The 45,121-nt window shown below is 50.9% G+C and carries 37 protein-coding genes; 30 read left to right on the top strand and 7 right to left on the bottom strand.

The genetic code is table 11. From position 1 onward, the window contains the following. From BUB68_RS03065 to BUB68_RS03020, 10 genes are all read left to right on the top strand, one after another. Nucleotides 1–627: hypothetical protein (locus tag BUB68_RS03065; RefSeq protein WP_218587675.1), on the top strand; the 627-nt coding region annotated here is incomplete at its 5' end. A gap of 97 nt (nucleotides 628–724) precedes the next feature. Further along, nucleotides 725–1,465 (top strand): hypothetical protein, encoded by a 741-nt coding sequence (locus BUB68_RS03060; protein WP_073088345.1) that lies wholly within the window; start codon nucleotides 725–727, stop codon nucleotides 1,463–1,465. Between the two features lie 56 nt (nucleotides 1,466–1,521). Then, nucleotides 1,522–2,145: a uridine kinase gene (gene udk / locus BUB68_RS03055; RefSeq protein WP_073088344.1), complete on the top strand. Its 624-nt coding sequence runs from the start codon at nucleotides 1,522–1,524 to the stop codon at nucleotides 2,143–2,145. A gap of 211 nt (nucleotides 2,146–2,356) precedes the next feature. Beyond that, nucleotides 2,357–3,757 (top strand): sodium-dependent transporter, encoded by a 1,401-nt coding sequence (locus BUB68_RS03050; RefSeq protein ID WP_073088343.1) that lies wholly within the window; start codon nucleotides 2,357–2,359, stop codon nucleotides 3,755–3,757. Nucleotides 3,758–3,835: 78 nt separating this feature from the next. Beyond that, the gene (locus BUB68_RS03045; RefSeq protein WP_073088342.1) at nucleotides 3,836–5,782 is read left to right on the top strand and encodes an EAL domain-containing protein; all 1,947 of its coding nucleotides are present in this window, start codon (nucleotides 3,836–3,838) and stop codon (nucleotides 5,780–5,782) included. Nucleotides 5,783–5,951: 169 nt separating this feature from the next. Continuing rightward, the gene (gene ybaK / locus BUB68_RS03040) at nucleotides 5,952–6,440 is read left to right on the top strand and encodes a Cys-tRNA(Pro) deacylase (protein ID WP_073088341.1); all 489 of its coding nucleotides are present in this window, start codon (nucleotides 5,952–5,954) and stop codon (nucleotides 6,438–6,440) included. A 29-nt stretch (nucleotides 6,441–6,469) separates the two neighbouring features. Then, entirely contained in the window at nucleotides 6,470–7,957 is a 1,488-nt protein-coding gene (gene thrC / locus BUB68_RS03035; protein WP_073088340.1) for a threonine synthase, read from the top strand. A gap of 232 nt (nucleotides 7,958–8,189) precedes the next feature. Then, entirely contained in the window at nucleotides 8,190–9,809 is a 1,620-nt protein-coding gene (pckA, locus tag BUB68_RS03030) for a phosphoenolpyruvate carboxykinase (ATP) (RefSeq protein WP_073088339.1), read from the top strand. Between the two features lie 233 nt (nucleotides 9,810–10,042). Beyond that, nucleotides 10,043–10,996 (top strand): GH3 family acyl-acid amido synthetase, encoded by a 954-nt coding sequence (locus BUB68_RS03025; RefSeq protein WP_143188066.1) that lies wholly within the window; start codon nucleotides 10,043–10,045, stop codon nucleotides 10,994–10,996. A gap of 136 nt (nucleotides 10,997–11,132) precedes the next feature. Beyond that, a complete protein-coding gene (locus BUB68_RS03020; RefSeq protein ID WP_073088337.1) occupies nucleotides 11,133–12,479 on the top strand; it encodes a PTS sugar transporter subunit IIC in 1,347 nt (448 codons plus the stop codon). On the opposite strand, the gene BUB68_RS03015 is transcribed toward BUB68_RS03020, so the two are convergent. Genes BUB68_RS03015 through BUB68_RS03005 form a run of 3 tightly spaced genes read right to left on the bottom strand, consistent with a single transcriptional unit; the run spans nucleotide 12,438 to nucleotide 14,433 of the window. Continuing rightward, the gene (locus BUB68_RS03015; RefSeq protein ID WP_073088336.1) at nucleotides 12,438–12,635 is read right to left on the bottom strand and encodes a hypothetical protein; all 198 of its coding nucleotides are present in this window, start codon (nucleotides 12,633–12,635) and stop codon (nucleotides 12,438–12,440) included. The two genes, BUB68_RS03020 and BUB68_RS03015, sit on opposite strands and share 42 nt — an antisense overlap. Nucleotides 12,636–12,638: 3 nt before the next feature. After that, complete coding sequence (hydE, locus tag BUB68_RS03010; protein ID WP_073088335.1) at nucleotides 12,639–13,712, bottom strand: [FeFe] hydrogenase H-cluster radical SAM maturase HydE; 1,074 nt, start codon at nucleotides 13,710–13,712, stop codon at nucleotides 12,639–12,641. Between the two features lies 1 nt (nucleotide 13,713). Then, on the bottom strand, nucleotides 13,714–14,433 hold the full coding sequence (locus tag BUB68_RS03005; RefSeq protein ID WP_178139453.1) for a thiamine diphosphokinase: 720 nt from the start codon (nucleotides 14,431–14,433) through the stop codon (nucleotides 13,714–13,716). Between the two features lie 90 nt (nucleotides 14,434–14,523). Here BUB68_RS03005 and BUB68_RS03000 point away from each other — a divergent pair, with 90 nt between their 5' ends. The 12 genes from BUB68_RS03000 (at nucleotide 14,524) to BUB68_RS02945 (ending at nucleotide 27,617) form a co-directional block, all read left to right on the top strand. Then, on the top strand, nucleotides 14,524–15,198 hold the full coding sequence (locus BUB68_RS03000; RefSeq protein ID WP_073088333.1) for a metal-dependent hydrolase: 675 nt from the start codon (nucleotides 14,524–14,526) through the stop codon (nucleotides 15,196–15,198). A 2-nt stretch (nucleotides 15,199–15,200) separates the two neighbouring features. Next, nucleotides 15,201–16,157 (top strand): tRNA (adenosine(37)-N6)-dimethylallyltransferase MiaA, encoded by a 957-nt coding sequence (gene miaA, locus BUB68_RS02995; protein ID WP_073088332.1) that lies wholly within the window; start codon nucleotides 15,201–15,203, stop codon nucleotides 16,155–16,157. Between the two features lie 102 nt (nucleotides 16,158–16,259). Then, complete coding sequence (locus BUB68_RS02990; protein WP_073088331.1) at nucleotides 16,260–16,733, top strand: NanQ anomerase/TabA/YiaL family protein; 474 nt, start codon at nucleotides 16,260–16,262, stop codon at nucleotides 16,731–16,733. Between the two features lie 171 nt (nucleotides 16,734–16,904). Next, nucleotides 16,905–20,684 carry a phosphoribosylformylglycinamidine synthase gene (locus BUB68_RS02985; protein WP_073088330.1) on the top strand — a complete coding sequence of 1,260 codons (3,780 nt, stop codon included), beginning with the start codon at nucleotides 16,905–16,907 and terminating at the stop codon, nucleotides 20,682–20,684. Between the two features lie 86 nt (nucleotides 20,685–20,770). After that, nucleotides 20,771–21,154, top strand: coding sequence for a dihydroxyacetone kinase phosphoryl donor subunit DhaM (gene dhaM, locus BUB68_RS02980; RefSeq protein WP_073088329.1), 384 nt, complete (start codon nucleotides 20,771–20,773; stop codon nucleotides 21,152–21,154). A 151-nt stretch (nucleotides 21,155–21,305) separates the two neighbouring features. Beyond that, nucleotides 21,306–22,217: a DUF2156 domain-containing protein gene (locus BUB68_RS02975; protein ID WP_073088328.1), complete on the top strand. Its 912-nt coding sequence runs from the start codon at nucleotides 21,306–21,308 to the stop codon at nucleotides 22,215–22,217. Nucleotides 22,218–22,248: 31 nt separating this feature from the next. Then, on the top strand, nucleotides 22,249–23,253 hold the full coding sequence (locus BUB68_RS02970) for a PhoH family protein (RefSeq protein WP_073088327.1): 1,005 nt from the start codon (nucleotides 22,249–22,251) through the stop codon (nucleotides 23,251–23,253). A 1-nt stretch (nucleotide 23,254) separates the two neighbouring features. Continuing rightward, on the top strand, nucleotides 23,255–23,719 hold the full coding sequence (ybeY, locus tag BUB68_RS02965) for an rRNA maturation RNase YbeY (RefSeq protein ID WP_073088326.1): 465 nt from the start codon (nucleotides 23,255–23,257) through the stop codon (nucleotides 23,717–23,719). A 29-nt stretch (nucleotides 23,720–23,748) separates the two neighbouring features. Beyond that, entirely contained in the window at nucleotides 23,749–24,648 is a 900-nt protein-coding gene (gene era, locus BUB68_RS02960; protein ID WP_073088325.1) for a GTPase Era, read from the top strand. Next, nucleotides 24,645–25,253 carry a DUF502 domain-containing protein gene (locus BUB68_RS02955; protein ID WP_073088324.1) on the top strand — a complete coding sequence of 203 codons (609 nt, stop codon included), beginning with the start codon at nucleotides 24,645–24,647 and terminating at the stop codon, nucleotides 25,251–25,253. The genes era and BUB68_RS02955 overlap by 4 nt, the downstream gene beginning before the upstream one ends. Then, on the top strand, nucleotides 25,253–25,984 hold the full coding sequence (gene recO, locus BUB68_RS02950) for a DNA repair protein RecO (RefSeq protein WP_073088323.1): 732 nt from the start codon (nucleotides 25,253–25,255) through the stop codon (nucleotides 25,982–25,984). The genes BUB68_RS02955 and recO overlap by 1 nt, the downstream gene beginning before the upstream one ends. 148 nt (nucleotides 25,985–26,132) lie before the next feature. Next, complete coding sequence (locus tag BUB68_RS02945; protein ID WP_073088322.1) at nucleotides 26,133–27,617, top strand: class I adenylate-forming enzyme family protein; 1,485 nt, start codon at nucleotides 26,133–26,135, stop codon at nucleotides 27,615–27,617. 21 nt (nucleotides 27,618–27,638) lie between these two features. Here BUB68_RS02945 and BUB68_RS02940 read toward each other — a convergent pair whose 3' ends face one another. Genes BUB68_RS02940 through BUB68_RS02925 form a run of 4 tightly spaced genes read right to left on the bottom strand, consistent with a single transcriptional unit; the run spans nucleotide 27,639 to nucleotide 33,240 of the window. Beyond that, nucleotides 27,639–29,192, bottom strand: a complete 1,554-nt coding sequence (locus BUB68_RS02940; protein WP_073088321.1) for an amino acid ABC transporter ATP-binding/permease protein — start codon at nucleotides 29,190–29,192, stop codon at nucleotides 27,639–27,641. Continuing rightward, on the bottom strand, nucleotides 29,192–30,835 hold the full coding sequence (gene cydD, locus BUB68_RS02935) for a thiol reductant ABC exporter subunit CydD (protein ID WP_073088320.1): 1,644 nt from the start codon (nucleotides 30,833–30,835) through the stop codon (nucleotides 29,192–29,194). The genes BUB68_RS02940 and cydD overlap by 1 nt, the downstream gene beginning before the upstream one ends. A gap of 27 nt (nucleotides 30,836–30,862) precedes the next feature. Next, nucleotides 30,863–31,873 (bottom strand): cytochrome d ubiquinol oxidase subunit II, encoded by a 1,011-nt coding sequence (cydB, locus tag BUB68_RS02930; protein ID WP_073088319.1) that lies wholly within the window; start codon nucleotides 31,871–31,873, stop codon nucleotides 30,863–30,865. After that, entirely contained in the window at nucleotides 31,873–33,240 is a 1,368-nt protein-coding gene (locus BUB68_RS02925; protein WP_073088318.1) for a cytochrome ubiquinol oxidase subunit I, read from the bottom strand. Before BUB68_RS02925 ends, cydB begins: the two co-directional genes overlap by 1 nt. A 163-nt stretch (nucleotides 33,241–33,403) precedes the next feature. On the opposite strand from BUB68_RS02925, the gene BUB68_RS02920 reads away from it, so the two are divergent. The 8 genes from BUB68_RS02920 (at nucleotide 33,404) to groL (ending at nucleotide 44,597) form a co-directional block, all read left to right on the top strand. After that, the gene (locus BUB68_RS02920) at nucleotides 33,404–33,634 is read left to right on the top strand and encodes a hypothetical protein (protein ID WP_073088317.1); all 231 of its coding nucleotides are present in this window, start codon (nucleotides 33,404–33,406) and stop codon (nucleotides 33,632–33,634) included. A 392-nt stretch (nucleotides 33,635–34,026) separates the two neighbouring features. Continuing rightward, complete coding sequence (nifJ, locus tag BUB68_RS02915) at nucleotides 34,027–37,551, top strand: pyruvate:ferredoxin (flavodoxin) oxidoreductase (protein WP_073088316.1); 3,525 nt, start codon at nucleotides 34,027–34,029, stop codon at nucleotides 37,549–37,551. 253 nt (nucleotides 37,552–37,804) lie between these two features. Then, nucleotides 37,805–38,692 (top strand): 4-hydroxy-tetrahydrodipicolinate synthase, encoded by an 888-nt coding sequence (dapA, locus tag BUB68_RS02910; protein WP_073088315.1) that lies wholly within the window; start codon nucleotides 37,805–37,807, stop codon nucleotides 38,690–38,692. Between the two features lie 66 nt (nucleotides 38,693–38,758). Further along, nucleotides 38,759–39,421: an L-serine ammonia-lyase, iron-sulfur-dependent subunit beta gene (sdaAB, locus tag BUB68_RS02905; RefSeq protein WP_073088314.1), complete on the top strand. Its 663-nt coding sequence runs from the start codon at nucleotides 38,759–38,761 to the stop codon at nucleotides 39,419–39,421. Between the two features lie 14 nt (nucleotides 39,422–39,435). Further along, nucleotides 39,436–40,323 (top strand): L-serine ammonia-lyase, iron-sulfur-dependent, subunit alpha, encoded by an 888-nt coding sequence (gene sdaAA, locus BUB68_RS02900; RefSeq protein WP_073088313.1) that lies wholly within the window; start codon nucleotides 39,436–39,438, stop codon nucleotides 40,321–40,323. 151 nt (nucleotides 40,324–40,474) lie between these two features. After that, entirely contained in the window at nucleotides 40,475–42,361 is a 1,887-nt protein-coding gene (locus BUB68_RS02895) for a type I glutamate--ammonia ligase (protein WP_073088312.1), read from the top strand. Between the two features lie 295 nt (nucleotides 42,362–42,656). Next, nucleotides 42,657–42,938 (top strand): co-chaperone GroES, encoded by a 282-nt coding sequence (gene groES / locus BUB68_RS02890; protein ID WP_073088311.1) that lies wholly within the window; start codon nucleotides 42,657–42,659, stop codon nucleotides 42,936–42,938. A 30-nt stretch (nucleotides 42,939–42,968) separates the two neighbouring features. Then, nucleotides 42,969–44,597, top strand: a complete 1,629-nt coding sequence (groL, locus tag BUB68_RS02885) for a chaperonin GroEL (protein WP_073088310.1) — start codon at nucleotides 42,969–42,971, stop codon at nucleotides 44,595–44,597. Nucleotides 44,598–45,121: the final 524 nt, after the last annotated feature.

Below are 45,121 nucleotides of genomic sequence, written 5' to 3'. Positions count from 1 at the left end.
GAACCTGCGGTAGTGCCGGACAAGCCAAAGGAGGAACCTGCGGTAGTGCCGGACAAGCCGAAGGAAGAACCTGTGGTAGTGCCGGATAAACCGAAAGAGCCTGCTGTAGTCCCGGAAACGCCGCAGAGAACTTCTGTCGAGCGTCCGCAGATTGATTATCTTAAAAATGAATCGCGAGGGGGACAGGGAAGTTATAGCTTGGAAAACAGGCCGGATGAAGGCTCTGTCCAGAAGGTCTTAGGTTTGACTGTGGCCAAGATTCCCTTTGGCAAGAAGGTGAATGGTCAGATCTATGATTATGGTACGTATCAGGTAACTGTGGAACCGCAGCAGGTCAGTCTGATGCCTGCGGATAAGGATATTCCGGTGCCCAAGGAGATTATGCCTAATCAGTATCGGGAGTATACGAAACCGTTATTTACCAAGAACGGTGCCGCTGCTTTCCGTTTGATTTATGATGGTCTGACATTTGCGATTCATCCAGTTGATGAATCTGCATTGAGATTGTTAGAAGCCGGTGACAAGGCGCGCAATGTGGATGTTGCCAGCCAGGCGTTACATACGGCTTTCAAAGAGATGGGGTTGGAGCTTGAGGATATAGATGCGGTTTATATCTGCTTCGACTGATGAAATCAAACAGTCCTGCAAGGAAATGCTTGCAGGGCTGTTTTTCTTGCAGGATTTTTGCCCTGCCAGGTAAAATATGACATATGAGGTGAGAACATTGAAAAAATCCCACATCATTGCTGGCGCAGCTGCAGTATATATTCTGATCATGGCTGTGGGGGGCGCAGCATATTATTATGTTCAGCAGGAACAGAAAATCCAGCAGGAAGCGAAATTGTCAGAAGAGACGTTGAGAGAAAAAGAAAAGACGCCGGAGGAATTGGAACGGGAAGCACAAAGGGCGAAAGAGGAGGAATTACGCCGTCAGGAAGAGGCTAGAGAAAAAGCAGCAGAGGAAGTTCGCGAGAAAAAGAAACGGGAAATCAAGGATAATGTGATAGCGGAAACTGTTGGCAGCGTGACCTATTATAAGCATAAGTGGCCGAAAAAGCCGGACCCGGGCGTGTACCTGCGACCTTTTTTGATAGAGGGAAAGGAAAAGTGCATCCTCGCTTATGATGTTTATTATTATTACCATATCAGCGATCCATTGCAGACAGCCTGGATCAAGGGAGACCATCTGGATATTGTAGCCGGTGGGCAGACAACGACCGTAGCCTTTGATCCGTCAAAACTGAATAAGCATATGGCTTCTGATGCAGAGTGGCTGTCGGAGAGTTATTCGCTGAATGCCAATAAGGCGGTTGTCGATGCATTCAAACGAATATTGAGTGTTGGCGGCGGCTATATTGTCTATTATAAGAGCGGCGGCAAGTCACGCCGTCATGACCTGAGTGCTGTTGAGACCAAAAGAATACGGGAAATCATGGAGCTTTATGAAATACTAGCGGAAGAATGAGTTTTGTGCTATAATCGTTACTAATGCTGAATTACCCAAAGGAGGTGTTGCGCCAAATGAAGACAACGATTATCGGTATTGCGGGCGGCTCGGGCTCGGGCAAATCCACCTTTACCAATCGCTTGAAGAATTTTTTTGGTGATAACATAACAGTCATATATCATGACAATTACTATCGTGCTAACGATGCTTTATCCATGGAGGAACGCCGCAAGATCAATTATGACCATCCCCAGGCTTTGGAAACGGATCTGCTGATAGAACATCTGGATGCTTTGCGGCAGGGTAAGAGTATCAAGTGCCCGGTATATGACTTTACCCAACATAACCGTTCGGATAAGACCATAACCATAGAGCCCAGTCGGGTGATCGTGGTGGAAGGCATCCTGATCTTTCAGGATGAGCGCCTGCGGGATATGTTTGACATCAAGATCTTTGTCGAAGCTGATGCGGATGAGCGTATCTTGCGTCGGGTAGTACGGGATATGGAAGAGCGCGGCCGGGATTTGCAGAATATCATCGAACATTATCTGGCTACGGTCAAGCCTATGCATTATCTTTATGTAGAGCCCACCCGCAATGTGGCGGATATCGTTTTGAACAGCGGTCTCAATGATGTGGCCTTTGAAGTGATGAAGAATAAGATTGAACACATTTTAGAAAATCCGGATGAAGATTGACATAAAACAAATGTCCATTTGGAATAGAATATAAAACCGGCAAAGTCAGCCGTAATCCCTGTCCAACAGGCATGGATTACGGCTGTTTTTCTTATCATGACTAAAAATAATGTTGATTATAAATGGACAAAAGTATATCTTTATAATAAAAAGCTTTACAAATAACTGTAAAGGTGTATAATAATATCATTAACAATTAGAGGTGATGTATATGAACGAGAAAAACAGCAAGGACAGCAGCTTTTCCGGCCAGCTTGGCTTCGTGCTAGCGGCAGCAGCCTCCGCCGTAGGCGTGGGCAATCTTTGGCGTTTTCCCTATTTTGCTGCGAAGGATGGCGGCGGAATATTCCTGCTGACGTATCTGATTCTGCTTGTGACCTTTGGCTACGCACTTTTGTCTTCTGATTTGGCCATTGGCCGCAAGACTCAGCTGAGTTCCATCAAGGCTTATGGAGCCATGAAACCCGGCTGGAAATTCCTGGGAATCCTGACCTTTCTAGTACCGGCAATCATCATGACTTATTATGCGGTTATCGGCGGCTGGATTACCAAGTATGCGGTGACGTTCCTGACAGGAGCGGGCGCGGCGGCCGCGCAGGATGAATATTTCGTGGGCTTCATCACGAACCCCGTGGAGTCCGGCATCTATGCGGCTATCTTCATGCTGGCAACAGCTTTCGTGGTTTACCGCGGGGTAGAACGGGGCATTGAGGCTTCTTCGCGCATCATCATGCCTGTCCTGCTCATTACGGTTATCCTGATTTCCCTGTATGTGCTGACGCTGGAAGTTCAGGATGCAGATGGTACGGTCAGAACCGGCTTGCAGGGCTTGGCGATTTACTTCCTGCCGAATTTTGAGGGGTTGACGCTCAGTAAGTACATCCAGATCGTGCTGGATGCCATGAGCCAGATGTTCTACTCGCTGTCTGTGGCCATGGGCATCATGATTACCTATGGTTCCTATGTCAAGAAAGATGTGAACCTCAATCAGTCTGTGTCCCAGATTGCCATTGTAGATACGGCGGTGGCTGTATTGGCCGGCATGATGATCATCCCTGCCATCTTTGCTTTCTCGGGCATGGAGGGCATGGCGGCCGGACCGAAACTCATGTTTGTTTCCCTGCCCAAGGTCTTCAATTCCTTAGGCTTTATCGGTATCATCATCGGTGCCGCCTTCTTCCTGATGGCCATCTTTGCGGCTTTGACCAGTTGCATTTCCGTGCTGGAAGCGATTGTGGCCAACTGCATGGAAATCTTCCATGCGGAGCGCAAGAAGGTCACGCTGATTGTCAGTGCTTTCTACACCATCATCACGGTGGTCATCGCTCTGGGTTACAGCCTTTTCTATGTGGAGGTTGGCCTGCCCAATGGCTCTACGGGGCAGCTTCTGGATATCATGGACTATATCAGTACGGCTTGCATGATGCCCATCATCGCGTTCCTGTCAGCCATTCTGATTGGCTGGCTCGTGAAGCCGGATTGGATTATCGGCGAGATGGAAGCCGATGGCAGTCCTATGCCGCGCAAGGGCCTTTACCGTGCAGTCATCCGCTATGTGGCTCCGGTAATCATGGTTATCCTGGCTTTGCAGGCTTTTGGGATTATTAACTAAATATTGCAGGAAATAGAATTCCCCTTGGCGAAATCATAGATAATGAATATTTATGATTAGAGAGCAAGGGGAATTTTTATGTGGAATTGGCTTAGTGATTATAATTATGACTTTGCTTTGGCAACCATACCCATACAGCTTATCCTGATGACCGTCTATTATCTGCGGCGGCAGCTGCCTACCCGGCAGAGCCGCAGTTTCTGGTGGGTCATGATGATGAATATCATCATGACCATTACGGATATCTGGGCATGCGAATTGAATGAAGTTTGGCAGGAATATCCAGTTTCTTTGTCTTATGGACTGAATATTGCTTATTTTCTCAGCTTTATTTTGAGGGGCTGGCTGCTTTTTGTCTATGCGTCTGAGGTGGTGAATGCGCCGCGTCGCTGGGGACGGCGTTATAGCTGGGGAGGAATCATCCCCGCGCTGCTTGTCTGCCTGATGATTTTATCGACGCCCTGGACGGGAGCTATCTTTACGATAGATCCGGTGACAGGCTATCATAATCTGGCCTATTACAATGCAATCTATTTCAGTACTTGGTTTTATATCCTGGCATCTGTGGCGGTTCTCACTTGCTGCCGGAAGGATGCATCTGTCAGACTGCAGGCTGGCTTATACAGCAGCAATCTGATTCTGGCCGTGGGAATCTTGGTACGTCATGCATTCATGAACACGCTGGTCACGAGTTTCTTCAGTCTCATGGCCATCCTGATCATCTATCTGACGGCACAGAATCCGGACTCATTCCGTGACAGGATGGTGGACGTGTTCAATAAAGCAGCTTTGGGGGGAATGGTGTCAGAACTGTTGATCAAAGAAAAGCAATTTTCTTGTTTGGGCATCAGCATCAAGAACTATCCTGCCTTCAAGACTTTTTATGGCCCCAATACGATGTATAAGAGTCTTTTGGATATCGGCAAGTGGCTGGACAAGCAGTTCAAGGACTTTCAGGTCTTTTATATGGGGAATGGCCAGATGGTGCTGTTGAACCATGTCTCCGATTACAGTGATGTGCAGGGCATGGCCAGAAAGATTGAAGAGCGTTTCCGTTATCCCTGGTCAGATAATGGTGGTGCTCAGGCAGCCTTGGGGATCAATATGATCTTTGTCTCCAAGAGTGTACCCAAGAAGAATGCACGCAATGTGGAGATTTGTTTGGAACAGGCCTTCAATGAAGCATATCGCCGTGATATGACCGATGTTTACGTAGTGGATGAGGCACTGCTGGAACAGATGAAACGGCAGGAAAAAGTCCGGCGTATCCTGGGCAAGGCACTGCGAGAAAATAATTTGCAGATTCATATGCAGCCATTGTATTCCGTCAAAGAGAAGCGCATCAATGCGTTGGAAATCCTGGCACGTTTGTATGATGAAGAACTGGGCTATATTCCGCCTCAGGAATTCATTCCCATAGCTGAGAACGATGGTGATATCATGGAACTGGGACGGCAGATATTTGCCAAGACCTGTCATTTCATCAGTGAACATGATCTGGATGCGTTGGGGATTGATTTTGTGACGGTCAATATTTCTCCGGCCCAGTGCTTGAATTACAATCTGGGTGATGAGCTGGAACGCATTGCCGTAAGACATCGGATCACGATGGATAAGATTCGCCTGGAGGTTACCGAGTCGGCTACCGGAGATATGGAATCCCTGCTGGAACAGATGCGGCGGCTGAAAAACTGTGGCGTACGCTTCTTGTTGGATGATTTTGGTGCAGGGACCTCCAATATCGTGCGTGTCATCAATCTGCCTTTCGCCATGGTGAAGATCGATATGCAGCTGGTATGGGCTTACTTCCGCAGCAACAGCAATATACTCCTGCATGTGATGCATATGTTCCAGGAGGAAAAAATGGCCATCATCATCGAAGGAGTGGAGGACAAACATATGGCCCAGCAATTGGCGAAGATGGGCTGTGAATACGAACAGGGATATTATTTCTCCCGGCCGCTGCCGGCAGATGAACTGGTGGTTTTTATGGAGAGTCATCGGGATTATTCCTGGCTGGATTGAATGTTCTTAAGGCGAGCTGCTGAGGTTGACCTGTCAGCGGCTCTTTTATTTTGCTAGTGTAAACATGTATTTACACTTCGGAAATAAATTTATTTTTTTGTGGTAAAATATGTAAAATAAATGTATAATAGGAAAGGTAGAGTTTTTTGGAAACAAGGTGTAAGTAAAAATGGCAAAAAAGAAAAAAGAAGCAAAGACCAATGCGGCAAGGATTCTGGACACGTTAGGCATCAGCTATGAACTGAAGACCTATGAGGTGGATGAAAATGACTTGTCAGCTGTGCATGTGGCTGAATCCGTGGGGATGCCCATTGAAATGGTCTATAAGACCCTGGTGTGCCGCGGGGATAAGAACGGCGTGCTGATGGCGGTGATTCCCGGTGGGGGAGAGCTTGACCTCAAGGCATTGGCTGCAGCTTCGGGCAACAAGCGCGTGGAAATGGTGCATCTGAAGGAGGTCTTTGGCCTGACGGGATATATCCGTGGCGGCTGCTCACCTCTGGGAGCAAAGAAGGATTATCCGGTTTATCTTGATGCCAGTGCCGAGGCGCAGGAGGTCATCGCCATCAGCGCCGGCAAGCGCGGCGAACAGATCATCCTGAAGCCCGCGGATCTGGTGCAGGCGGCCAAGGCCACTGTAGCAGCAGTCAGCAGATAAGTATTATATAGAGGAAAGAGGCGGTTTGATTGAATTACAGCAGTACCCGGGGAGAAAATGTGAAACTTACTTCGGCAGAAGCCATCATCAAAGGACTGGCTACAGACGGCGGCCTGTTCGTGCCGGACAGTTTGCCGCAGGTTGACCAGTCGTTTATTGAAGATTTGCTGCCTCTTTCCTATGAGGAGCGGGCGGCCAAGGTGCTGGGACTGTTCCTGACGGATTATACGGCTGAGGAAATAAAGACCTGTGTCAATAATGCCTATGGTCAGGGTAAGTTTGATTGTGAGGACCGGGCACCCGTGACAGATTTGGGCACGATGCAGGTGCTGGAACTCTGGCATGGCCCCACGAGTGCCTTCAAGGATATGGCTTTGCAGCTGCTTCCGCAGCTTATGAGCACGGCACTCAAGAAGACCGGGGAAAAGTCTGATGTGCTGATTCTCGTGGCGACTTCCGGCGACACGGGCAAAGCTGCGCTGGAGGGCTTCAAGGACGTGGACCAGATTTCCATCATGGTCTTCTATCCTGAGGGCGGTGTCAGCCAGATTCAGCAGCTGCAGATGCTGACGCAGGAAGGCAGCAATGTCAATGTGACTGCCGTGCAAGGCAATTTTGACGATGCCCAGAGCGGCGTCAAGGTCATCTTCAGCGACAAGGCTTTTGGCGAGGAACTGGCCAAGGCAAACGTGAAGCTGTCCTCGGCCAACTCCATCAACTGGGGCCGTCTCGTGCCGCAGATTGTCTATTATTTCAGTGCCTATGCGGATTTGCGCAAGGCAGGCACGATTGCATCTGGGGAAGAAGTCAACTTCACGGTGCCCACGGGCAACTTCGGCAATATCCTGGCGGGCTTCTATGCCAAGCAGATGGGCCTGCCGGTGCATAAGCTCGTCTGCGCCTCCAATGCCAATAATGTGCTGACGGACTTCCTGCAGACGGGATGTTATGACCGCAATCGGGATTTCTATAAGACCATCACGCCGTCCATGGATATCCTGATTTCCAGCAATCTGGAACGTCTGCTCTATCATGTCACGGGCAATAAGGAGCAGGTAGCGGGCTGGATGGCAGAACTGGCCAAGAAGGGCAGCTATGAAGTGGATAAGGATACCCGGGGCAAGATCAAGGAATTCTTCTGGGCGGATTTCGTGGACGATAATGCTACCAAGGCCTGCATCCGTCAGGTCTACGAACAGCATAAGTATGTGCTGGATACCCATACGGCAGTGGCTTATCAGGTGGCGAAGAACTATCGCCATGCCACTCATGACGAGCATGTGATGGTGGTGGTATCCACGGCCAGTCCCTATAAGTTCAATGGCAGCGTGCTGGAGGCCTTGCAGGTGGAAACCGCTGGGCTGGATGAATTCGACCTGCTGGATAAGCTGCAGGAAGTCAATGAACAGCCGATTCCCGCCGGCCTGGCGGCTCTCAAGACCAAAGAAGTACGCCATCAGGACGTATGTGCCAAGGACAAGATGGCAGATGCTGTGTTGAAATTTGTCGCGAAATAAAAGTTATAGAGGCAGAACACTTGCTAACAATAAACGATTATCGAGTGTTCTGTTTTGCTTTTATAATTTATGTCAAACAATTTTGATAAATGACAGTTTTTGAATTAGAGCAGAAAATAGTTGACATTTATGGAAAAATAAGTTAATATGATAAGCGTGGTGAGAAACAAAAAGTGAAAAGCTTCTCAAACTGCGAAAAAGTATCTTTTTTACGAAAGAGGTTGAATGTAAAATGGCAAACATCGATCTTAGCCAATATGGCATCACTGGTACGACTGAAATTCTCCACAATCCGTCTTACAAGACGCTTTTTGAAGAAGAGACTAAAGAAGGCTTAACGGGTTATGAACAGGGCCAGGTTTCCGAACTGGGCGCTGTCAATGTAAAGACCGGTATTTTCACTGGCCGTTCGCCTAAAGATAAATTCATCGTGGATGATGAGACTTCCCACGACACCGTTTGGTGGGATTCTGAAGACTATCACAACGACAACCACAGAGCTACGCCGGAAACCTGGAATGCTCTGAAAGAGATTGCCAAGAAGGAACTCTCCAACAAGAAGCTCTACGTTGTCGATGCTTTCTGCGGTGCCAACAAGGATACCCGCATGGCTGTCCGCTTCATCGTGGAAGTTGCCTGGCAGGCACATTTCGTAACCAATATGTTCATCCAGCCGACGGAAGAAGAGCTGGCAAGCTTCAAGCCGGATTTCGTTGTCTACAACGCTTCCAAGGCTAAGGTAGAAAACTATCAGGAACTGGGTCTCCATTCCGAGACGGCAGTAGTATTCAACCTCACGAGCCGTGAGCAGGTCATCATCAACACCTGGTACGGCGGTGAGATGAAGAAGGGCATGTTCTCCATGATGAACTACTTCCTGCCGCTCAAGGGCATTGCTGCTATGCACTGCTCCGCCAATACGGACAAACAGGGCCAGAACACGGCTATCTTCTTCGGCCTCTCCGGCACGGGTAAGACCACGCTGTCCACTGACCCGAAACGCCTGCTGATTGGCGATGACGAACACGGCTGGGATGATGAAGGTGTCTTCAATTTCGAAGGCGGCTGCTATGCTAAGGTCATCAACCTCGACATGGAATCCGAACCGGACATCTATGGCGCCATCAAGCGTAACGCTCTGCTTGAGAACGTAACCCTCGATGACAAGGGCAATATCGATTTTGCGGATAAGACCATCACGGAAAACACCCGTGTATCCTATCCTATCGACCACATCAAAGGCACCGTCAAGGGCTTTGTCAACGATAAGAGTGCAGCTCCGGCAGCCAAGAGCGTTATCTTCCTGTCCGCAGATGCTTTCGGCGTACTGCCCCCGGTTTCCATCCTGACTCCGGAACAGACGAAGTATTACTTCCTCTCCGGCTTCACGGCTAAACTGGCTGGTACGGAACGCGGCATCACCGAACCGACGCCGACTTTCTCCGCTTGCTTCGGCCAGGCATTCCTCGAACTCCATCCGACGAAGTACGCAGAAGAACTCGTCAAGAAGATGGAAGCCAACGGCACGAAGGCATATCTCGTGAATACGGGCTGGAATGGCTCCGGCAAGCGTATCTCCATCAAGGATACTCGTGGCATCATCGATGCTATCCATAGCGGTGCCATCAAGACGGCTCCGACCAAGAAGATTCCGTTCTTCAATCTCGAAGTACCGACGGAACTTGAGGGCGTTGACACCAACATCCTCGATCCGAAGGATACTTATGCTAACCCGGCTGAATGGGAAGAAAAGGCAAAAGACCTCGCTCAGCGCTTCATCAAGAACTTCGACAAATACACGAAGAACAACGAAGCAGGTCAGGCTCTCGTTGCCGCAGGCCCGCAGCTCTAAGAGCGTAAATCGCATAATAGAAATGCAGTCCGCTTATATCGGACTGCATTTTTCTGTATATCGGTAAAGTTATTGTACCCCATATTGAGCATTGAACTTTTTTTTCCACAGCTGGCAGGTTATTATGATTATTTTCTGAATATTGACGGAAATTGCGTGAAATAACTGCTGGTTATATGATATAATCTAAATTAGATTCGTACCTGCACAGTAAGAATGCTGACTTGAAAGGGATGATATCATGGAATTTGTGCCTCGACATCGAACAGGGAAAGATCAACTTCAGTCTGGATGTGCCGGCGGAATTTCAGGCTAGCCTGCAAAGCCTGCTGACCCCAGAGCCGGAGCGCGCCCGGGAGCTGCGCGCGATATTCGGGCAGGGCTTTGCCAAGCCCGTAGCGGCGCTTGTCTGGCCAAAGCTGAAGCGCATTGTCGCTATCGGCACCGGGAGCTTTGCCGTCTATACGAAAGCACTCTCGAAATACATAGGGGACCTGCCGCAGGATAATGGTCTGTTTGCCACTTCCGAGGCCCTTATCGGCAAATCCATGACTGGAAGCGATAATTACAAACTGCTGACTGGAGAAAATTTCTACGAATTCCGTCCGCTGACGGCAACGCCAGAGCAGCGTCCTCTTTTTATCAGCGAACTGCAGGCGGGGGAAAGCTATGAGATAATACTTACCAACCGCGCCGGACTTTACCGCTATGCCACAGAGATGGTCATCAAGGTGGAGAGCTGCGAGGATGGTAAACTTATCTTCAGCGATATTGGACAGCTGTCGGATACACTGACCTTGGAGGATGGGCTCCTCTGGGAGCAGGAGATCTATCAGGCCATCGCTGCCGCTGCTGAGGCAGACGGTGTGGCTCTGTTGGATTATTCCTATTGCCTGCAGGATACTGATGGCAGTTCCAGACTGCAACTCATGCTGGAGACTGATGATAAAACGAAAAATCTGGCTCCGGACATAGACAAAAGACTATGCGAAGCCAACCAGGTTTATGCCGCCGCAAGAAAAAAAGGGCTGTTGCCCTGTGAGGTCAGCTATCTGGCCGCGGAAAGCCATCTGCTCTATCGTGATGTACAGCGGTTCAGGCAGAAGACTGCCCCTGACCAGATCAAGCCTACCCATTTCCTGAACACCACAGAAAAGATAAAGTTCTTTACGGCTGTACTGGAATGAGGCGGGAAACCTGACAGCTGGGTATAAGGAAAGCCACCAAGGGTGAGAATGGTGCAAGCCATCCTTGGTGGCTTCTTTTTGCCATTTTTCGTTTTGTGCATTATACTAGAAACGAGACAATCAAGGGAGGTAGACAATGAATAGTGTGATTTCTTTTTTTGCCGAATTTATGATGCCCTGGGCGAAGCGCATATCTGAATTCAGTTATCTGCAGGCTATGCGGGACTCTTTTGCCATACTGTTGCCTTTTATCTTTGTAGCCTCCTTTTTTGGGGTAGTAGAGTGGGTGCTGTTAGATCCCTGGGGGACTGTTATGGGCGCGCGGGGGCTGAATATGGGGGCCGTCATTACGGGATTGGAGCAGGATAGCCCTGATTATAAAAACTGTGATTTTGTTCGTTCCTTGCAAGTGGTTCAAGGCATGTGCAATATGGTAGTCACAGTTGGATTTGGACTCTTATCCCTGTTGATGGTGGTTTCGCTGGCCTATCGTCTGGGGCTGATTTGGGGTGGCCCGCCATTTATAACGGCTTTGACAGCCTTGGGGGCATTTGTCATCATTACGCCGCAGACGGTGGGCGGCGTGCCTGGTTTTGACTTGCAATACTTTGGCAACCGCGGAATGCTGTCTGCCATCATTGTGGCAACGTCAGCGGCCAAGACCTTTATTTGCCTGTCGAAAAACAAAAAACTTGTTATCTCCATGCCTCCTTCCGTGCCACAGACTGTGGCCAAATCTTTTGCCGTGCTGTTGCCGGTGCTGATTACCATGTGGTGTTTTGCGTTATTTGCACTCTTTTTGCAGCAGATGGATTTTATGGGGACAAGCTCGTTGAATGAGTTGATTTATGCACTGCTCCAGGCACCACTTATGGGGGTGTCTCAGGGATTAGGCTTTTCGTTGCTGTTCCAAGGGCTTACATGGCTTTTGTGGTGGATGGGAATACACGGACATCATGTAACGGCAGCTATTCAGAATATGGTGTATGTGCCGGCTCAATTGGCTAATCAGACAGGAGAGGGCAGCTATATTATCTCGAATGGCTTCTTTGAAGCTGGTTTGCTGCATGTCTTAGGTTTTTTGTTTGCCATACTGCTTTTTTCTCAACGGGAAAGCTGGCGGGCCGTGGCCAAGATCAGCCTTCCTGCTATGTTGTTCAATATTCAGGAACCGTTGCTCTTTGGCTTGCCCATCATGCTGAATCCGCTGTTGTTGGTTCCGTATATCCTGGCTCCCTTGGTCAATACAATCGTAGGGTGGCTGGCTATGTCGATGGGACTGGTGCCTATCTTTAAATATGTGGTGCCGTGGACAATGCCGCTTTTTGCCGGCGGTGTGATCAGCACGGGAAGCCTGGCTGGAGGCATCCTGCAATTGGTGTGGCTGCTAATCGATATCCTTATTTATGCACCGTTTGTGGTGGTGGCCAATAGAGTAAACTCAAAGCAGCATACTGTTAGCAGCATCACTGATGGCGATTAACACCAGCAGCACGGTTATACCGCCGATTATGTATTCAGCACAGCTTAATAGGTTCTTATTCTGCCAATGGTTCTTCACATTAGTCCAAACTACCTCCAGGGTGATGAACAAGGCCAGAAAGCAGAGGATGTTGACGATATAGCGTAGGATTTCCATAGTTTATTTTTTCCTTTCCATAAATACGATAGAATCTCCCCGATTGATGGTGATGTGATAACCGGTAGAATCCACTTGTCTGGTAAGACAGCGGATACACTCAGCGGCTTCCTCACCTGTGCATATCTTATTGTCGTACAGAGCATATTTCTTCCGGACGTTGGTGGGGGAGAGATTGGGCATGAGTACATTAGCTCCGGCCAGCAGTCCTTTTTGGCGCCCCAGAGAATCGATGGTTCCTAAAGCAGTGGTGGCAGGAAGCAGGACTTTGGGCAATAACAGGCGGATGATAGCCAGCAGCCGTACGGTTAAAGTTGCGGTGCCCGCGGGATATTTGGCTAAGGGTGTGTCGTGCTGAGGGATAAAGGGGCCAATGCCCACCATTTCCGGTTGGAAGTCCTGCAAGAAGCGCAGGTCTTTCAGCAGATGTTCAGGCGTCTGCCCCGGAGAACCAATCATCATGCCACAGCCAACCTGATAGCCGATCGTACGCAAATCATTCAGGCATTGCATCCGGTGGTCAAAGGACATTTCTGCTGGATGCAGGCTTTGGTAATGCGCTTGGTCGGCGGTTTCATGGCGCAATAGGAAGCGTTCTGCACCTGCTGCAAAGAATGCTTCGTAGCTCTCTTTTTCGCGCTCGCCAATGGATAATGTTATCGCACAGTCAGGAAAGCGATTCTTGATGGCAAAGACCAGTTCAGACAGACGTTTATCGGTGAAGTAAGCATCTTCTCCTCCTTGCAGGACGAATGTGCGAAAACCGAGCTGGTAACCTTGTTCACAACAGGAAAGGATCTCTTCCCTGGTCAGGCGGTAACGTTGAGCTTTATCATTGCCCCGGCGAATGCCGCAGTAGTAGCAGTTGTTGCGGCAGTGATTGGTGAATTCGATCAGGCCACGGATATACACGTCCTTGCCGTAGTGTTTTTCTCGTACAGCCCGGGCACGCTGGGTCAGGAAATCTGTGACAGCACGATCTTCGCAGGTCAGCAGGGCTGTAAATTCTTCGTTGGTCAAGTCTTGCTGTTTTGTCAATTTTTTTATAAGGTTTTGATAGTAACAAAGTGTATTCATTTCAGACAGCTCCTGTGCAGTCAGAAGGATAATGGAAATAAATGGCCAATGTGCCCTGGTCAACGGAAAGCGTCAGGGATTCCTGCCCTGGCAACAGTTCGTTGCTGATGGCGTTGGGCATTTCCTGTTTCAGGCGGGCCTTTTTCAGCGGCCAGCGCACATTGTCCAAGGATACGCCAGTGCAGCTTTCAGTGACAGGCAACAGGGATATGGCCTGAGGATGTTGCTGGAAGTCAAAGCGGACACTTTCGCCATCCCGGACAATACATAGGATTTCCTGTTCGTCGCAAAGGACACAGGGAACTGTTTGCTGGCTGCAGGAAAACATCGTGCTATAAAGATGATCGAGGCGCCCACCGAAGGCACCGGTTATGATAATGACCGGTGCTTTTATCATTTTTTGCAGGGCAAGCTGGGTGTCTGTGTAATCTTTGGCAACAGGAAATTCTTCCATAGGTACGCCGAGTGTTTTGCCCCAATTCCAGGTGTCTGGAGCAGCACTGTCACCATCACCTAAAATATAGGTGGGGTTGATCTGACAGGCTTTGCAAGTATCAAGGCCGTGGTCGGCTGCAAAAATCTCTTCTACAGGAGGCAGGCTTTTCAGCCAGTCAGGGGAAGGTGCTCGCCCACCGGTAATCAACAACCAGGGGGAACGGCCATAATTTTCTCCATAGATACAAACCTGGGGAAGCTTTAGAAAGCGTTTAGAGTTGGTCATAAACATTACCTCGGATTTATGGTATAATGATACGTATAGCATAACATGAAGATTGTTTACAGGCAAATTGTGCAGAGGGGAGTTTTAGCGATGGTTCGTTTTACTTATTATGGTCATGCTTGTTTCCTGCTGGATGATGGCAAGTACAAGGTGCTCTGCGATCCGTTTTTGACGGGGAATCCCAAGGCCACGGTCAAGGCTGAGGATGTGGATGCGGATTTTATCCTGATCACCCATGCCCATGGCGATCATCTGGGGGATGCACCGGAAATCGCTGCTCGCACGGGAGCCGGTCTGGTGGGGATACCAGAGGTCCTGGGGGTATGTGAGGAACGGGTGCCGGGGCTCAAGCAGCATCCTATGAACCTTGGAGGTTCACTGCACCTGCCCTTCGGCAAGGTGCGCATGACGTTGGCACAGCATAGCAGTGGTGTGTCCGGCGGTATTGCCTGCGGTTATGTCATCTACATAGGTGGCCTGAAGATTTATTTTGCCGGAGATACGGCGCTGTTCTCGGATATGCAGATCATTGGCAAGAAGGATGATCTGGATTACGCCATCCTGCCTGTGGGGGATAATTACACCATGGGACTTGAAGATGCGGCTATGGCGGCGCAGCTTCTGAATGCCCGCCATGTGATTCCCGTCCATTACAATACCTGGCCCATCATCAATCAGGATGTGCGCCATTACAAGGAGATTACAGAGGCGATGACCCGGGCAGAGGTTCATATCGTAGAACCCGGGGCCACGCTGGAAATGTGAAGATGCAGGAAAAAGAAAGATTAATCGTTATTTTGGGGCCTACGGCGGTGGGCAAGACAGATTTGTCTATTGAACTGGCCAAAGAACTGGATACGGAGATCATTTCCGGGGATTCCATGCTCTTCTATAAGGGCTTTGATATCGGCTCAGCCAAGCCCACAGTGGCTGAACGGCAGGGTATTGCCCATCATCTGGTGGACAATCTGGAACCTTGGGAGAATTTCAATGTGACGGATTTCGTGCGGGAAGCGCAAGCGGTCATTACCGACTTGAACCGTCAGGGCAGGATTCCTATTATCGCCGGCGGTACGGGCCTGTATATCAAGGCTTTGCTGGAGGGCTATGAGTTCAATGAGACTGCCGACCATAGCGGATTCCGGCAGGAAATGACGGCTCTGGCGGAAGAAAAAGGCCGGGATTACGTACATGGTCTGTTGGCAAAGGCTGACCCGCAGGCGGCGGCTGGAATCCATGCCAATAATCTGCGCCGGGTAATCCGGGCTTTGGAAGTGGCTCATTTCGGCGGAGAGCAGATTTCCAAGACTAAGGCCAGCCAGGAGAATGATGCGGAGTCCCTTTGCTATGATGCCTGTGTCATCGGGCTCAATCGGGAACGGCAGGGGCTTTATGCGCGCATCAATCAGCGGGTGGAACTGATGTTTGCCGCTGGACTGGAAGAGGAAGTGCGCAAACTGTTGGCGGGAGGCGTCACCCGGGACATGCAGGCTATGCAGGGCATTGGCTACAAGGAAACCGCTGCCTGGCTGAACGGGGAAATGAGCCGGGAAGAGGCTGTAGACCTGATTCAGAAAAGCACTCGCCATTTTGCTAAGCGCCAGCTGACCTGGTACCGGAAGATGCCCTATATCCATTGGTATATGGCTGATGAAATGTCGGAGACCGAATTATTGCATGGCGTTATGATGAGAGTTCAAAATCATTTTATTCAAGAAAAATGATGAATTCTCTGGTTTTGTGCACTTGTCAAAAACAGGCGTTTTAGGTAAAATGGTTATGGAAGAGTTTATGAATCACTATGTGAGCAGGGAGTGGGTTAGAAAATGATTATCGGCAGTATGGATACGCTGGATGAAAATCATGTAGATTATCCGGCGATTATTCAAAAGGCATTGGCGTTTTTGCGTGAACACGATTTCACCAAGATGGAAGATGGCAAGTATCCCATCGAGGGCGATAAGTGCTTTGCCAATCTGCAACGCTATAATACCCGTCCGGAAACGGATTGCAAGCCGGAGACTCACAGGAAATTCGTGGATATCCAGTTTATGGTTGATGGTGAAGAGTTTATGGGCTGGTGCCCGTTAAGCCCGGATCTGGAAGAAGACGCTCCCTATGATGAGGAGCGGGATGTGACGTTCTATAAAGCATTGGTTCCCGATAGCAGCATCGTGCTCTCGCCGGGGTGTTTTGCCGTGCTCTATCCCGAGGACGTGCACCGCCCGCAGGCTTCCGTAGGCGAGGAGTCTTGCCGGGTGACCAAAGTGGTCGTGAAAGTAGCCATTGATAGTTTGTGATATACAGGCATAGGGACACTATTTCGATAGGTGTCTCTATGCCTGTTTGTCTATATGGAACTGTGAGATTATGATTCAGGAAATACAGACAAGCTATATGAGTGAATTATAATGGAACAGTGACGAAGCTTTATGTACTAATCTATTATTGTCTGGAGGAAAAGAAAGTTCATGACTGTTAGAAGAATTTTCGTAGAAAAACGACAGGGATATTTCGATATTCCCGCCCAGCAGCTGTGCGATGACCTCAGGGAGACCTTCCGCCTCGATGAGCTGAAGGCCGTGCGCATCATCAAGCGCTACGACATTGAGGGCCTCAGCGATGAGGAATATGCTGCTGTGAAAAATGTTGTTTTCTCCGAACCGCCGGTGGATGTTGTCTATGAGGAAAAGCTGCCCAAGTTCACCAATTCCCGGATGTTTGCTGTGGAATTCCTGCCGGGACAGTATGATCAGACAGCGGATTCGGCCGCGCAGTGCGTGCAGCTGATTACCCAGAAAGAGCGCCCGGAAATCCGGGTGGCTAAGGTTATCGTCATCGTGGGCGATATCGATATGGAAACCTTTGGGAAAATCAAGGAATATTGCATCAATAAGGTGGAGAGCCGGGAAGCCAGCCTTGCCAAACCCGCTTCCCTGCATAGTGAATATGAAGAACCTGCTGATGTTGAAGTGCTGGAAACCTTCAACGAACTGGATGCTGAAGGTTTGCAGGACTTTTGGCGCCAGCATGGTTTTGCTATGAGCCTTGCCGATATGGCTTTCTGCCAGATCTACTTCCGGGATACGGAAAAGCGTCCGCCGACGATCACGGAACTTCGCGTTATTGATACTTATTGGTCTGACCATTGTCGCCATACGACCTTTACCACGGCGGTGGATGATGTGCATATTGATGAAGGTTACTACAGCCCGAGCCTGTCCAAGGCTTATGCAAAATATCTGAACTATCGTGAGATGCTCTACATTGGTGAGGAGCGCGATGTGACGCTGATGGATATTGCCGTTATCGGCATGAAGGCGCTGCGCCGTCAGGGCAAACTAGAGGACCTCGACAAATCCGAGGAGATCAATGCCTGCAGCATCGTGGTGGAAGCTGATATTGACGGCAAGCCAGAGGAATGGCTTGTGATGTTCAAGAATGAAACCCATAACCATCCGACGGAAATCGAGCCATTCGGTGGTGCGGCAACCTGTCTGGGTGGCGCCATCCGTGACCCGCTGTCCGGCCGTTCCTATGTCTATCAGGCCATGCGCGTGACCGGTGCCGCAGATCCCCGCCGTCTCTTGAAGGATACCCTGCCGGGCAAGCTACCCCAGAAGAAGATTACTTTGGGCGCTGCTGCTGGTTATTCTGCCTATGGTAATCAGATTGGCCTGGCTACCGGTCAGGTTCGGGAAGTCTATCATGAAGGCTATATGGCCAAGCGCATGGAAATCGGTGCCGTCATCGCGGCTGCTCCGAAGGAGAATGTCGTGCGTGAACGTCCACTGGCTGGCGATATCGTCGTGCTGGTAGGTGGTCGTACGGGCCGTGATGGTTGTGGTGGTGCTACGGGGTCCTCCAAGGAGCACACGGAAGAATCCCTGACCTCCTGCGGCGCAGAAGTGCAGAAGGGCAATCCGCCGACGGAACGCAAGATTCAGCGCCTGTTCCGCAATCCGGAAGTCAGCCGCATGATCAAGCGCTGCAATGACTTTGGCGCGGGCGGTGTGGCTGTAGCTATTGGTGAATTGGCACCGGGCCTCACGATCAACCTCGATGCGGTCAAGAAAAAGTACAAGGGCCTTGACGGTACGGAACTGGCTATCTCGGAGTCTCAGGAACGCATGGCTGTTGTCATCCGCCCGGAACATCTGGAACGTTTTGCCCGTTTGGCCGATGCAGAAAATCTGGAAGCGACCAAGGTGGCCGAAATCACGCAGGAACCGCGTCTCATCATGAAATGGCGGGGCAAGGCCATCGTGCAGATGAACCGCAAATTCCTTGATACTAACGGTGTGCGCCAGCATGTGAAGGCCAGGATCACCTGTCCCGACGAAAAACAGCGTTATCTGCGCGAGATCCCCAAGGCACTGCAGGAAAAGAAAGCTGGTCTGGAAGAACTCTGGCTTAAAAATCTGCAGGATCTCAATGTCTGTAGCCAGAAAGGCCTGGCAGAGCGTTTTGACTCCACCATTGGCGGCAATACGGTTCTGATGCCCTTCGGCGGCAAGCGTCAGTTGACGCCGGCAGAAGGTATGGTGGCAAAACTGCCCGTGGAAGGTGCGGAGACCAATACGGCTACGGCCATGACTTTCGGTCTCAATCCGGCGCTTACGGAATGGAGCCCGTTCCATGGCGCTCTCTATGCTGTCGTTGAAGCGGCGGCCAAGATGGTGGCTTTGGGCGGCCGCGCCGACAAGATCCGTCTGACTTTCCAGGAATATTTTGAAAGCCTGGGTAAGGACGAAGTAAAATGGGGCAAGCCCTTTGCGGCACTTTTGGGTGCGCTTTGGGCTCAGCATGAACTGGAGATTCCGGCTATTGGCGGCAAGGATTCCATGTCCGGCACCTTTGAAGACATCCATGTACCGCCGACGCTGGCTGCTTTTGCCGTGGACGTGCTCAAGGCGGACGATGCTGTATCGCCGGAATTCAAATATCCCGGCAACAAGGTGTATCTGGTTCCGGCACTGAAGGACGCACAGGATCTGCCGGACTTCCCCAAGATGCGTGCAAATTGGTCCCTGGTCACGGATCTCATAGAAAAACACCGCGTATTTGCTGCTCAGAGTATCGGCGTGGGTGGTATCGCAGCAGCTGTTTCCAAGATGGTGCTGGGCAATGGTGTCGGCTTCAAGTTCACCAAATCCATGAATAAGAGCAAGCTCTTTACGCCGGATTATGGTGCATTGCTGTTGGAAGTACCGGGGTCGGAAAAACTGGCAGAGCTTCTGCATCAGGCTGGCTGTCAGGAAATCGGTGAAACTACCAATGGGCCAAGTGTTGTCTGCGATGATACAGTAGTTATGCTGGCCGATATCGAAACGGCCTATACCAAACCGCTGGAGAAGATTTTCCCGACGCAGGTGAAACAGTATAGCAAGGACAAGGCTATTGATATGACCTATAGCAAGGGCAATGCTATCCGGAATCAGATCAAGATCGCTAAGCCGAGGGTATTTATCCCTGTATTCCCGGGTACTAACTGTGAATACGATTCTGCCCGGGCATGGCAGCGGGCTGGTGCTGAGGCGGAAACACTGGTGGTGCGCAATCTTACGCCGCGTGCTGTCGAGGAATCCGTAGAAGCAATCGTCAAGGGCATCAAAGAAGCCAATATCATCATGCTGCCCGGCGGTTTCAGCGGTGGTGACGAACCGGATGGTTCCGGCAAGTTCATTGCGGCCATGTTCCGCAATCCCCGTATCAAGGAAGAAGTCCATAAACTGTTGTTCAAACGCGATGGTTTGATGTTGGGTATCTGTAATGGTTTCCAGGCTTTAATCAAACTGGGACTTGTTCCATACGGAGAAATTCGTGATTTGGTAGACAGTTCGCCAACTTTGACGTATAATAACATAGGTCGGCATGTTTCCTGCATGGTCAAGACCAAAGTGGTATCCAATCTCTCCCCGTGGTTCAATAATGTCAATGTGGGGGATATCCATACCATTGCAGTTTCCCATGGTGAAGGACGCTTTGTTGCCGATAAGGAAGTCCTGGCAGGCATGCGGGTGCGCGGTCAGATTGCCACCCAGTATGTGGACGAGCAGGGGAATCCTTCCTTGTTCATTCCCCATAACCCCAATGGTTCCGTCAGCGCTGTGGAGGGCATCACGAGCCCCGATGGCCGGGTACTTGGGAAAATGGGACATTCCGAGCGTATCGGACAGGATATTGCTCGCAATGTGCCGGGGCAGAAAGACCAGCAGCTCTTTGAGGCTGGCGTAGCTTATTACAGCTAAGATCTTGGATTCAACAATAATATAACAGGTGTGCGGTCGGTCTATTTATAGCTGACCGCATTTACCTATTGAAGGAGGTATTCATTTTGGTAGGGATTGTTGTGGTATCCCATAATGTGAAGATTGCCGAAGGTATCAAGGAAATGGCCGAGATGATGGCCCATAATGTGCAGATTGCCGTGGCAGGAGGCCTCGAAGACGGCATCATGGGTACGAGCTATGAGAAAATCAGCGAGGCTGTGGAACTGGTCTGCGGCCGTGATGGTGCAGTAGTGATCATGGATATGGGCAGCGCCATCATGACCACGGAACTGGTGCTGGAAAACCTCAAGGACGATGCCGTGCGCATGGCGGATTGTCCGCTTTTGGAAGGCACCATGCGGGCGGCTGTGGTAGCGGCCAATGGCGGCTCCCTTGAAGAAGTGGTGGTAGCAGCCGAGGAAACATGCGGCCAGAAGAAGCTTGCGTGACCAGGGTCACGGCCAAGTGTTGACAGGTCAGCTATAATGAGACAAGGAACGCTCTTTGTCTCATGGAAACGCAGATGGGGAGTTTTGTCTATCGACAAAATTCGAACAATGGCGTTATAATTGATGATAGAGAGCTTTTTTCAATAGGAGGCTGAATATCATTAATTTTAAAGAACTAACGAAACAAGATAAAGATCTTCTCGATAAATATTATCGCAGTGGGTATTATGAGAACTCTCATTTCAATTTCACCAATCTCTTTATGTGGCGCAAGCCCTATCATGTAAAACATGCAGAACAGGAGGGCATCCTTTATCTGACCTGTGAGTGGGAAGGGGTGCTCTATGCGCTGCAGCCCGTTTGCGATCCGTCCCGTTGGGAAGAGGCCGTGGAGGTCCTGCGCAGTTATTTTGCGGAGCAGGATACGGTGCTGTACTTTACCGGGATTGAGAAAGCCTTTGCCGGTTTCCTGGCTGAAAAGTACGCCGGGAAATTTGACATTCAGGCTGATCGGGATAATTTCGACTATGTCTATCTGGCGGATAAGCTCATTACCCTGTCCGGGCGTAAATTGCATTCCAAGAAGAATCACCTGAATGCGTTCCGGAAACTCTATCCTGAGGCTGAGTATCAGGAAATCACGCCAGAGATCCTGCCTGCCTGCAGAGCAGAGCTGGAGAAGTGGTATGCGGATCATATCGAGGCCATGCCTGAGTCTGTCTTTATCCCTTGGGAGCGGGATGCGATTCTGGAACTTTTCGAGGATTGGGATTATTTTCAGCTCAAGGGGGGAGCAATCTGCCTGAACGGTAAGATTATCGCCTTTACTTTCGGGGAACAGCTCAACAGTGACTCGGTGGTGGTGCATGTAGAAAAAGCCGATCCCAATATCCGCGGGGCGTATCCGGCCATTAACCAGGGATTTATCGAGCACGAATGGAGCGGCATGACCTATATCAACCGGGAGGAAGATATGGGGCAGGAGGGCCTGCGTAAGGCCAAGGAATCCTACAAGCCGGAAAAGATGATTGAAAAGTACAATGCGAAATATATCGCAGATTGATTTGCTAATATGCTAGAGGTGAACAGATTTTTTGCAGCAGGCATTAGAACGGAAAATTATTTTTCAGGACAATCATGAAGCCTTCGCTCTTTTGGGTGAAGGCGATGAATTTTTACAGGTGTTCCGCAGTGAGTTTGACTGCCAGTTCATCAGCCGGGGTACTCAGGTGGAAATCCTCGGGGAAGGTGCTCAGGTGGAGATGGCGGCCAAGGTGCTGGAGGAGCTTCTCTATCTTTATCGGCAGGGAACTACCATCACCATGCACGAGGTGCGTTATGGTATTGGACTCGTAAAGGGCGGCAAAGGCGAAGCATTGCATACCCTGTTCGGTGATACCATCCTCGTTACGGCCCGGGGCCGTCATGTGCGCCCGAAGACTTTAGGGCAGCGGCGGTATCTGGATACCATCCGCCACAATTCCATCACCTTCGGCATCGGTCCGGCTGGTACCGGCAAGACCTATCTGGCCGTGGTGATGGCTGTAGCGGCGCTGCGTAACCGCGAGGTGCGCAAGATCATCCTGACGCGTCCGGCCGTAGAAGCCGGGGAACGCCTGGGCTTTTTGCCCGGAGATCTGCAGGACAAGGTAGATCCCTATCTGCGCCCGCTTTATGATGCCCTGCAGGATATTTTGGGGCAGGACACCTATACGAAATTCATGGCCAAGGGTTTTATCGAGATTGCGCCGCTGGCTTATATGCGCGGCCGTACCTTGGAAGATGCCTTCATCATCCTCGATGAGGCACAGAACACCACGGACAAGCAGATGAAGATGTTCCTGACGCGTCTGGGCTTTGGTTCCCGTATGGTGGTTACGGGTGATCTGGGACAGGTAGATCTGCCACGAGGGGTAACGTCAGGCCTCAGGGAAGCGGCTAAGGTGCTGGAAAATGTCAAGGGCGTAGGGATTGTGCGGCTGGCACCTCTGGACGTGATCCGTCATGAAGTCGTCACCCGCATTATCGAGGCTTACGGTGCTTATGAAGAGAAGCGCAAGGCCGAAAAAGAGAAAGAAAAGGCGAGACAGGAAAAGTAACATGGAAATCATCATCAGCAACGAACCGGAAGAGTTACAGGTTCCGGAAGAATATATCGCAAATATCCGTACGGCCATCGAAACGGTAGGCAAGCTTTATGGAGTGGAAAACAGCGAAGTCAGCGTGACGCTGACCGATAACGAACACATTCATGTGATCAATCGGGAATATCGCGGCGTTGACCGCCCCACGGACGTGATTTCCTTTGCGTTCAATGAGAGCGAGGAGCCGGAAGTAGTGGGCGGCAGCGAAGTGAATGTTTTGGGCGATCTGATCATCTCCCTGGAACGGGCCGAAGAACAGGCTGCCGATTACGGTCATAGCGTGCGTCGGGAAGTTGCTTTCCTGACCGTGCACGGCATGCTGCATCTTCTGGGCTATGACCATATGGAAGATGAGGAACGTGAAGAGATGGAAGCGGAACAACGCTTTGTTATGGATAAATTGGGCATCAGCAGAGATTGAAAGATAAGAGATTTAGGAAAGAGGCATATATGGAGCAGAAGATGAAATCCGGCTTTATCGCCGTTATTGGCCGACCGAATGTGGGCAAGTCCACACTGATCAACACCCTGATTGGGCAGAAGATCGCAATTATGAGCGACAAACCCCAGACCACGCGCAACCGTATCCTGTGTATCCTGACACAGCCCGATGCGCAGATTGTCTTTCTCGATACGCCGGGCATCCATAAGCCCAAGCATAAACTGGGCGAGTATATGGTCAAGGCTGCTGAGGGCACCCTGCGTGAAGTGGATGCCATCTTCTTTGTGGTGGATGCTACGGAAAAGATGGGGCCTGGTGAGCATTATATCCTGGAGCGCCTGCAGGCAACGAAACGTCCAGTTATCCTCGTCGTCAATAAGCTGGATCTGATCGATCGGGAACAGGCTTTGCCCATCATTTCCAACTACACATCCAAATATGAGTTTGCTGGTGTGGTGCCCATTTCGGCCAAAGAGGAAATGAATCTCGACAGCCTGTTGACGGAAGCCAAGAAATATTTGCCGGAAGGGCCGCAGTATTATCCGGAGGATATGGTCACCGACCAGCCAGAGCGCCTGATCGTAGCCGAACTCATCCGTGAGAAGGCCCTGCAGCTTACCCGCGACGAGATTCCCCATGCCATTGCTGTGGATGTGGATGAGATGACCACCCGTCCCAATGATGATGTTTATATCCGGGCCACCATCTATGTAGAGCGTGACTCGCAGAAGGGCATTGTGATTGGTGCCAAAGGTGCCATGCTCAAGGAAATCGGCGCCCTGGCCCGCACGGATATCCAGAACCTCTTAGGCTCCAAGGTCTTTCTTGACCTTTGGGTAAAGGTCAAGAAGGACTGGCGCGACCGCGATGGCATTCTGCGCAATTTCGGATTTGGTGACGAGCGATGAAGGAAAGTTGCTCAAAGCGGATTTCCCGCCGTTTTATCAACGGCCTGATTATTCTCGTGCCTTTGGCTATCACGGTCTTTGTGGTGCTGGAAACGCTGAACTTTACGGAAGGGGTGCTGGGCAAGCACCTCCCGTTCTATTTTCCGGGTATGGGACTGATTACCCTGCTACTGGTGATTTATCTGACAGGCTGGGCTTCAACCTATTGGGCGGCCCGCCGCTTGATCTATATCGGGGAAACCCTGCTGGGCAAGATTCCCGTGGTCAAGTTCATCTATAACAGCGTCAAGCATTTGTCTACGGCGGTGTTTGAGTCCAATAATATGTTTGACCATGTGGTGCTGGTGCCTTTCCATCAGTCCCAGGCCTTGGGCTTTATCATGGCCGATGTGCCCCAGACTTTGAAGGACAAGCTCGGGGATGATTATGTCTGCGTTTTCGTGCCATGGAGCCTTAATATGACCTCCGGTACGAACCTCTTTGTCAAAAAGAGCGATGTGACCTATCTCGATATCAGCAGTGAATCGGCCCTGCAGTATATGCTGACGGCGGGGGCGGTCATGCCCCAGCGCATCAGTGATGTGAAACCAGAGGAGAAAAAATAATGGGAAGCTACCAAACTGCCGCTGTAGTCCTGGGGTCCAAAAACTGGGGCGAAGCGGATAAGATGGTGACGCTTTTCACTGCAGACCGCGGCCTGATAGAGGCCGCGGCTTTTGGCTGCCGTCGTCCCCGCAGCCCGCTGGCCGCTGGCATGCAGATGTTTTCCAGCATTGAAGTGCAGCTTTCCGAGGGCAAGCGGCTGGACACGGTACGCCAGTGCACCTTGAAGCGTCATTATAAGAAACTCACTGAGGACTTGGAAGTCATGGCTTACGGCAGCTTCGTGGCCGAATTCCTGCGAGAATTTTTGCCGCTAGGACAGGCTGAGCCGCAGATGTTTGCCCGGCTTTTATATATCCTCGATTCCTTCGAGGTGCGCAACCCTCGGGTGACGGCATTGATGGCCGTAATCCAGCTGCTTGAATTCACTGGCATGCAGCTGCATTTCGAGCATTGTGTCCATTGCGGTGCGGCGATGCGCGATGATGCTTTATTCAGCATGACTGCGGGTGGCGTTCTTTGCGAAGACTGCCGCCAGCCAGGGGCGCAGCCTTTGGCGGATGAATTGCGCCGCTTTATCCTGGCGCTCAGAGATTACAATTGGGAAAATCCGCAGGAACTCAAAGTGACCGGCAGCTTGCTGATGCAGGCAGAGCAGCTGTTCCTGACCTATCTGCAGAATCTGTTGGGCAGGCCGCTGAAGTCACTGGCTTTTATCCAGCAATTGTCATAGTAAAATTTTGATATGATGACGCGGGCTGTGCGTAAGTGAGGGATCATTTAGGCATAGCCCGTTTAAATTTTTCCTTTGACATTTTTTAGTACCTGGTATAAAATTAGTAACAGGTACTAATTTTTGTCAAAAAGAAAAGAGTGATAAAATGCTTATTCATGATTTGATTTACCGGGGCGCACCGGATGATTTAGCGATTGTGGATCATGAACGTCGTTTTACGTATAAAGAGCTGCAGCTGGCGGTAAAAGCCTGCCGTGACCGTCTGGCTGCCAGCGGTGTCCATCAGGGGGACCGTGTTGGCATCTTCACGCGCAACAGTGCTGAGTTCATCTTTGCCTATATGGGCATCACTTCTCTGGGGGCAATCGCTGTTCCCTTGAATTTCCAGCTCAGCAATCGCGAGATTGCCTATATCATCAAGGATGCCGGCATCCAGCTGTTGCTGACCTACCAGCCGTTGAACCTGGTAGATGCTTTGGCGCAGCTGCGCTGCCAGCTCAGAGTGGTGCAGTATGATATCCGTTCCATTGGCAAGGCTAAGCCAGGCATTGAAGAAGCACCAGAGCTGTCCGAGTTCTTCAGTGCGGACAATCCCTGCCAGATCATCTACACATCAGGCACTACAGGAAATCCCAAGGGCGCGGTGATTTCCCATCACAATCTGCTGTTCAATGTAGGGCAGATCGCCTATATGGGCTGCAAGCCCGGGCACAAGGCGCTTTGCGTCCTGCCGATGTACCATTGCTATGGACTGACCTGTGCAGTATTTTATACGCTCAGTGTTGGTGCGGCCATTGTCATCCTCGATTCCTTCACGCCGCGGACGACAATCAGCACGATCCGTGAGGAAGGTGTCACAGACCTCTATCTGGTTCCGTCTATCTGCAGCCTGCTGACCAAGCTTGGTACGCCTGAGGATATGAAGTCGGTGCGGCTGGTGGTCAGTGCCGGCACGACCTTGCCACTGAAAATCCAGCAGGACTTCACGGAGAAGTTTGGCCTGGATATCAGCGAGGCCTATGGCCTTTCAGAAACATCGCCGATTGTCACGATGACGCCTCTGGGAAAGACAAAAGTGGGTTCCTGTGGGCCGGTGGTGCCAGATTTGCAATGGAAGCTTGTCAATGACCAAGGCGAAGAGGTTCCTCGTGGCGAATTAGGCGAGCTTGTCGTAAAAGGTGAGAATGTGATGCTGGGCTATTGGAACCTTCCGGATGTGACCTATGATGCCATGCGGGGCGGCTGGTTCCATACGGGTGATGTGGCCAGAGCCGATGAAGACGGCTATATCTATATCGTCGACCGCATCAAGGATATGATCATCAGCATGGGCGAGAATGTCTACCCGCGCGAAGTCGAAGAGGTCATCTATCAGTTCCCGGGGGTTCATGAGGCAGCTGTCATCGGTATTGAAGACAAGCTTCGCGGCCAGGCTGGTGCCTGTTTCTATAGCGTTCATCCAGGAGCATCCGTCAACATTCGGGAACTCAAACACTACCTGCAAAACAATCTGGCGCTCTATAAGATTCCGCGGGAGTTCCATATCATGGAAAAACTGCCCCGTACCTCTACGGGCAAGATTGCCAAGAAGGAGATTCTGGCAGAATTCCAGGCCGGGAAGATTGTATGATTTCTTAGTGATCAATAGGCGTTAAGGCATTTTCATGATTTGTGAGAATCTATGCAGCTGTGGCAGGTCATGGGTAATCACGATTGCGGTTTGACCGGTCAGATTTGACCGGTCAATTATATTGTCCAGGACTTTTTGGGCAGTTGCCAGGTCAAGGCCTGCGGTGGGTTCGTCAAAGAGCAGGATGGGGGCGGGACTGGCCAGAATCAGGGCTGTGATCAGGCGGTTGCGTTCGCCACCTGAGAGAAAATAGGCATTTTCCCCTAGGGGGGTATCGATTCCCTGGGGGAGTTTTTTTATGAGGTTGGTCAATTGGGCAGCTTGCAGAGCTGTTAGGATGTCATTTTCGCAGATGGCAGGGTGCAGGCGCAGGAAATTTTCGCGGATGGACTGGCTGAAGAGATAACTGCCCTGCGGGATAGCGCAGATGGGGGCGGAGTCAGTCGGACAGTAGCTGATGGCGCCGCCCGTAGGCTGCCAGAGGCCGGCCAGCAGGTAAGCCAGTGTGGTTTTGCCGCTGCCGCTGTCACCGATAATGGCCAAGTGCTGACCGGGAGTAAGTGAGAAATTCAGCTGATGGAAGATATCTGCGCCATGCGGGTAATGGAAGGAAAGATTTTTGACGGTCAGCAAAGCGGCTTTTTCGTCAGAGGTGGCTTCTTTCCCTGTGGATGGCCGCTGCAAGGAATGGGCGGCCAGGCGGGCTTCCTGAAAGTGACGGACGGCATGGGGGAGTTGGGGTAGCTCGTTGAAGAAGGCCAACAGAATCAATACCCATAGGGATAAGCCGATGCCATCGAGCATATCCTGCCGGACATCATCAATCAGCAGGGCAAAGAGACTGACGAAGACCAGCAGGCGTACGATACCCAAAAGCAAATCAATCTGGTCCTGTTGTCTTTCACTTTGCAGAAGCTTTTTTTGCCAGTTCAGCGCTGACTGGTCAAGTTTGGCGCAGGCTGGGGAAAGGCTACTGGCCATAAGGAGTTCTTGGGAACCCTGGGCAAAATCCAGCAATTGATTGCGGTAGGCCTGACTATGGCGATTTTTTTTATTCATAGGGAAGCATAGCGGCATCAGGTGGAGCAGATAGAGAAACGGGAGCAGCAGAGCCGCAATGTTCAGGACAGGGTAAAGGCAGAGCAGCAGAAGTACCACTCCCAGGAACAGGACGGCTGGCGGGAGCAGTCCACGCAGCAGGAAATCCTGTACGATATTGCCATTGGTGAGCAGGGCATTCAGCATGGTGCCCTGTTTGGCTCTGTTCTTGGGCGTGCTGGCCAGATGGCTGGCAGTGTCGTAGAGATGCAGGCGCAGCTTTTCCACCAACGCAAAGGCTTTTGCATGGGTGAAATAGCGTTCGCCATAGCGCAGGACTGCCCGGCCAATGCCCAATGCCCGCACGGCGGTTATGCCTAAGGTCAGGGCATAGAGGGGGGGCATCAGGGCGGCAGAGCTGATCAGCCAGGCGGCGGCGCCCAACAGCCCTAAATTCGTGAGCATGGCCCCAAGGCTGAGCGTCAGTAATAGGCAGATTTCAAAGGGGCGCAGTATGGTGAAGATTTCTCTTAGCATCAGTCGCCCTCCTTTGGCAGATAATCGTTAAGGTTGATGATTTTGTCGGCAATTTCCTGCAAAGCGGGATGATGGCTGCTGATGATCACGGTGCGTCGTTTAGCCAGTACGGAAATGGTTCGGATGACGCGTTGTTCTGTTTCTTCATCCAGACCAGTGGTGGGCTCGTCCAACAGCAGGATGGGATTGTTTTGCAGGATGAGCCGGGCCAGTCCCAGACGCTTCAGCTGTCCCTGGGAAAGTTTTTGCCCGCCATCGCCCAACAGTGTGTCGAGACCGTCAGGCAGGCTGGTATAAAAATCTTCCAATTGAGTTAGCCGCAGGGCCTGCAGGCAGCGTTCATCCGGGGCATTTTGGAAGAGCAGCAGGTTTTGTGCCAGTGTCCCCTGATAGAGATGCGGTTCCTGGGGGAGCCAGCCAATCAGTTTTGCCCTGCTGTCCGGGTGCATGGTAGGCAGAGGCTGGTCTTTCAGGAGAATCTGCCCGCTGTCAGGAGGATAGATTCCTGACAGCAAGGTCAGCAAGGTGCTTTTGCCGCAGCCGCTGCTGCCCGTGAGCAGGGTGATTCTGCCTGCCGGGAAATGCAAGGAAAGATGATTCAGGGCGGGAGTATGCCGCTGAGGATAGGTGAATTGAAGGTCCTGTATTGTTATGGCGGGCGGAATGCGTAGGGATTCGTGATGACCTTGCGGGGAAGGGCATGAAGCTGCGGTCAAAGCCTGCTCGATGCGGGCGGCGGCGGTGTTGCCGTTCATGGCTGCATGGAAGGCGATGCCGCTCTGGCGCAGGGGTTGGTAGAATTCTGGCAGCAGCAACAGGATAAAGAAGCCGGTTTGGAAGGTGAGTTCCCCATGCAGCAGCCGCAGACCGATGGTCACGGCAATCAGGGCAATGGCCAGGGTGGTGATGAGTTCCAGCACAAAGCTGGCTAAAAAAGCTAATTCCAAAACTTTGAGGGTGGCCGTGGAAAAATCGTGGAGCAGTTTTTGCGCAGTCAGGCGCTGGGCTTTGTCCTGTTGGAAGATCTTCAGCAAGGGCAGGGCGCGGAGCAGTTCATGGAATCCCTGTGTGAGCTGGGCTAAATTTTCCCAGGCACGGGTACTGCGGTTTTGGGTCAGGCTGCTGAGCAGATAGAGCAAGAAGGGGGCAATGGGGATGGTTGCCAGGCATATGGCGGCGGTGATGATGTCGCTGCAGGCAAAGACAAGTAGTAGGAAAGGGATGATGGTCAGCAGGGAAATCAGGGCGGGAATGATGACCTGCCAATCGTCGTCCACAGCTTCTGTATTTTCACAGGCCAAGGTCAATAGACGGGGACTATGGGCAGCCGTTTGGGGGGCAGCAAGCAGCTGGCGGTGAAGCTTTTGCCGCAGTTTGTGACGGATGTGCAGAGAGGCTCTGTGCTGGGCCTGTTTTTGCAGGTAGCGGGTGATTTCCCAGAAAATGAGCAAGAAAAGCAGCACCAGTAAAACCGGTGCTGCTTGTATTAAAGTTTTTTGTTCCAGAAAGACAGCATCCACGCACCAGGACAGGGCATTCATGGCGGCAGTGTAGAGCATGACGGCTGCCAGCTGCCAGCCCCAAAGGCCCAGCAAAATCTTCTTTTGGTGTTGGAAATAGAGTCGGAAACGTAGTGGAATCATAGCTGCCTTTCTGTGTCTTGAACGTAATCAGTAATGGGCGGTATCGTCCGCGGTCAAGCGTTTGCGGAAGATGTAGTAAGTCCAGATCTGGTAACAGAGAACAATGGGCACCAGGATGAATGCGGCCACTGTCATGATGGACAAGGTGTATTCGGTGGACGAAGCATTGGTGATGGTCAGGCTCCAGTCCGGATTGAGGCTCGATACCATGAGCCGGGGGAACATCCCCGTAAAGAAGCCAAATGTCACGCTCGCAATAGCCAGTGCGCCGAAGATAAAGCTGTGCTTACCGGGCTTTTTGACAAAGAGGCAGAGACTCAGCAGGAAGAAAACGGCCGTAGCCAGGAACAAAACCAATGCACAGGGGTGAGCCAGCAGGTCCGTGTTTTCCATGGTGAGAAGCAGATAGAGTACATAGGCGATGACCGCCAAACCGCCGGCGCATTTGCCTAAATCCTGGATCTTGTAGAGCAAACCCTTATCTACCAGCCGCAATTGCAGGAAAGAGGCGCCGTGATAGGCGAAGACCAGCACAAAGACCAGGCCGCCGAGAATGGAGTAGATACTTAACAGATTCAGGAAGTTGCCCTGATAGATCATATTATGGCCAATCGGCAGACCTGCTGCCAGATCCGTCACGGCTACGCCCCAGAGGAAAGCCGGGACGATGCTGCCGATAAAGATGGCAGCATCCCACATCTTCTGCCAGCAGGGGCATTTCTCCTTGGTGCGCAGCTCAAAGGCCACGCCACGCAGGATCAGGGCCACCAACATCAGGAACAAGGCCAGATAGAAGGTACTGAACATGGTGGCATAGACATGGGGGAAGGCTGCAAAGAGAGCGCCGCCAGCGGTGATCATCCAGACTTCGTTGCCGTCCCAGACGGGGCCGATGGTGCGCAGGATCAGGCTGCGGTCCTCGGGACGCTTGCTGACGAAGGGGAAGAGCATGCCTACGCCGTAATCAAAGCCTTCCAGGAAGAAAAAGCCGGTGAAGAGCACAGCAATCAGTATAAACCAAATAACCTGGTAATCCATTATGCGTCCCTCCCTTCTGCGGGAATGGAAGTTTTCCGGATAAAGCGTACAGCCACATAGAGGGCAGCGATGATCAGAACCAGGTACAGCAGGGTAAAGCCGACCATGGTCAGGAAGACCTCCAGCCCGGTCAGATTCGGTGAGACCGCATCCGCAGTCTTTTGCAGGCCTACCACGATCCAGGGCTGACGGCCACCTTCAGCCACGAACCAGCCGGCTGTGTTGGCCAGAAAGGGCAGGGGCAGTGTTAGTGGCAGGAACTTCAGCAGGCAGGGATAGAGCTGCAGCCGGTCAAGGTGTGCCAGTGCTCCCACAGTCAGTGCAAGCAGCAGCATGGCACCGCCGCAGGCTACCATGATGCGGAAGCTCCAGAACATGCCGAAGACATCCGGACGGTAATCGCCGTTGCCGTATTTGGCAATCATTTCCGCATTGACGGTGTTGATGCCCTTGACTTCCCCGTCTGGTTTATTGTAGAGCATCAGGGAGAACAATGCCGGAATCTTGATTTCACAGGCGTTCTTATGATTGGCCTGGTCGATGACCGCCATCACGGCAAAGGGTGCCGGATTCTCATTTTCCCAGAGCGCTTCCATCGAAGCCAGCTTCATGGGATTGGCTTCAGCCAGATATTGGGTGTGCATATGGCCGCTGCCCATGACACCGAGCACGCCGATGGCCAGATAGATCGCACCGGCTTTCAGCACATGGCGGAAAGTTTCCTGCGAAGCTTTGTCGTGGACATATTTCCAGGCAGCGACAACCAACACCAGCACGCCTGCCGTAGAAATGCCGGAGAACAGGGCGTGGGAATATTCACCGACCACATAGGGATTGGTGACAAGCGCGAGGAAGTCATTCATCTCAGCCCGGCCGTTCTGTACTACATAGCCAACAGGATGCTGCATAAAGGAGTTGGCGACGAGAATCCAGAAGGCAGACAGGTTGCTGCCGATGGCAATCAGCCATGCGCAGAGGCAATGAGCCTTGGGGGACAGCTTATCCCAGCCAAACATCCAGATACCCAGGAAAGTGGACTCCAGGAAGAAGGCGGTGAGTGCTTCCAATGCCAGGGGGGCACCGAAGATATCGCCCATAAAGCGGGAATACTCGGACCAGTTCATGCCGAAGTGGAACTCCTGTACGATACCGGTGACGACGCCCAGGCTGAAGTTGATCAGGAACAGCGTGCCGAAGAATTTCACGAGCTGACGGCAGGGTTCCTTCCAGTGCGGCCGCTGTGTCTTTACATAACAGGTTTCCAACAGGGCCACCCAGATGGTCAGCCCTAATGTCAGCGGCACAAAGAGAAAGTGATAGATCGTCGTAATGGCAAATTGCCATCGCGACAAAAGCAATGCCTCCATAAAAATCCCTCCTAACATAATAATCGTATAAATTCTTAGTGGGAATATTCGTGATAAACCTCATGAATCCTTTAATTTGACAAGAAAAAATTGCATCAGTCAGCAGGTTTTCGACGAAAAAGAAAGAATATAGTCAGTGAAGATGACAAAGGAGGGCTGGTTTATGCATGATGTGAAAAGACCGGTACGGGAGGCACTGCAGCAGCTGGAGAAGATGAAGATGCTTGAGAGCAGTTATGCAGAGGTGAACAGGTATCAAAGCATTATTAACCTCTTTGCAAATCTCAGCTATGCCTGCGAATTGATGGCTGATGAAATCGGTGAACGGACAGGTCAGAGAACCGAAGATGTTCTGGCTGAGTATTATAAACGGGCCGGAATCAATGTAGAATAATGAGAAAACCCGCAAGTGAGAAAATTAACTTGCGGGGCTTTTTTTATGGAGCATGAATGGCATATATAACAAGTATAAAAATAAATTGCCGTATGTAGGAAAAAATGTATGAAAATTTATTTATAGAAGTAATAAATTAAATTATATTTATCGTAACAATAGTTACAGATTATGAAAGGCGCAACTGGATAAAATAAATGGTGCCGTCTAATCGTGTAGTTTTACGATTTGTTCTGTTTACAATCGTTTAAGGGCGGTGTATAATATAAATCGTGTAGATGAGCTATAAAGATAAAATCACGCATTTATAAATATACATAAGTGCGTAATTTTATGCAATGACTTATCAACCAATCAATCGTATTCTATTTTAGAGGGGAGCAATAAACAACATGAGCAAAAAGATGAAAACCATGGACGGCAACCAGGCCGCCGCTTACATCTCCTATGCTTTTACGGATGTTGCTGCAATCTATCCGATTACGCCGTCTTCGCCGATGGCTGAACATGTGGATGAAGATGCAGCTAAAGGCAAGACCAACCTCTTTGGTCAGAAAGTCCGTGTGATCGAATTGCAGTCAGAGGCTGGTGCCGCTGGTGCTGTGCATGGTTCCTTGCAGGCAGGTGCCCTGACTACCACATATACGGCATCCCAGGGATTCCTCCTTATGATTCCGAATCTTTACAAGGTAGCTGGTGAACTGCTGCCGGGCGTATTCCATGTATCTGCCCGTGCCCTTGCCGCTAACTCCCTGAATATCTTCGGTGACCACCAGGATGTCATGGCTGCCCGTCAGACCGGCTGCGCAATGCTCTGCGAAGCCAGCGTGCAGGAAGTCATGGATCTGGCCGCTGTAGCACATCTCGTAGCTATCAAGGGCCGTGTACCCTTCATCAACTTCTTTGATGGTTTCCGTACCTCCCATGAGATTCAGAAAATCGAAGTAGTGGATTATGATGATTTGGGCAAGATTCTCGATTGGGAAGCCGTGAAAGAATTCCGCCGCCGCGCACTGAATCCGGATCATCCGGTTATCCGCGGTACCGCTCAGAACCCGGATGTGTACTTCCAGGAACGCGAAGCTTCCAATACATATTATGAAGCTCTGCCGGAGCTGGTGGAAGAGGCTATGGCTGATATGGCCAAGATCACGGGCCGTGAACATCACCTCTTTGACTACTATGGTGCCGAAGATGCTGACCGCATCATCATCGCCATGGGTTCTGTCTGCCAGGCCGTGCAGGAAACGGTGGACTACCTCAATAAGCAGGGTGAGAAGGTCGGTTTGATGTCCGTACATCTCTATCGTCCGTTCTCCATCAAACATTTCTTCCAGTTCATGCCGAAGACGGTCAAGAAAGTCGCTGTTCTTGATCATACCAAGGAACCAGGTTCCTTGGGCGAACCGCTGTATCTGGATGTCAAGTCCGCATTCTATGATTCCGAGCTTAGCCCGATCATCGTGGGCGGCCGCTTCGGTCTCGGCGGCAAGGACACGACGCCGGATCAGATCTTCGCTGTGTTTGAAGAACTCAAGAAGGATGCACCGAAAGATGGCTTCACCATCGGTATCGATGATGATGTAACCAATACAAGCCTGGTACCAGTCATGAGCGATGTAAACCTCACACCGGTTGGCACGACGGCCTGCAAATTCTGGGGCCTGGGTTCCGATGGTACGGTTGGTGCCAATAAGAGTGCCATCAAGATCATCGGTGACAAGACGGACATGTATGCACAGGCTTACTTTGCTTATGACTCCAAGAAGTCTGGCGGTATTACCATGTCCCACCTGCGCTTCGGCAAGCAGCCCATCACGAGCCCGTATCTCATCAACAATGCGGACTTCATTTCCTGCTCTCAGCAGTCTTATGTTTACAAATATGACCTGCTGGCAGGCCTCAAGAAAGGCGGCAAGTTCCTGCTGAACACCGTCTGGTCTGATGCAGACCTTGACAAGCACCTGCCTGCAGCCATGAAGCGCTATATCGCCAAGAACGAGATTGAGTTCTACACGGTCAACGCTGTGGATATTGCTAAGGAACTGGGCCTCGGCGGCCGCTTCAACATGGTCATGCAGTCTGCCTTCTTCAAGATTGCAGCCATCATTCCCATCGAAACCGCTGTGGAATATTTGAAAGACGCTGTGGTCAAGTCCTACGGCAAGAAGGGCGAGAAAGTCGTCAACATGAACAACGGTGCTATCGATAAGGGCATCGAAGCTCTCCATAAGGTAGAGGTTCCGGCTGCCTGGGCTGATGCTGCTGACGAAGTGGTAGAGAAGAAAGCTGTTCCGGCTTTCATTACGGAAGTCCAGGATGTCATGAACCGTCAGGAAGGCGACAAGCTGCCTGTTTCCAAGTTCAATGGCGAAATGGTAGATGGTACGTTCCCGGTAGGCGGTGCTGCTTACGAAAAACGCGGTACGGCTATCAATGTACCGGTTTGGAATACGGACAAATGCATTGGCTGTAACCAGTGCTCCTATGTCTGCCCGCATGCTGCCATCCGTCCGGTCCTTACGACGGAAGAAGAACTCAAGAATGCTCCGGAAGGTTTCCCCTCCAAGCAGACGAAGGCCATCAAGGATTACCACTTCACGGTGGCTGTGTCCACGATGGACTGCCTGGGCTGCGGCAACTGTGCTCAGGTCTGCCCGGTGAAGGCTCTCGATATGAAGCCGCTGGATGACGAGCTCAAGGCACAGCAGGTTTACTTCGATTACGGCGTTGATGCCAAGAAGGTTGCTCCGAAGAAGAACCCGATGAAAAAGAGTACGGTCCTGGGTTCCCAGTTCGAACAGCCGCTGCTCGAGTTCTCCGGCGCTTGCGCAGGCTGCGGCGAGACTCCGTATGCAAAACTTCTGACGCAGCTCTTCGGTGACCGCATGATGGTAGCTAATGCTACGGGCTGCTCCTCCATCTGGGGCGGCAGTGCTCCGGCTATGCCGTACACCAAGAACCACAAGGGTCATGGCCCGGCTTGGGCAAACTCCCTGTTCGAGGACAATGCGGAATTCGGTCTGGGCATGTTCCTGGGTACGAAATCTGTTCGTGATGCACTGGCTGCTGATGCCAAGGCTGCTGTAGAAGCCGGCAAGGGCAGTGACGAACTCAAAGCCGCTCTGACGGAATGGGTTGACAACATGAACGAGGGCGAAGGTTCCCGCGAGCGTGCTGACAAGCTGACGGCTCTCTTGGAAGCAGAAAAGGGCACGGATGAACTCCTGAACAAGATCTATGACAACAAGGACTACTTCGTGAAGCGTTCCCAGTGGATTCTGGGCGGCGATGGCTGGGCTTACGATATCGGTTACGGCGGCCTTGACCATGTGCTGGCTTCCGGCGAAGATGTCAATGTCCTTGTCTTCGATACCGAAGTTTACTCCAACACGGGCGGTCAGGCTTCCAAGTCCACTCCGGCTGCTGCTATCGCACAGTTCGCTGCTGCCGGCAAGAAGACCAAGAAGAAGGATCTCGGCATGATGGCTAAGTCCTACGGCTATGTCTATGTAGCTCAGGTGGCTATGGGCGCTGACCACAACCAGCTCATGAAGGCTGTTACGGAAGCAGAAGCTTATCATGGCCCGTCCCTGATCATCGCTTATGCACCGTGCATCAACCATGGTATCCGCAAGGGCATGGGCAACAGCCAGCTCGAAGCCAAACTTGCTGTTGAGTGCGGCTATTGGGTGAACTACCGTTACAACCCGCAGCTCGTGGGTACGGACAAGAACCCGTTCAGCCTCGATTCCAAGGAACCGAACTTTGACAAGTTCCAGGAATTCCTGATGGGCGAAAACCGCTACATCAACCTCCAACGTTCCTTCCCGGAAGCTGCTGAGGCTTTGTTCGAAAAGACCCAGAATGATGCCAAGGGACGTTATGAAGGTTACAAGATTCTCGCAGGTAAATAAGCTTGACTGAAATGCTGATAGGAAGTGCAGGATACGTGTGCTTCTATAAGTGAATAATGCAAGGGGGACTGGCAGATTTGTCTGCCAGTCCCCCTTGTGCTGATGAAAATGGATCATGCTTTATGAGATTATGCACGCAAAATTTTCTGTAATCATTGTCCTCTAAAGCGTTGACTTTGTTTGCAGAGCATGGGATAATGATAGACAGTTGAATAAAATTGCAGGCGTTGGAGCTTGCAGGGGAGGGCTTTTCATGAAAAAAACAATTTTTCGTGGTGCCGGCGTAGCTATCATTACGCCGTATACGGAAGACGGTATTAATTTTCCAGAACTAGGCCGTATCATTGATGATCAGATAAAGAATCATACGGATGCTATCATCATCACAGGAACTACTGGTGAATCTGCAACCATGAGTGATGAGGAGCACCGGGCTGCTATCAAATTTGCGGTGGAACATGTGAAAGGCAGGGTGCCAGTGATTGCTGGAACCGGCTCCAACGAGACCAGCTATGCGGTGGAACTTTCCAAGTATGCGGAAAGCGTGGGCGCGGATGCTCTGCTGGTAGTGACACCGTATTATAACAAATGCACACAGAAGGGGCTTATTGCTCACTATACAGCTATTGCTGATGCAGTGAATATCCCCATTATTCTTTATGATGTGCCTTCCCGTACCGGAGTAGCTATTGCTACGGATACTTATGTGGCTTTGTCCAAACATCCCAATATCGTGGCAGTAAAAGAAGCCAATGGTGACCTGTCCAAGATCCTGCGCCTGCGGGCAGCTGTGGGGGATGATCTCACCATTTATTCCGGCAATGATGACCAGATCGTGCCTATCCTTTCATTAGGGGGACAGGGCGTTATCTCGGTACTTTCCAACGTAGCACCGCAGGAAACTCATGATATGTGTCAGGCTTTTTTTGACGGCGATGTAAAGAAAGCTGCAGAGATGCAGATTGAGTATGCGGATCTTATTGATGCGCTGTTCTGTGAAGTCAATCCGATTCCGGTGAAGGTAGCTATGCGTAAGCTGGGGTATGCGGCAGGACCTCTGCGTATGCCTTTGTCTGAGATGGAATCTCAGCATGAACGTCAGCTGGAGGATGCTCTGCGCCGCCATGGGCTGATTAAATAATCAAGAATTATATTGTTAATCCCGCTGAATAGCCAGCGGGATTAATTTGTCAAAGCGAGGAAGCATATGCACGGAGTATTTGATATTGTCGGTCCGGTGATGATCGGTCCTTCCAGCTCTCATACGGCAGGAGCGGTGCGCTTGGGGCTGATGGCACGGAAGATTTTAGGAGAGGTTCCTGCAAAGGCAGAAATCAATCTGCATGGTTCATTTGCCCGTACCTATCGTGGACATGGTACGGATAAGGCCTTGATTGCAGGAATTTTGGGTTTCAATCCGGAGGATGAGCGGATTCGTGATGCGCTGGCCATTGCAGGTGAAAAGGGGCTGGATTTCTGCTTTCAGACGGTAAATCTGGAAGAGGCCCATCCAAACACAGCGGTCATTTTCCTGACAGGGCAATCCGGACGCAGTGTACGGGTGTTGGGGGCATCTGTTGGTGGTGGTAACATTATCATCAGCAATATTGATGGTTATCAAGTGGAATTGACTGGACAGTATCCGGCGTTGATCACGATTCATCGGGATTGTCCTGGTGTTATTACGGAAGTGACCCGGATCCTGGCTCATGCCGCAGTGAATGTTGCCTTTATGCGGGTGTCGCGTCAGAACCGCGGAGAAACAGCCATGATGATCATGGAGCTGGATGAACAGCCTGCTCCGGAGGTCATTGCTGAGTGTCAGATGGCAGAGGCTGTGCAATATGCTTTTGCCATTCCGGCGATTTGATTGTAAGGAGAGTAATGAAAGTGATAGTAAATTTCGGTACAATCAGGGAGCTTATTGAGCTGGCAGAACAGCAGGGCGCGTCTTTGCATGAGTTGATCATCCAGCGGGAAATGCATGATAGTCAGCAGGAACGGAATGAAATCCTCAGCAGGATGGAAGTGAATTGGCAAGTGATGAAGGCTTCCATTGAGCGGGGAGTGGCCAATACAGAGAAATCGCTGAGTGGTCTTACTGGTGGTGATGCGAAAAAGATTTTTGCTTATCGCAGACAGGGATACATGGGAGAGCGTGTGCTGGCCGCTGCCGCTTATGCTGTAGGCATCAGTGAAGTCAATGCCGTTATGGGACGCATTGTGGCATGCCCGACTGCCGGATCATGTGGTATCGTGCCTGCAGCTTTATATGCAGCGCAACAGGAACGAGGGCTGGCTGATGAAGTTATCGTAAAGGCATTGTTTACAGCAGCAGGGATTGGCATGGTGGTGGATCAGAATGCGTCCATTGCCGGGGCTGAAGGTGGTTGTCAGGCCGAATGTGGCACAGCTGCAGGCATGGCAGCCGGCGCGCTGGTGGAATTGGCTGGAGGTACGCCACAGCAGGTTGGCAACGCTGTAGCATTGGCAATCAAGAACCTTTTGGGACTGGTTTGTGATCCTGTGGCAGGATTAGTAGAAGTTCCCTGTGTCAAGCGCAATGGCTTTGCTGCAGTCGTGGCCATGCTGGCAGCGGACATGACGCTTTCGGGAGTAGATTCTGTCATTCCAGTGGATGAAGTGATTGAAGCGATGAACCGCATAGGCAAGGCGCTGCCGAAAAGCTTGCGGGAAACCAGTGAAGGCGGCCTGGCGGTAACAAAAACGGCACAGCTTATTGAAAAAAAATTGTACGGTTCGGGGATTTAAGCAAAAAAGCACTTTACAACTGTACGACTATGTGTTAGTATATCAATCAGAGAAAAACAAAAGACTTATGGCAATGGAGCTGTGTGAACATAACCTCGGAGGGGGTGTGTTCACATGGCTTGTTTTTGTGTTATTGAAAGGGTGGTATTGAGTGGAAAACTTACTGTATGTGATTCCGGCCAATTCGACGAAAGAGGAAATTATCGAACAACTGAAGGCACATCCAGAAATCAAATTCGTTTCTCTGGTGGGCGTGGACATGGCTGGCAACGATACGGACGAGAAGATTCCGGTTCGCATCTTCCTCAAAGATATCGATGATTTCTATGCTGGCACGGCCGTACAGACTGACGGTTCTTCCGTTGTGCTGACGGGCATTGCCACCCTGAACAATGCTAAGGTTGATATGCCTATCGATCCTTCCGTCAACTGGTTCGTTGACTACAATATGGAATTCTATGATGAAGAAACGGGCAAACCGGTTGGTACTCTGCGTATCCCGTCCTTCCTCGTGCACGAAGGCAAACGCGTTGACTCCCGTGCAGTGCTCGCTGACACGCTGAACTACGTCAAGGAAGAACTGCTGGATACATTCAAGAAACATCCGCAGATTTCCGGTCTCGAAAGCGTCAACGGCAATGATGTGGTCGACATCCAGTTCACTTCCGCAACGGAGTTGGAATTCTGGGTGAAGACGCCGCTGGAAGAAGCCGCTATCGAAGAAATGTCCGCTTCTCAGGTCATGCAGGAACAGTATTGGGAACGTACGCATGGCGCTGTGCGCACGGCTATGGAAAACTGCCTGCTGGAACTCGATAAATACGGTCTGAAAGTAGAGATGGGCCATAAAGAAGTAGGCGGCCTCAAGGCTCAGATCGATGGCAGCGGCAACATGACGCATGTCTGCGAACAGCTGGAAGTTGACTGGCGCTTCGCTGATGCTCTGCAGGCTGCGGACAATGAAATCCTCGTCCGCATGGTCGTCAAGGAAACCTTCCGTTCCATCGGTCTCGAAGTAAGCTTCAAGGCTAAGCCGATGATTGGTCTGGCTGGTAATGGTGAGCACACGCATATCGGTATGGCTGCTGTGACGAAAGATGGCAAGGTTCATAACCTCTTTACTGCAGATGACCAGCGCAAGGACTTCATGAGTGCTGTTGGTTATGGTTCTTTGATGGGTATGCTCAAGAACTACGAAGCCATCAATCCGTTCGTTTCCGCTACGAATGACTCCCTGAACCGTCTGAAACCCGGTTTCGAAGCTCCGGTATGTATCGTAACTTCTCTGGGACAGACGCCGGAAATCCCGTCCCGTAACCGTACGATCCTGGCTGGTCTCATCCGTGACCTGGGCAACCCGTACGCAACCCGCTTCGAGCTGCGTGCCTGCAACCCGTACACCAATACTTATCTGGTACTGGCTGCCATCTATTCCGCATGCCTCGATGGCATCAAAGTTGCTGTTGAACACACCACGGCAGAACTCCTCACCGAGCTTTCCAAGGAAGCTGGCGAAGAAGGTTTCTATCTCGAAAAGAATCGTGCATACCGCAGCGAAGATGATGTTTTCGAAGATTATACGGATGAAGAACGCGATCGTCTCTTTGGTGCACCACCGGCTACGGTTTGGGAAAACATGCAGAACTTCGAAAACTATGCAGACAAGAAGGCCGTTATCACCGCTGGCGGCGCGCTCAATGACACCATCATCAACGCATTCCGCTCTGGTGCCCTGCTGCGCTGGAAGACGGAGCTCATTTCCCGCATCATTCCGGAAAACCGCGATATCGTCCGTGCTGCCAAGGAAATCAAGGCAGAATATGTAACGGATCTGGATTCCTACAACTGGAACAAGATCAACGGCATCCGTGCATATCTGGCCAAAGACAGCATCGATGAGAAATCCCTGTTCACGTTGCTCATCAATGCGCTGAACGAAGGCGATTACGCTGCTGCCTCCGGCCTGCAGGTTGAGATGTATGACAAGATTGAGGAACTCAAGGCCCTCTACGACAGCTATGTCAAGAATATGATCTAAAAGATAAAAAACAAGCTCTACCCCTCTGATCACATGGGGTAGAGCTTATTTTTTGACATATCTGCGATGCTTGCAGCACCAGTCTGGATTGTTTGCGAACCAATTGTCAACATTTTGTCAACGAAAAACACGGTTTTGCCTAAGAAACAATAAAATACGATATATATTTATTTATTGTCTTATAGCCTTGACTTTTTGACTAAAAAAGGTTACTATAAGAACTGTGCTTAGCACTCAAGGCTAGTGAGTGCTAACAACTTACTTATGTATTTTAAATGGTAGGAGGAAGATACCTATGATTAAGCCATTGGGCGAAAGAGTTGTCATCGAAGTTGCTGAAGGCGATGTAAAGACCGCCAGCGGTATTGTGCTGCCGGATACGGCTAAAGAAAAGCCCCAGAAGGGCACGGTTGTAGCTGTTGGCGCTGGCAAGCTCCTGGAAAACGGCGAGCGCGCTGCTATGGAAGTCAAAGCTGGCGATGCAGTAGTTTTCTCCAAGTATTCCGGTTCTGAAGTCAAGGTTGACGACAAGGAATATCTGATTGTCCGCGAAAGCGACATTCTGGCAATTCTCTAATTAGAAGCGTATTTTCTGGAGGTAATATAAATGGCTAAACAGATTCTGTTTGACGAAGAAGCTCGCCGCGCTCTGGGCCGCGGTGTAGATGCACTGGCTAATGCCGTAAAAGTAACCCTTGGCCCTAAAGGCCGCAACGTAGTGCTGGAAAAGAAATTCGGCGCTCCGACCATCACCAACGATGGTGTAACCATTGCCCGTGACATCGAGCTGGAAGATGCTTTTGAAAACATGGGCGCTCAGCTCGTGAAAGAAGTTGCTACCAAGACCAATGATATCGCTGGTGACGGTACGACGACGGCAACCCTGCTGGCTCAGGCTATGATCCATGAAGGCATGCGCAATGTTGTTGCCGGTGCTAACCCGATGATCATCAAAAAGGGTATCGACAAGGCTGTAGCTGCACTGGTTGAAGAAATTCAGTCCAAGGCTAAGACCATCGAAAGCAAGGCGGACATCGCTCAGGTTGCTACGATTTCTTCCGCTAACGAAGAAACTGGCGAACTCATTGCTGAAGCTATGGAAAAAGTTGGCAAAGACGGCGTCATCACCGTGGAAGAATCCAAATCCATGGCTACGAATCTCTCCGTTGTGGAAGGCATGCAGTTTGACCGTGGCTACATCTCCCCGTACCTCGTAACGGATACGGACAAGATGGAAGCTGTTCTCGATGATCCGTACATCCTGATTACGGACCGCAAGATTTCTGCTATCGCTGATATCCTGCCGATTCTGGAGCAGGTTGTGAAACAGGGCAAGCAGCTGGCTGTCATCGCTGAAGATGTAGACGGCGAAGCTCTGACGACGATTGTGGTCAACAAGCTCCGTGGCACCTTCAAGGCTCTGGCTGTGAAGGCTCCTGGCTTCGGTGACCGCCGCAAGGCAATGCTCGAAGATATCGCTATCCTGACGGGTGGTACGGTTATCAGCGAAGAACTCGGCCGCAAGCTCGATAGCGTGACGCTGGAAGACCTCGGTCGTGCCCGCCAGATCCGTTCCACGAAGGAAGAGACCACGATTGTGGACGGCGTAGGCGATAAGGACGCTATCGCAGCTCGCGTAGCTCAGATCAAGAAGCAGATTGCTGAAACCACTTCTGATTTCGATAAGGAAAAACTCCAGGAACGTCTGGCTAAGCTGGCTGGTGGCGTAGCTGTCATCGAAATCGGTGCTGCTACCGAAGTGGAAATGAAGGACAAGAAGTATCGCATCGAAGATGCCCTCAACGCAACGCGTGCTGCTGTTGAAGAAGGTATCGTAGCTGGTGGCGGCACGACCTTCATCGACATCCTGCCGGCCCTCGACAAGCTCGATGTGGAAGGCGATGAAAAGGTCGGCGTGAACATCGTTCGCCGTGCCATCGAAGAACCGGTTCGCCAGATTGCCAACAACGCTGGCCTCGAAGGTTCCGTAGTGGTTGAAGAAGTGAAGAAAGCTGGCGAAGGCATCGGCTTCAACGCTCTCAAGAACGAATACGTTGACATGATCAAGGCTGGTATTGTTGACCCGGCTAAGGTTACCCGTTCTGCCCTGCAGAACGCTGCTTCCATCGCTTCCATGGTTCTGACTACGGAAACGCTGGTTGCTGACAAGCCGGAAGAAAAACCGGCTATGCCTGCTGGCGGTGCCCCGGGTATGGGCATGCCGGGCATGATGTAATAAGAGCTTGTGAGCCTTGTGAATAAAGGCTTCGGCGTTATTATAAAAGCCATTTGGCCGCATTTTGGCCATAAAGAATAGAAAAACGGTCTCCCCTCATGGTCTGATGAAGGGGAGGCCGTTTTTTATTGCAGGTAAGGAAGGCGCTCATGTCGAAATAGAATATAGTAAACAAAAATAAACAAACTATTCTCAAATATTAAATATTTTGTTATAATGTACGTAACGAACCTACGGGAACTGCACTTTAGAAAGGTTGAGCCGAGAAAAGAGCCTCGTTTCTACGTATTCGAGGAGACATCGCCCTTACGGCTTGTAAAAATGTCCAAGGTTGACGTAGACACCTCGTTCAGCGGCAAAGCCGCCTACATGAAAATAGCAAAAACAAGTAACCTCAAATAGCATAAGCCTATGAGGTAGAGGGCGTAGTGCTGCGTCCAGTTGTGGTAGTTGCTGCGTAGACCGCTTGCTTGGTTCGGACTAATCCGATACTCGGCTTGTCGAGAGCAGTTAATGAGCAACAA

The organism is Pseudoselenomonas ruminantium, from assembly GCF_900142515.1.
In the GTDB taxonomy this organism is placed as follows: Bacteria; Bacillota; Negativicutes; order Selenomonadales; family Selenomonadaceae; genus Selenomonas_A; species Selenomonas_A ruminantium_D.
Note: the sequence above shows the minus strand (reverse complement) of the source record. Positions and strands in the feature narration are given on the sequence as shown.

Excerpts from the sequence above, each read along its gene's own strand:
- sdaAB (WP_073088314.1), top strand. The coding sequence starts at position 38,759 with ATGCACGGAGTATTTGATATTGTCGGTCCGGTGATGATCGGTCCTTCC.
- BUB68_RS03020 (WP_073088337.1), top strand. The coding sequence starts at position 11,133 with ATGAATAGTGTGATTTCTTTTTTTGCCGAATTTATGATGCCCTGGGCG.
- BUB68_RS02920 (WP_073088317.1), top strand. The coding sequence starts at position 33,404 with ATGCATGATGTGAAAAGACCGGTACGGGAGGCACTGCAGCAGCTGGAG.
- BUB68_RS02925 (WP_073088318.1), bottom strand. The coding sequence starts at position 33,240 with ATGGAGGCATTGCTTTTGTCGCGATGGCAATTTGCCATTACGACGATC.
- groES (WP_073088311.1), top strand. The coding sequence starts at position 42,657 with ATGATTAAGCCATTGGGCGAAAGAGTTGTCATCGAAGTTGCTGAAGGC.
- BUB68_RS02990 (WP_073088331.1), top strand. The coding sequence starts at position 16,260 with ATGATTATCGGCAGTATGGATACGCTGGATGAAAATCATGTAGATTAT.
- BUB68_RS03015 (WP_073088336.1), bottom strand. The coding sequence starts at position 12,635 with ATGGAAATCCTACGCTATATCGTCAACATCCTCTGCTTTCTGGCCTTG.
- miaA (WP_073088332.1), top strand. The coding sequence starts at position 15,201 with ATGCAGGAAAAAGAAAGATTAATCGTTATTTTGGGGCCTACGGCGGTG.
- era (WP_073088325.1), top strand. The coding sequence starts at position 23,749 with ATGGAGCAGAAGATGAAATCCGGCTTTATCGCCGTTATTGGCCGACCG.
- hydE (WP_073088335.1), bottom strand. The coding sequence starts at position 13,712 with ATGAATACACTTTGTTACTATCAAAACCTTATAAAAAAATTGACAAAA.
- cydD (WP_073088320.1), bottom strand. The coding sequence starts at position 30,835 with ATGATTCCACTACGTTTCCGACTCTATTTCCAACACCAAAAGAAGATT.
- udk (WP_073088344.1), top strand. The coding sequence starts at position 1,522 with ATGAAGACAACGATTATCGGTATTGCGGGCGGCTCGGGCTCGGGCAAA.
- BUB68_RS02945 (WP_073088322.1), top strand. The coding sequence starts at position 26,133 with ATGCTTATTCATGATTTGATTTACCGGGGCGCACCGGATGATTTAGCG.
- pckA (WP_073088339.1), top strand. The coding sequence starts at position 8,190 with ATGGCAAACATCGATCTTAGCCAATATGGCATCACTGGTACGACTGAA.
- ybeY (WP_073088326.1), top strand. The coding sequence starts at position 23,255 with ATGGAAATCATCATCAGCAACGAACCGGAAGAGTTACAGGTTCCGGAA.
- BUB68_RS03000 (WP_073088333.1), top strand. The coding sequence starts at position 14,524 with ATGGTTCGTTTTACTTATTATGGTCATGCTTGTTTCCTGCTGGATGAT.
- BUB68_RS02985 (WP_073088330.1), top strand. The coding sequence starts at position 16,905 with ATGACTGTTAGAAGAATTTTCGTAGAAAAACGACAGGGATATTTCGAT.
- BUB68_RS03050 (WP_073088343.1), top strand. The coding sequence starts at position 2,357 with ATGAACGAGAAAAACAGCAAGGACAGCAGCTTTTCCGGCCAGCTTGGC.
- BUB68_RS03045 (WP_073088342.1), top strand. The coding sequence starts at position 3,836 with ATGTGGAATTGGCTTAGTGATTATAATTATGACTTTGCTTTGGCAACC.
- BUB68_RS02955 (WP_073088324.1), top strand. The coding sequence starts at position 24,645 with ATGAAGGAAAGTTGCTCAAAGCGGATTTCCCGCCGTTTTATCAACGGC.
- ybaK (WP_073088341.1), top strand. The coding sequence starts at position 5,952 with ATGGCAAAAAAGAAAAAAGAAGCAAAGACCAATGCGGCAAGGATTCTG.
- dapA (WP_073088315.1), top strand. The coding sequence starts at position 37,805 with ATGAAAAAAACAATTTTTCGTGGTGCCGGCGTAGCTATCATTACGCCG.
- groL (WP_073088310.1), top strand. The coding sequence starts at position 42,969 with ATGGCTAAACAGATTCTGTTTGACGAAGAAGCTCGCCGCGCTCTGGGC.
- nifJ (WP_073088316.1), top strand. The coding sequence starts at position 34,027 with ATGAGCAAAAAGATGAAAACCATGGACGGCAACCAGGCCGCCGCTTAC.
- BUB68_RS03005 (WP_178139453.1), bottom strand. The coding sequence starts at position 14,433 with ATGACCAACTCTAAACGCTTTCTAAAGCTTCCCCAGGTTTGTATCTAT.
- BUB68_RS02940 (WP_073088321.1), bottom strand. The coding sequence starts at position 29,192 with ATGCTAAGAGAAATCTTCACCATACTGCGCCCCTTTGAAATCTGCCTA.
- cydB (WP_073088319.1), bottom strand. The coding sequence starts at position 31,873 with ATGGATTACCAGGTTATTTGGTTTATACTGATTGCTGTGCTCTTCACC.
- sdaAA (WP_073088313.1), top strand. The coding sequence starts at position 39,436 with ATGAAAGTGATAGTAAATTTCGGTACAATCAGGGAGCTTATTGAGCTG.
- recO (WP_073088323.1), top strand. The coding sequence starts at position 25,253 with ATGGGAAGCTACCAAACTGCCGCTGTAGTCCTGGGGTCCAAAAACTGG.
- BUB68_RS03025 (WP_143188066.1), top strand. The coding sequence starts at position 10,043 with ATGATATCATGGAATTTGTGCCTCGACATCGAACAGGGAAAGATCAAC.